This is a genomic window from Streptococcus sp. k-628 (assembly GCF_013277475.1).
In the GTDB taxonomy this organism is placed as follows: Bacteria; Bacillota; Bacilli; order Lactobacillales; family Streptococcaceae; genus Streptococcus.
In genome coordinates, this window is sequence record NZ_VMMZ01000044.1 from 1 (window position 1) to 49,296 (window position 49,296).

General features: G+C 36.0%; 48 protein-coding genes and 5 pseudogenes. 20 read left to right on the forward strand and 33 right to left on the reverse strand.

Annotation, left to right across the window (positions count from 1 at the left end; genetic code table 11):
- Positions 1-151: 151 nt before the first annotated feature.
- The 4 genes from mraY to rsmH are packed head-to-tail and all read right to left on the reverse strand — an operon-like array spanning position 152 to position 4,667.
- Positions 152-1,132: a phospho-N-acetylmuramoyl-pentapeptide-transferase gene (mraY, locus tag HT730_RS06385; protein ID WP_173307130.1), complete on the reverse strand. Its 981-nt coding sequence runs from the start codon at positions 1,130-1,132 to the stop codon at positions 152-154.
- Between the two features lies 1 nt (position 1,133).
- Positions 1,134-3,386 carry a penicillin-binding protein PBP2X gene (gene pbp2X / locus HT730_RS06390; protein WP_173307131.1) on the reverse strand — a complete coding sequence of 751 codons (2,253 nt, stop codon included), beginning with the start codon at positions 3,384-3,386 and terminating at the stop codon, positions 1,134-1,136.
- Between the two features lie 3 nt (positions 3,387-3,389).
- Positions 3,390-3,707: a cell division protein FtsL gene (ftsL, locus tag HT730_RS06395; protein WP_050971668.1), complete on the reverse strand. Its 318-nt coding sequence runs from the start codon at positions 3,705-3,707 to the stop codon at positions 3,390-3,392.
- A gap of 9 nt (positions 3,708-3,716) precedes the next feature.
- Positions 3,717-4,667, reverse strand: a complete 951-nt coding sequence (gene rsmH, locus HT730_RS06400) for a 16S rRNA (cytosine(1402)-N(4))-methyltransferase RsmH (RefSeq protein ID WP_173307132.1) — start codon at positions 4,665-4,667, stop codon at positions 3,717-3,719.
- A gap of 166 nt (positions 4,668-4,833) precedes the next feature.
- Between rsmH and HT730_RS06405 the strand changes: the two genes are divergently transcribed.
- Genes HT730_RS06405 through HT730_RS06425 form a run of 5 tightly spaced genes read left to right on the forward strand, consistent with a single transcriptional unit; the run spans position 4,834 to position 6,781 of the window.
- The gene (locus tag HT730_RS06405) at positions 4,834-5,028 is read left to right on the forward strand and encodes a helix-turn-helix transcriptional regulator (RefSeq protein WP_001082471.1); all 195 of its coding nucleotides are present in this window, start codon (positions 4,834-4,836) and stop codon (positions 5,026-5,028) included.
- A gap of 15 nt (positions 5,029-5,043) precedes the next feature.
- Entirely contained in the window at positions 5,044-5,586 is a 543-nt protein-coding gene (locus HT730_RS06410; RefSeq protein ID WP_173307133.1) for a DUF3278 domain-containing protein, read from the forward strand.
- A 10-nt stretch (positions 5,587-5,596) separates the two neighbouring features.
- A complete protein-coding gene (locus HT730_RS06415; protein WP_000711745.1) occupies positions 5,597-5,839 on the forward strand; it encodes a hypothetical protein in 243 nt (80 codons plus the stop codon).
- 10 nt (positions 5,840-5,849) lie between these two features.
- The gene (locus tag HT730_RS06420; protein WP_173307134.1) at positions 5,850-6,176 is read left to right on the forward strand and encodes a hypothetical protein; all 327 of its coding nucleotides are present in this window, start codon (positions 5,850-5,852) and stop codon (positions 6,174-6,176) included.
- 26 nt (positions 6,177-6,202) lie between these two features.
- A complete protein-coding gene (locus HT730_RS06425) occupies positions 6,203-6,781 on the forward strand; it encodes a DUF3278 domain-containing protein (protein ID WP_173307135.1) in 579 nt (192 codons plus the stop codon).
- A 270-nt stretch (positions 6,782-7,051) separates the two neighbouring features.
- Here HT730_RS06425 and HT730_RS06430 read toward each other — a convergent pair whose 3' ends face one another.
- From HT730_RS06430 to HT730_RS06465, 8 genes are read right to left on the reverse strand one after another with little or no spacing between them, the layout of a single operon-like run.
- Positions 7,052-8,053 (reverse strand): LacI family DNA-binding transcriptional regulator, encoded by a 1,002-nt coding sequence (locus HT730_RS06430; RefSeq protein ID WP_000412459.1) that lies wholly within the window; start codon positions 8,051-8,053, stop codon positions 7,052-7,054.
- A gap of 59 nt (positions 8,054-8,112) precedes the next feature.
- Complete coding sequence (locus HT730_RS06435; RefSeq protein ID WP_055348018.1) at positions 8,113-10,014, reverse strand: alginate lyase family protein; 1,902 nt, start codon at positions 10,012-10,014, stop codon at positions 8,113-8,115.
- Between the two features lie 21 nt (positions 10,015-10,035).
- The gene (yajC, locus tag HT730_RS06440) at positions 10,036-10,329 is read right to left on the reverse strand and encodes a preprotein translocase subunit YajC (RefSeq protein WP_000381733.1); all 294 of its coding nucleotides are present in this window, start codon (positions 10,327-10,329) and stop codon (positions 10,036-10,038) included.
- Positions 10,329-11,147, reverse strand: coding sequence for a PTS system mannose/fructose/sorbose family transporter subunit IID (locus tag HT730_RS06445; protein ID WP_173307136.1), 819 nt, complete (start codon positions 11,145-11,147; stop codon positions 10,329-10,331). The genes yajC and HT730_RS06445 overlap by 1 nt, the downstream gene beginning before the upstream one ends.
- Positions 11,134-11,913 (reverse strand): PTS mannose/fructose/sorbose/N-acetylgalactosamine transporter subunit IIC, encoded by a 780-nt coding sequence (locus HT730_RS06450; RefSeq protein WP_000026611.1) that lies wholly within the window; start codon positions 11,911-11,913, stop codon positions 11,134-11,136. Before HT730_RS06450 ends, HT730_RS06445 begins: the two co-directional genes overlap by 14 nt.
- A 14-nt stretch (positions 11,914-11,927) precedes the next feature.
- The gene (locus HT730_RS06455; RefSeq protein ID WP_000211084.1) at positions 11,928-12,419 is read right to left on the reverse strand and encodes a PTS system mannose/fructose/N-acetylgalactosamine-transporter subunit IIB; all 492 of its coding nucleotides are present in this window, start codon (positions 12,417-12,419) and stop codon (positions 11,928-11,930) included.
- 10 nt (positions 12,420-12,429) lie between these two features.
- The gene (locus tag HT730_RS06460) at positions 12,430-13,620 is read right to left on the reverse strand and encodes a glycoside hydrolase family 88 protein (RefSeq protein ID WP_173307137.1); all 1,191 of its coding nucleotides are present in this window, start codon (positions 13,618-13,620) and stop codon (positions 12,430-12,432) included.
- Between the two features lie 11 nt (positions 13,621-13,631).
- A complete protein-coding gene (locus HT730_RS06465; protein WP_000706826.1) occupies positions 13,632-14,066 on the reverse strand; it encodes a PTS sugar transporter subunit IIA in 435 nt (144 codons plus the stop codon).
- Positions 14,067-14,337: 271 nt separating this feature from the next.
- Here HT730_RS06465 and HT730_RS06470 point away from each other — a divergent pair, with 271 nt between their 5' ends.
- From HT730_RS06470 to HT730_RS06485, 4 genes are read left to right on the forward strand one after another with little or no spacing between them, the layout of a single operon-like run.
- Positions 14,338-15,153, forward strand: a complete 816-nt coding sequence (locus HT730_RS06470; protein ID WP_000185889.1) for a gluconate 5-dehydrogenase — start codon at positions 14,338-14,340, stop codon at positions 15,151-15,153.
- Positions 15,154-15,171: 18 nt separating this feature from the next.
- Complete coding sequence (locus HT730_RS06475; protein WP_000684789.1) at positions 15,172-15,813, forward strand: RpiB/LacA/LacB family sugar-phosphate isomerase; 642 nt, start codon at positions 15,172-15,174, stop codon at positions 15,811-15,813.
- Between the two features lie 30 nt (positions 15,814-15,843).
- A complete protein-coding gene (locus HT730_RS06480; protein ID WP_000161469.1) occupies positions 15,844-16,845 on the forward strand; it encodes a sugar kinase in 1,002 nt (333 codons plus the stop codon).
- Between the two features lie 9 nt (positions 16,846-16,854).
- The gene (locus HT730_RS06485) at positions 16,855-17,484 is read left to right on the forward strand and encodes a bifunctional 4-hydroxy-2-oxoglutarate aldolase/2-dehydro-3-deoxy-phosphogluconate aldolase (RefSeq protein ID WP_049513598.1); all 630 of its coding nucleotides are present in this window, start codon (positions 16,855-16,857) and stop codon (positions 17,482-17,484) included.
- 263 nt (positions 17,485-17,747) lie between these two features.
- On the opposite strand, the gene HT730_RS10670 is transcribed toward HT730_RS06485, so the two are convergent.
- The 3 genes and pseudogenes from HT730_RS10670 to HT730_RS10675 all read right to left on the reverse strand — a co-directional run bounded on the left by HT730_RS10670 (position 17,748) and on the right by HT730_RS10675 (position 20,812).
- Positions 17,748-18,212: a polysaccharide lyase beta-sandwich domain-containing protein gene (locus HT730_RS10670; protein ID WP_345890426.1), complete on the reverse strand. Its 465-nt coding sequence runs from the start codon at positions 18,210-18,212 to the stop codon at positions 17,748-17,750.
- A 21-nt stretch (positions 18,213-18,233) separates the two neighbouring features.
- Positions 18,234-20,462 (reverse strand): annotated as a pseudogene (locus HT730_RS06490) (polysaccharide lyase 8 family protein).
- Between the two features lie 188 nt (positions 20,463-20,650).
- The gene (locus HT730_RS10675) at positions 20,651-20,812 is read right to left on the reverse strand and encodes a hypothetical protein (protein ID WP_345890427.1); all 162 of its coding nucleotides are present in this window, start codon (positions 20,810-20,812) and stop codon (positions 20,651-20,653) included.
- A gap of 181 nt (positions 20,813-20,993) precedes the next feature.
- Between HT730_RS10675 and HT730_RS06495 the strand changes: the two genes are divergently transcribed.
- Complete coding sequence (locus HT730_RS06495; protein ID WP_173307138.1) at positions 20,994-21,470, forward strand: glutathione peroxidase; 477 nt, start codon at positions 20,994-20,996, stop codon at positions 21,468-21,470.
- Between the two features lie 221 nt (positions 21,471-21,691).
- On the opposite strand, the gene HT730_RS06500 is transcribed toward HT730_RS06495, so the two are convergent.
- From HT730_RS06500 to HT730_RS06520, 5 genes are all read right to left on the reverse strand, one after another.
- The gene (locus tag HT730_RS06500) at positions 21,692-23,905 is read right to left on the reverse strand and encodes a TIM-barrel domain-containing protein (RefSeq protein WP_173307139.1); all 2,214 of its coding nucleotides are present in this window, start codon (positions 23,903-23,905) and stop codon (positions 21,692-21,694) included.
- The gene (locus HT730_RS06505; RefSeq protein ID WP_173234231.1) at positions 23,902-24,546 is read right to left on the reverse strand and encodes a YesL family protein; all 645 of its coding nucleotides are present in this window, start codon (positions 24,544-24,546) and stop codon (positions 23,902-23,904) included. Before HT730_RS06505 ends, HT730_RS06500 begins: the two co-directional genes overlap by 4 nt.
- A 181-nt stretch (positions 24,547-24,727) precedes the next feature.
- On the reverse strand, positions 24,728-26,293 hold the full coding sequence (locus tag HT730_RS06510; protein WP_004256278.1) for an extracellular solute-binding protein: 1,566 nt from the start codon (positions 26,291-26,293) through the stop codon (positions 24,728-24,730).
- A gap of 9 nt (positions 26,294-26,302) precedes the next feature.
- Positions 26,303-27,199 (reverse strand): ABC transporter permease subunit, encoded by an 897-nt coding sequence (locus HT730_RS06515; RefSeq protein ID WP_173234229.1) that lies wholly within the window; start codon positions 27,197-27,199, stop codon positions 26,303-26,305.
- A 17-nt stretch (positions 27,200-27,216) separates the two neighbouring features.
- Entirely contained in the window at positions 27,217-28,134 is a 918-nt protein-coding gene (locus HT730_RS06520; RefSeq protein ID WP_000861540.1) for an ABC transporter permease subunit, read from the reverse strand.
- A 202-nt stretch (positions 28,135-28,336) separates the two neighbouring features.
- On the opposite strand from HT730_RS06520, the gene HT730_RS06525 reads away from it, so the two are divergent.
- Both HT730_RS06525 and HT730_RS06530 read left to right on the forward strand, forming a co-directional pair.
- Positions 28,337-30,007, forward strand: coding sequence for a histidine kinase (locus HT730_RS06525; RefSeq protein ID WP_173234227.1), 1,671 nt, complete (start codon positions 28,337-28,339; stop codon positions 30,005-30,007).
- Complete coding sequence (locus HT730_RS06530; RefSeq protein ID WP_173234225.1) at positions 29,988-31,526, forward strand: helix-turn-helix domain-containing protein; 1,539 nt, start codon at positions 29,988-29,990, stop codon at positions 31,524-31,526. The genes HT730_RS06525 and HT730_RS06530 overlap by 20 nt, the downstream gene beginning before the upstream one ends.
- 366 nt (positions 31,527-31,892) lie before the next feature.
- Here the strand turns inward: HT730_RS06530 and HT730_RS06535 are convergent, their stop codons facing one another.
- Together HT730_RS06535 and HT730_RS06540 are read right to left on the reverse strand one after the other, a co-directional pair.
- Positions 31,893-32,504 carry a Fic family protein gene (locus HT730_RS06535; protein ID WP_050242551.1) on the reverse strand — a complete coding sequence of 204 codons (612 nt, stop codon included), beginning with the start codon at positions 32,502-32,504 and terminating at the stop codon, positions 31,893-31,895.
- The gene (locus HT730_RS06540; protein WP_000050754.1) at positions 32,504-32,680 is read right to left on the reverse strand and encodes a hypothetical protein; all 177 of its coding nucleotides are present in this window, start codon (positions 32,678-32,680) and stop codon (positions 32,504-32,506) included. Before HT730_RS06540 ends, HT730_RS06535 begins: the two co-directional genes overlap by 1 nt.
- Positions 32,681-33,050: 370 nt before the next feature.
- Here HT730_RS06540 and HT730_RS06545 point away from each other — a divergent pair, with 370 nt between their 5' ends.
- Both HT730_RS06545 and HT730_RS06550 read left to right on the forward strand, forming a co-directional pair.
- Positions 33,051-33,812 (forward strand): IS110 family transposase, encoded by a 762-nt coding sequence (locus HT730_RS06545; protein ID WP_050242552.1) that lies wholly within the window; start codon positions 33,051-33,053, stop codon positions 33,810-33,812.
- Entirely contained in the window at positions 33,775-34,218 is a 444-nt protein-coding gene (locus HT730_RS06550; protein WP_078748264.1) for a transposase, read from the forward strand. Before HT730_RS06545 ends, HT730_RS06550 begins: the two co-directional genes overlap by 38 nt.
- Positions 34,219-34,320: 102 nt before the next feature.
- Here HT730_RS06550 and HT730_RS06555 read toward each other — a convergent pair whose 3' ends face one another.
- The 6 genes from HT730_RS06555 to HT730_RS06580 form a co-directional block, all read right to left on the reverse strand.
- Positions 34,321-35,082, reverse strand: a complete 762-nt coding sequence (locus HT730_RS06555) for a MurR/RpiR family transcriptional regulator (RefSeq protein ID WP_050242680.1) — start codon at positions 35,080-35,082, stop codon at positions 34,321-34,323.
- Positions 35,083-35,464: 382 nt separating this feature from the next.
- The gene (locus HT730_RS06560; RefSeq protein WP_173234223.1) at positions 35,465-37,150 is read right to left on the reverse strand and encodes an alpha-glucosidase; all 1,686 of its coding nucleotides are present in this window, start codon (positions 37,148-37,150) and stop codon (positions 35,465-35,467) included.
- Positions 37,150-37,566: a PTS N-acetylglucosamine transporter subunit IIBC gene (locus HT730_RS06565; RefSeq protein ID WP_050242554.1), complete on the reverse strand. Its 417-nt coding sequence runs from the start codon at positions 37,564-37,566 to the stop codon at positions 37,150-37,152. The genes HT730_RS06560 and HT730_RS06565 overlap by 1 nt, the downstream gene beginning before the upstream one ends.
- An 11-nt stretch (positions 37,567-37,577) precedes the next feature.
- Positions 37,578-38,390, reverse strand: a complete 813-nt coding sequence (locus tag HT730_RS06570; RefSeq protein ID WP_001000716.1) for a PTS system mannose/fructose/sorbose family transporter subunit IID — start codon at positions 38,388-38,390, stop codon at positions 37,578-37,580.
- The gene (locus tag HT730_RS06575; RefSeq protein ID WP_000452055.1) at positions 38,383-39,183 is read right to left on the reverse strand and encodes a PTS sugar transporter subunit IIC; all 801 of its coding nucleotides are present in this window, start codon (positions 39,181-39,183) and stop codon (positions 38,383-38,385) included. Before HT730_RS06575 ends, HT730_RS06570 begins: the two co-directional genes overlap by 8 nt.
- Before the next feature lie 11 nt (positions 39,184-39,194).
- Positions 39,195-39,671 carry a PTS sugar transporter subunit IIB gene (locus HT730_RS06580; RefSeq protein WP_000117808.1) on the reverse strand — a complete coding sequence of 159 codons (477 nt, stop codon included), beginning with the start codon at positions 39,669-39,671 and terminating at the stop codon, positions 39,195-39,197.
- Positions 39,672-40,365: 694 nt separating this feature from the next.
- On the opposite strand from HT730_RS06580, the gene HT730_RS06585 reads away from it, so the two are divergent.
- Together HT730_RS06585 and HT730_RS06590 are read left to right on the forward strand one after the other, a co-directional pair.
- On the forward strand, positions 40,366-41,574 hold the full coding sequence (locus HT730_RS06585; RefSeq protein ID WP_050242555.1) for an ATP-binding protein: 1,209 nt from the start codon (positions 40,366-40,368) through the stop codon (positions 41,572-41,574).
- Positions 41,575-41,967: 393 nt separating this feature from the next.
- Positions 41,968-42,318, forward strand: a pseudogene (locus HT730_RS06590) (tyrosine-type recombinase/integrase); the annotation flags it as partial.
- 383 nt (positions 42,319-42,701) lie between these two features.
- Here the strand turns inward: HT730_RS06590 and HT730_RS06595 are convergent.
- The gene (locus tag HT730_RS06595; RefSeq protein WP_050242557.1) at positions 42,702-43,358 is read right to left on the reverse strand and encodes a hypothetical protein; all 657 of its coding nucleotides are present in this window, start codon (positions 43,356-43,358) and stop codon (positions 42,702-42,704) included.
- A 320-nt stretch (positions 43,359-43,678) separates the two neighbouring features.
- On the opposite strand from HT730_RS06595, the pseudogene HT730_RS10520 reads away from it, so the two are divergent.
- Positions 43,679-44,056 (forward strand): annotated as a pseudogene (locus tag HT730_RS10520) (hypothetical protein).
- Positions 44,057-44,166: 110 nt separating this feature from the next.
- Here the strand turns inward: HT730_RS10520 and HT730_RS06600 are convergent.
- The gene (locus HT730_RS06600; RefSeq protein ID WP_050242558.1) at positions 44,167-45,102 is read right to left on the reverse strand and encodes a hypothetical protein; all 936 of its coding nucleotides are present in this window, start codon (positions 45,100-45,102) and stop codon (positions 44,167-44,169) included.
- A gap of 65 nt (positions 45,103-45,167) precedes the next feature.
- Positions 45,168-45,504, reverse strand: a pseudogene (locus tag HT730_RS06605) (helix-turn-helix transcriptional regulator).
- A gap of 354 nt (positions 45,505-45,858) precedes the next feature.
- Here HT730_RS06605 and HT730_RS06610 point away from each other — a divergent pair.
- Positions 45,859-46,068: pseudogene (locus tag HT730_RS06610) on the forward strand (transposase); the annotation flags it as partial.
- A 263-nt stretch (positions 46,069-46,331) separates the two neighbouring features.
- Here HT730_RS06610 and rpsI read toward each other — a convergent pair.
- Complete coding sequence (rpsI, locus tag HT730_RS06615) at positions 46,332-46,724, reverse strand: 30S ribosomal protein S9 (RefSeq protein ID WP_000075964.1); 393 nt, start codon at positions 46,722-46,724, stop codon at positions 46,332-46,334.
- A gap of 18 nt (positions 46,725-46,742) precedes the next feature.
- Positions 46,743-47,189, reverse strand: a complete 447-nt coding sequence (gene rplM, locus HT730_RS06620; RefSeq protein ID WP_001044624.1) for a 50S ribosomal protein L13 — start codon at positions 47,187-47,189, stop codon at positions 46,743-46,745.
- A 281-nt stretch (positions 47,190-47,470) separates the two neighbouring features.
- On the opposite strand from rplM, the gene HT730_RS06625 reads away from it, so the two are divergent.
- Positions 47,471-48,637: an IS30 family transposase gene (locus HT730_RS06625; RefSeq protein WP_173307140.1), complete on the forward strand. Its 1,167-nt coding sequence runs from the start codon at positions 47,471-47,473 to the stop codon at positions 48,635-48,637.
- Between the two features lie 328 nt (positions 48,638-48,965).
- Entirely contained in the window at positions 48,966-49,283 is a 318-nt protein-coding gene (locus HT730_RS06630; protein WP_000886035.1) for a DUF960 domain-containing protein, read from the forward strand.
- Positions 49,284-49,296 lie beyond the last annotated feature (13 nt).

Below are 49,296 nucleotides of genomic sequence, written 5' to 3' on the forward strand. Positions count from 1 at the left end.
ATTTTCATTGAGTATAAGTGTTCGAGTAAGGCTTTCATTTACCTTACGTTCATAATATACTACATTAGTCAGAAAAGGTCAAGTGATTTGACTTTAATTGACCAATATTTTTTAAAAAGCAAAAACACCCTGAAACATCAGGGTGCCATTCTTACATCAAATACAAAATTGCTAGGGTCAAGAGACTTGCTAGAAGTCCCACTCCCCAAAAGAAGAAGTCAACCTTCCACTCGCTCCATGGATTTCCTTTACCAGACAATCCTCCAAGCTCAAAATGGTGATGCACAGGCGTCATGCGGAAAATACGTTTGCCACCAGTCATTTTGAAATAACTGACTTGCATCATGACTGAAGTTGTTTCAAAAACATAAACAATTCCGATAATCAAGAGAGTCCATTCTTGGTGGAGGGCCATAGAGATAGCTGCCAGCATTCCACCGAGAGCTAAACTTCCCACATCCCCCATAAAGACCTTAGCAGGCTTATGGTTAAAGACAAAGAAACCAAGCAAACCACCAATCATGGCAAGAATCACTAGAAGAATATCCATCTGACCTTGCACATAGGCAATAACTCCATAGGCAGACAAACTAATCACGACTGAAATACTAGCCAGACCGTCAATGCCGTCAGTCAAGTTGACTGCGTTTGAAAAACCAACTAGCCAGAAAAGGGCGAAAAGAATATAGAAAATCCCTAGATGCACTTGGTAACCAAAGACTGAAAGCATATCGCCACCGCGCTCATAGAAAAGGTAGAAAACGACCCCACCTAGGAGCTGAAGAGCCAATTTTTGCTTAGGATTCAGCCCCTCATTGATTTTACGAAAGACCTTGAGAAAGTCATCTAAAAATCCGACAAGTCCATAAAGGACCAAGATGAACAAAATCATTCCCACATTATTGGTCAATTGTTTTGAAAAAAGAGCAAGAAGGAAACTCACCACAACTGCAGCAATGAGGAAAACAAGTCCCCCCATAGTTGGCGTGCCAGCTTTTGCCTGATGCTGTTTGACATCCTCATGCATCTGCTGGCCTGTAATTTGCGCCTTTCTATAAAATTGGATAAAGGCCGGAATTCCTACTAAAGTTATTAAAAATGTCACAACTCCAGCACTGATAGAAATAAACATATTAGTCTCCTAAAGTTAATTTAATTTTTTTAATGTTTTTGATAGCTGTATTAGTCCGAACATCTTGCTTCTGAACAACGGAACCTGAACCTTCAAATTCCAGTTCAATATCCAACCATTTAGCAAAGGTCTCGGCAGTCTCTTTTTTCCAGCCATACATGTCTGGAATTTCTTCTACCTTATCCGATAAAAGGAGAACTTGTTGGTTTGGTGCAAGATTGGTCCCTTCTTCTACAGAAGTCTCTTTAATCTTTGTTCCAGTACCTACAACGATTGGTTGCACAATATTTCGGCGTAAGGCTTCCGCCAACTCACCAGGTGAAATATCCTTGATGCTAGGCATTGCATAAGAAGATTCTGTCGTAACTTTATCTAAATTTTTGGCTGGAGATTGAAGATTGAGAGATTCTTTCATAGCTGAAGCCCGCTCCAAGATTGGGGTAGCAAATTCTCCAAACCAAGGTGTAGAAAGGTGTTCTGGCTGTTGAACTGTTACGTAAAGAATAAAATCAGGATTTTCAGCAGGATTCATAGTCACAACTGAGAAAATATAATTGGTAGAACCAACCAAGTAGCCTCCATTTTTCTCATCAGCGATTTGAGCCGTACCGGATTTAACTGCTACATTTTGTCCAGGAACTGTTATAATTGGCTTTCCTGTTTGGTGATTATACATAGTTCCATATAGAGGGTCCGTCCCAACTAATATCATGTTAGTACGAGTCAAGCTTGCTGTATCTTCAGATACAGGTTTTCCTACAATCTCTTTTTGAGACTTTCGTACAGACTGATTGTTAGTATCATAAATAGCACTTATAAATTTTGGCTCCAGCATAACTCCATCATTAGCAATAGCTGTAAAGGCACGAAGCATTTGTGTTTGTGTCACTGAAATTCCTTGCCCAAATGAGCTTTGAGCAATACTAACAATATTATCAGCTGGAAGTTGACCAGCGTATTCATCTGTCAAGCCAAAGCGAGTTGGAACCCCAAATTTAAAGCGTTTTAGATAATCCAACCAAGTAGCATCTCCCATTTTTTGTTCAAGTAGACTCATTCCAACATTACTGGAGTGAGCGAAACCTTGTAAGAAAGTCATCATCCCACCAGTAGTCAAACCACCATTAACATCCCAATCTCGAGTCGTCACATCCGCCATTTTAAATTCACTGCTATTGAAGTATTCTCCACTTGGGAAGGTATTATTATCAATAGAAGAAGCTAACGTCATAACCTTCATGGCTGATCCTGGTTCATAGTTACTTTGATAAAGAATATCACGCCAAACAAAGTCCTCAGTGATTCCTTCTTTAGTATCTGCATTAAAGGTAGGTCGTTGGGTGGTAGCGAGGATTTCACCGGTCTTTGCACTGACCAAGGTCGCGGTCATATACTTACCTTTTACCTTTTCTAGAAAGGCATCCATCTGAGTTTCCATAAAGGACTGGAGGGGGCTGGAAATGGTTGTGTAAACATCCTTGCCATCCACCGTTTGTTGGGAAACTTGTTCCGTTCCAGGGACAATATTGCCCAGACGATCCTTTTCATAGGTAATAATGCCGTCTGTCCCTGCAAGAATACTGTTCAAGGAACTCTCCATTCCAGAGGTTCCCAGCAAACTCTTGCTTCCATCTTCATTTTCATGGAGCTGAGCTAGACCGATAAAACTAGAAGCAAATTGTCCGTTTGGGTAACTACGATTAGGACTGGTTGTAAAATCAATCCCCTTGACCTCTGCAGTTTCCAACTCTTTTTTGATAGCCATCATATTGGCATAGGTAATTCCATTGCCCTTCGAACCAAAGGAAACTTGCTTGAGATTAGGTTGCGAGAGTTGCTCTCTTACATAGGATTCTTCCATGTCCAGATACTTATGAAAGACCTCTGCAACTTTGTTAAATTGTGTTTTTTCTACGTAAAGAATCTTACCCGTTGCTGACTTATAGTTCTCATCAATAACCGCATAGACATTATAGGAGGTTGCATCCTCAGCAATTGGGACTCCATTTCGGTCATAGATAGTTCCGCGTTTGGCAGGAACTGTGCGAGTTGTTTGGTGAACTTTCTTAGCTTCTTTTACCAAGTCAGTACCAAATATGTTACCTTTTGCGATAATATAAGCAAAATTGGCCAAAAAGACAGCGAAAAGTACGACAGCTAACAAGCTGATGTGCTTCCCCACTATTTTACGGTTTTCTACAGGAGATTTACGGTTTCTAATCGCAAATCGGGTTATTTTTTCTGTCCACTTCATATCTTACTCCGCTGATCGAATATTCTCATTATTCAATTTTAAGTCCTTAGAATTTGCGATTTCTTTCAAGCGTTCTGAACGAATCAATTCATTCACTTCCTGCTTAGCATCATCGAGCTCTGTCTTCTTCTCTTCTATTTGTGCATTGATTTTTGTCAAATCACTTTGCACTTGCAAGAGTCGTGTCTGCATAAAGATAATACTCACTGCTAAGACGAGAGCCGTAAACGCAATGGAAAGATAAAAAGCCTTCTCCACACGGGAGAATTTTTTTATACGATTCTGCAAGAATTGACTTGTTGTTTCTTTTTTATCTACCATTTTTTCCTCTTACTTGTGAATTTTTCTGGCCACGCGCAACTTGGCTGAGTGCGAGCGGTTATTGGCTTCTAATTCTTCTGCACTTGGCAAGATCGGCTTACGGGATACCAATTCCATCTTGGGCTTGAGGTCATCTGGGATGAAGGGCAAACCTTTTGGAACTTCCACTGTTGAAGCCACCTTGAACAATTGCTTGGTCAAGCGGTCTTCTAGCGAATGGAAGGTAATCACTGAAATTCTACCATCTAGAGCCAGCATCTCCATAGCCTGCTGGATAGATTCATCTGCCGCCCCCAGCTCATCGTTAACTTCAATTCGAATAGCCTGGAAAATCTGCTTGGCAGGGTGACCCTTCTTCTTGAGCTCCTTAGCAGGTTTGGCCGACTTGATAATCTCTGCTAACTCAGTCGTTGTCTCAATCGGCTTCACTTCACGCGCTTGCTCAATCTTACGCGCAATCTGTTTAGAGAATTTATCCTCACCATACTTAAAGAAAATACGAACCAAGTCATGATAGTCGTAGTGATTCACCACTTCATAGGCTGTCAGACTAGCATCCTGATTCATGCGCATGTCCAATGGCGCATCCTTTTTATAAGAAAAACCACGCTCACGCTGGTCCAGCTGAGGACTAGACACTCCCAAGTCATAACAAATTCCATCAATTTCCTGAACACCAGCTTCGCGCAAACGTGCCTGTAAATGACGGAAGTTATCCTTGATAAAAGTCACCATCCCCTTTTCAATGTAAGGTGCCAAGCGTTTTTGCGCATTGTCAATGGCATTCTGATCCTGGTCAAAGGCATAGAGATGGCCCTTTTCACTTAATTTACTTAATAAATACTCGCTATGGCCTGCTCCACCCAAAGTCGCATCAACGTAGATACCGTCAGGCTTTACGTCAAGCACATCAATCGTTTCGTGGAGTAAGACCGTTACATGATGAAATTCTTTTGTCATATCTTATCTATTTTACCACAAATCCGACCAGCTTGCACTAGTCAGACAAATAGGCCAAAAACAAGTAAGATTTCTTTAAGAAATATGTCAAATATGCTTGACATTCACTCTATAGAAGAATATAATGTAGTCAAATATATGCGACACAAATCAGAAAGGAGAACAGATGAATCGTGTGAAAGAATTTCGCAAGGAACTGGGCATTTCCCAGCTCGAACTCGCCAAGGATATCGGTGTCTCGAGACAGACCATCAATATGATTGAAAACGACAAGTACAATCCAACCCTGGAACTCTGTCTCAATCTCGCCCGCAGCCTCCAAACTGACCTCAACAGTCTCTTTTGGGAGGATAATTTTTAAAAAAGGAGATAACTCATGAAAAAAGAAACCTTCACTGAAAAACTGATCAAACGAACATACGGTATTTCTGGTCCCCTTGACGAACACAAACGACGCGAGGCCGATCGTATTGGGAACCAAGTCTTTATCGTCCTCTTTTATCTGATGATTTTCGGAAATCTTATTCCACTCCTTCTGGCCTATAAATACCCTCAAGAAGTGGCTCTAATCTATCCTCCTCTGATTTTAGTGATTGCCCTCATCGCTGCTGGCTATGTCACCTACCAAATGAAAAAAACAGGGATTACAGCTATTGATCCAGATATGCTGAGTGAGAAAGAAAGTAAGCAACTTCGCTACCCAGGTCTGAAAGCAGGTTTGTTCTTTGGTCTATGGATGTTTTTTATAACTCCTCTTCTCGGTATACTCATAGGTGAAGGTCAGGACTATTTTCAGTCTCTTCTCACTATAAGAAATGGTGTATCAAGCATTCTCGGTTCTATCTTCTTCGGAGCAAGCATACAGTTCCTCATCTCCCGTCGCATTGAAAAAGCCAAGAAAGATCAGGATAATGATTAGGAGAAAACTCATGAAAAAAGAAAAGAAACAGTTACGTTATCCTGGTCTAAAAGCAGGTTCGATTTATGGAACAGTGATATTTTTTATAATTCCACTCATTGATACCCTAACAAGTGAAAATCCAAATTTTATCACTTCTCTTCTAAATACAAAACATATTTTTAAAACTATACTGGGAGCTTTCTTTTTCGGAGTGATGATACATATTGTCGACTCACTTCGTATTGCAAGAGCTAAAAAAGACCAGGATTAAGAGGTGCCCTATGAAATCATTACTAACTTTACTTACCTATCATCTTTTGTTCAGTTCTCTGCTCATCTTCATCATCGTTTCAGGGAACTTGCCAATCAGCGAGATATTCCTCGGGCTAGTCTTTATTCCAGCCCTTAACAAAGGACTAACTTATCTAAAGATTGACTCCCCAAAAACGCGCATACTCAACTTAGCACTATACTTTATAATTCTATCTTTACCACAACTGATGCTCATCTCAAGCGATTGGAAATATTATTTACTGCTGACTATCGCTAGCCTTTCTTCTATCACTTATCTTTATTATCTCTATCAATTCGTAAAAGAAAATCAGTAAAACTGCTCATTTAGGAGGTTATTAGCATGAACAAAGAAGACTTAACCACTCGCCTACTCCGAAATCTCTTTCATATTCAGGGCCCTTTTGATGAATGTCGGCAAGAGATTATCTACAAAGCTTGTGCCCGTTCTATGGTTCAAATCGTTTATTCTTCCTTCTTACTCTTCTTGTTTTATCTATTATTTGGACGCTTCATAGAAGCCGTTCGCTATGCCATGCCCTACGTATACTCTGGACTCATCTTTTTCATTACCTTAAAAACTCAAAGAGCCGTCAAAGAACTCCACTTGGAAAAAGATGACAAGTCAGAAATCATCCTCAAAACCTACAGCAAAGCCCAAATCAAATTTCGAAGCTGGGTTGTGTTTATCGGTCTTCAGATTGGCCTCTTTACCTTACTCATCTTTCATAAAGTCTTCGTTCAGCAGATGTCCCTTCCAGATTTTGTGAAGCTCCTCATGCAATTTGATAAAAGTGGTCCTTTACTAATGTATGGTCTGATTATCGGTAGCATTTTTGGAACTCTGACCTACGGATTTCTATCCCTACAGGAGGAAAAAACTCCTAAAAATACCAAACAGAAGGAGAAAAGCAAGCAATGACTTCACTATACGATTTTTCAGTCTTGAACCAAGACAATCAAGAAACCCCATCCAATGGAAATTTCCAATATTCCTAGTCGTAACCATCATCTCAAGTTTGGTCTACTTCTATAACTTTTATCAAGTAGTTAAAGAAGTAAATCAAAAACAGTTGATTTAGGAGATTACTCCCGTAATTTCTCATTTTATAGACAAATAATCCCATCCAGTTCATGCTAGATGGGATTATTTTATTTCTTAACAGAGGTTGCCAGTTATTTCCCTTTCATCTTAGAAAGTCGACTCTTTCCAACTCACACTACAATCCAAGACTTGTTGCCTTTCTTCTTGATTGAGGCCTTCAATCTGGTCAATCAAAATCTTTGTAGCCTGTTGTCCTTCTTCAAAGGCGGGCTGAACCAACGTCGAAACACTTGGAGAAGAAAAGCAAGTCCACTCCGTATTGTCAAAACCAATCAACCCAACTTGTGGCAAGTTATAATTCAACTCTTTGATAACGGTAAAGACTGGAGGTAGGGCCCAACAGTTAGGAACAAATACCAGAGTTTTTTCATCGGGATTGATTTCTTTTTGTAAAAATTCCTTAATTTGTTCCAAATTCGTATGCTTATCTTCAATGGTTAGCCTAGCGTGGCGCATATTAGCATCTGTTAAAGCATCCACAAAACCACTTGCCCGCTCAATCCGAGTACTCAAACGACTCGTATCCGCTGTAATCAAGAGAAAATGCTCATAACCTTTTTCGATACAGGACTGGGTCATATCATAAACGGCATCATAGTTATTGGTTTTGACCCAGCTAGTCCGGTGTTCATAGAGCCGACTATCAAAAAAGACCATTTTCTTCTTTTTCTCATCGATGATACGAGAATATTTTCGGAAATTAGAGGTAGGCTGAATAATAAAGCCGTCTACTCCCAAGAGAAGCATGCTTTCAATATACCTGTCCTCACTCTCTTGGCTGTAGTTACTATTTCCTATCATTACCTGGTAGCCATTCTGGCTGGCGATATCCTCAATTCCCTTAACAATTTGGGTTGAGAAACTGTTGGTAATATCACCAATCAAAACACCAATTAATTTTGTTCGTTTGGAGTTTAAGCTACGCGCAACAATGCTCGGTTTGTAATTTGTTTCATGAATAACTTTTTTAATCTTTTCACGTGTCTCTTGGGACATTTTTTCATATTTCCCGTTTAGGTAAAATGACACGGTTGTTTTCGAGGTCTGAGCCATTTCTGCAATATCTTTTATGGTCAGTTTCTTCTCCAATCTAAAACACCTCCTACTAATACCCATTATAACATATTCACTATTCAAAACGTCTATTTCTAGCACTGCAAGCGAATCATTCTCTCATTTATTTTATCATATACTAGACATTTTCCACGCATTTTTGTTCCGTCAACGAGGCATAATTTTTCACCTACACAAATATCCTCGCTTAATAACAGAATCAGCTTGTCTGTTTCGTCATTTTTCACTTCAAAAGCCAGAGCATTTTCTACTTGATGACCATCTGTCTGGTAGACAGAATGACGGATGATTTCAAAACTCTCATGCGCAATGATTGTATAATCCAGCATCTGATTCTCAAAGAATTGGTGTTTGATGAGTTTGCTACTTTTTTCAAGCTCGTTGTATTTAGGAGAAATGATCGTAGCTTCCAAATCAAAATCAACTTCACTCCATAGTTTCAACTGATTGATTTTCCCATCTTGATAGGTCACATCCTTGTCAAGGATAAACTGAGTCAACGCCTCATGCTGACCTTGACACCTGATATCATCTACCAAGAGCCATACATCCTCTGCCAACATGAGGATTTTTCTCCTGTGAAGATAAGGCAAATCAGGTTCTGCTGACAAATACGCCCCCTCAATATAATGCACTCCCTCTCTTTCTTTGTGGTGACAAAACAGGGAGTGAGGATAGTATTCATATTCCCAGGATCCCACGATCCTTTCTGGAGCTTTCCCATCTACTATACAGGTCGAATGACTCCAAGCACTCTTTAAGAGATAACGTTCATCTACCTCCCGATAAGAATAACGCCCAGTATCTATGAAAATCGGTTGGCCTTGATACTGTAAGCAAAAACTATTCTCGTCACTATGGCTATGGGCACTTCCCAGCGGACCGTTTTTAAAAAATAGATAACGATGTTCATCCTTAATGCAAACATGCCCAGAATCTTCAAAGCTCCTGAACTTAGGCTGCCAAGCTCTCTTTTCAAATTCCTGCAGTCGCTTGACCTTTTCTCGCCCCAGGAACAGGAGGCTAAGTAAATCGACTTTAACATCCAGACCGTTAAGAAGGTCTTCCTTGTTCAAAACCATAGCAGACAGGCTCAAAATCTCTGTCGTTTCTGTAGAATCGCTATCACCAAAAGCCAAGGTCCGTCCATCTAGACCTGTCATCATTTGAATGTAAGTCGCCATCTTTTCCAGCAGCTCTTGAAAGCTATCTTGCAAGTCCGGAAGCAAGAGACACAAGTCCAGCAAGGCTTTATAAACCTCTACATGATAGAGAATCGACTGTTCAAACTGACTTCCATCCTCTAAAATCTGCGTCTCGATCTGCTGTTTCAACTCCTTTGAAGCAAAATGGTAAGCTTCTTCTAGGTCCATCTTATCTGAAAAGAAATGATAGGTTGCAAGTATCGGAATCGTTTGTAAAATTCCCCAGTTACTAAGGGTGTACTTGGCGCGATAATGGCTTTTCATAAAGTCAATCTGCTTTTCTAGACTGACCAAAATTTTCTCTAGTTCTTCCTCCTCTAGCAAGTCAAATTTCAAGAGGAGCAAGAGTAGTTTCAACCAAGTAAAGGAACGAATACCCGTATCCAAGGTTCTAGTCATCAATGATTGAGGACGAAATTCTCTCACCTGCTCAATCCAGTCAAATAGAAAGAACTTGCACTTTTGGATATAGCCCTTATCTCCTTCTACCAGGTACCCTATCATAAACTGCAAGAGATATTCTTGTCGATTGAGCATATAAGCCCATTCTGGATCATCTTCAAATACTTGATTCCACACCATCGGCTGGATTTGATGGATTTTTGAACAAGGTTCCATATCCCAAGGACTATCAAACATAAAACGATTGTCCATCAAGCGTTCAAGGGAACGCTTGACTTTCTCATAGTCTTGTGAACAGTGGGACAAGATATAATCACGATATTGATCCCCATCAATTCTTTCAAAAAATTGTCTTCTTTCTTCTTTCATTATCTATTACCAGAAAAAGAACTACTTAAAAAGCAGTTCTTTTGTCTTTCCCATTACACTTTCCTTTTCTACATAGATGACCACACCTTTTGCAATCTGCAAGGAGACCAAGTCATCTTTGATAGAAATGATTTTTCCATGAATTCCAGACAATAACAACACTTCATCACCAGATGTTAAAGAAGCTAAATACTCTTTTCGTTGCTCCATCTGTTTGCGAAGCAACTTTTGCTGACGAATAGAATGAAAGCTTGACAGTAAAAGGGGGCTCACTGCCAAGACAATCACTATTCCATAAAACAATGTTGTATCCATTAAGCTAGAATCTTAAGCCAGCTTCCGATAATTCCGATGATAACTGTTAAAATAACGAGTTTATATGTTGTCCATTTCTTTTCTTTGATCAAGTAGTAAACTAAAAGTGTAAATAGGGCTGGTAGAAGAGCTGGAGCAACCTTATCAAGCATTCCCTGAATACTTACGATACTTTGTTTAGCGTCTGCTTTAACTTCCCCTGCAGCAAAGGTGATCGGCACCATAATCTTAACAGATGTCGCTGCCAAACCAGCAATTACGGTTACACCAATAATATTGGCAATACGAGAAATCGTTGCCATCTGCTCGCTTAGTTTATCAATCACAGTCGTTCCTAGTTTGTATCCATACAGACCAGTTGACAATTTAATCGCTGTTAAAATCGTATTCATCGCAAGGAAGAACAAGATTGGACCGACAACCAGGCCTTCTTGAGCAAAAGAAGCGGCGATGGTTGAGAACAATGGAGCTAAACAGAATTGAGAAAGAGAATCCCCAATACCTGCCAATGGCCCCATCAAGGCCATCTTGATGCTACGTGTCTCTTTTGCCGGACGGCCATTTTCCAACATTACAAGGTGCAAACTGGTAATAAAAGGCAGGAAATGTGGGTTGGTATTATAGAATTCACAGTTTTCTTCCAAGGCTTGGTAGAAACCTTCCTGATCCTCTCCATAGTGTTTTTTCAAAGCAGGATACATCACATTGGCATATCCCAACCCTTGATAGTTACTATAGTTAAATCCATTTTGACAAAAGAATGCCCGCAAAGACGTTTTAAAATAATCACGTTTTGTTAATTTGTTAGATCCAGTCATCGTGTGCTTCCTCCTCTACCACATGATTCGCTGTTTTTGGCTTGTTATAAAATTCAATCAAAGCAAAGATAGTACCTACAATTGCAATACCAATTGTTGGGATGTTTAGATAAGCTGCACAAACATATCCCAACAAAACAAACGGAATCAACTCTTTCTTAGCCATCACTGACAAGATCATTGCAAAACCGATAGCTGGGAGCATTTTACCAGCAACTGTCAAACCTGTAAGCAATACTGGTGGAATGTAGTCTACGAGTTTCAACAAGGTATCCATTGAAAGGGCACCCAAGCAACCCAAGGTAAATCCAATAAAGGCAAACAACCAAATTGTTGCATTTAGAGTGAACTTGAATTTCTTCAAATTATGGTTTTTCAAGTGCTTCATCGCCGTTTCAGGCGCACCAGCACGTACAGTGTAGGCAAAAGTTTGTAAGAATTGAATCGCCACAGCAATCGGAGTAGAGAGGGCAAGAGCCGCTTCTGGACTGACTTTACCAGCACTAGTGATAGCCATCAAGGTACCAAAGATACCAGGTCCGATTGGGTTTGGTGGAACAGTACCTCCAGCACCAACACCGAATCCCATATAAGCCAATTCACCAATAGCTCCCATTGCAAGAGCAGTAGGCAAATCACCTAGAATAATTCCGACACCAAATGACAAAACAATACATCTATTGGTGTAAATCCCTAACAGCATTCCACTAAAACAGAAAGCTGTCCATAATCCAATTAAAATCGCTTGAAATACATTAATCGACATAACGATCTCCTCTTTTAAATATAGTCCATAATGTTGACTTCCACAGCTCCATCATTTCCTGTTGGAGTTGTTTTCGTATTAAATGTTACTTGATAAGTTTGGTTCAATTCCTTGAGGGCTGCCTTGTCCTCTTCACCCAGGAAGATGGAGCGTGTCACTTGCTCTTTACCAGGGGCATTGTGAATGTTCCCAATATTGATTTCTTTAATAGGGACACCACCTTCTACCAAGGTTAAAGCGTCCTTCACATCCTTTACAACGATAAAGATCGTTTGAGCAGGATTGGCCTTGTGAATGATATCAATCACCTTTTGCAAAGGGAAGAAACGCATGGCAACTGAGTCTGGCACAACTGTTTTCATCAGAGTTTGTTGCATCTTGTCCGTGCTTACTTCGTCATTGGCAACAATGACCGTATTACAACCTAGGTATTTTACCCAAAGTTGTCCTTGCCCATGAATCAACCGTTCATCAATACGGGTCATAATAATATTTGGCGTTGTCATATTTCTCCTCCTACCAATATAGGTTCCAGTCTTTGTAGAAACGGCTAAGGGCTTCTAGGTAATAGTAGTCACCCCAGATATTGCCTTCGTCCACTCCTTTACCTGAATGCCATGAGTACACACCGTGGAGGAGACTTGTCCCACCAGGGGTAAATTGATCATTTGCATAATGTTCGATCAAAGAACGAAGCATGGCATGCATAGCATGTTTATAAATATCTTTGTCAGCATCCACCTCTGGGAGATGTTTTAGCATTTCATGAATCCCACAGACAGCGATAGCTGTTGCTGAAGAATCTCGTGATTGATCACTACCATCATTAAAAATCAAATCCCAATAAGAAACATGATCTTTTGGCAGACGATTCAAGAAATAATTGGTTACACCCTTAAACAAGTCAAAGCAGGACTCGTCTTTCAGGTGACGATAAGTCAAAGGAATACCATAGACTCCCCATGATTGACCACGTGCCCAGCATGAATCATCACTATACCCTTGTCTCGTTACACCCTTAAGGGGTTGACCTGTCTCAGGATCAAAGTAGAAGGTGTGGAAGGACGAAGCGTCATCACGGATTACATTATTAGCTGAAACATAGAAATGGCTTTCTGCAATATCGTAGTATTTCTGATCGCCTGTTTCTTGATAAGCAAAGAATAAGAGTTGGATGTTGAGCAAGCAGTCGATAATCAAACGGTAATGCTCTTTCTTGCCCAAGTCTCCCCAAGCTTGAATAAAACCACCTTTTTCTTGATAGCGTTCAATCAACTTATCTGCAGCTTTCAAGGCTGCCTCTCTGGCCTCTCCATCTCCATTTATCTTATATTCAGCCATACAAGACGGTGTGTACAAGAAGCCGAGATCATGGTGATCCAATTCTACTCTCTTATTGACACGATCCAGGAAAGAAAGAACATTTTTATGAGCGATGTTTTTAAATGCATCCTGTTGACTGTATTCATAAGCCAACCACAGTTCTCCTGTCCAGAAACCATTGGTCCATTCCGTATTATCCATGATTGGATAGACATTATCAAAGGTAGCTGGCGTCGGGAAATTTTCCTTGAAATAGTCAAGGTTGAGTTCTAACTGCCGAATAACCTTATCGATTGCCTGGCCGACTTCTTCTTTCGTCAGAAGTGGTACTTCTAAGAAGCGCTCAGGCGATTTTATTTCTTCAATCGTAACCTTTTTTATCATTCTTTTACCCTTTAAATACCCGATTCGAAATCTTCTTCCTCTTCCTCTGCATCCGTTGAAAACAATTCTTTACCATTTACGACTCCGCCCTGAGCCGCCACTACTGATTTATTAACAACCTCATCAAAGCTATGAGCCATTCTAGCAAAGACTGCTTCCATTAACATGGCTAAGTTCAAACCCGAGAGAACATTCATTGTTTTGGCTGGATTTTCTCCCATTATGGTAGAAGAAACCTTGAATGGCGATCCTCCCAAGAGATCACTTAGGATTAAAACTTCTTCTTCATTTGAAATTGCAAGTAAGATTTTTTGCTTGAGTTCATCTGCTGACATTCCTTCCACAAAGTCAATCGCCTCCACATTTTCTTGATTGCCTGCAATCAATTGTAAAGAACTATAAATCCCTGTGGCAAAATGTCCATGCCCTACAAGTACAATTTTCATCTTTTCTCCTTTCTTTTTTGAGTTTACCGGTTTACTCTATATTTTACATTGTAGACCTTTATTTTTATCTTGTCAATAGTTTTTTCAAAAAAATATTAGCGCTTTCATTGCTTGTTTAACCATTACAATAGACAGAAACTTCAAAATCTTCCGTTTTTTTAGGAAAACAAAGATTTTCAGAAATAAAAATATTTAATTATTGACAAAACCGGTTTACTAGAATATAATTTGGTTATAGAGAAGTCTTAACAAATTTGAAAGGAAGTATCAAATGACAAATACATCATTCTCAATTGAACAGTTTTCTTTAAAAGGAAAAATTGCTCTCATCACCGGCGCTTCTTATGGAATTGGATTTGCTATTGCCAAATCCTACGCTGAGGTCGGCGCTACTATTGTCTTTAATGATATCAATCAAGACCTGGTCAATAAAGGGATTGAAGCTTATCGTGAAGTTGGCATCGAAGCCCATGGGTATGTCTGTGACGTGACAGACGAGGACGGTATCCAAGCCATGGTCAAGCAAATCGAACAAGAGGTTGGTGTCATTGACATCCTCGTTAATAACGCTGGTATTATCCGCCGCGTTCCAATGTGCGAAATGAGCGCCGCTGATTTCCGTAAGGTCATCGATATTGACTTAAACGCACCATTTATCGTTTCAAAAGCAGTCATTCCTTCTATGATAAAGAAAGGGCATGGAAAGATTATCAATATTTGCTCGATGATGAGCGAACTGGGACGTGAAACGGTTAGCGCTTATGCTGCCGCTAAAGGCGGCTTGAAAATGTTGACCCGCAACATTGCGTCTGAATACGGTGGAGCCAATATCCAATGTAACGGAATCGGACCGGGTTACATTGCCACTCCTCAAACAGCACCTCTTCGTGAGTTGCAAGAAGATGGTTCTCGCCACCCATTTGACCAGTTCATCATTGCAAAAACACCTGCTGCACGTTGGGGAAATCCTGAAGATTTAATGGGCCCTGCTGTCTTTCTCGCTAGTGATGCCAGCGACTTTGTCAATGGCCACATCCTATATGTAGATGGCGGTATCTTAGCCTACATCGGAAAACAACCTGAGTAAAAATAGAAAGAGGATCTTATGAAAATCGCATTAATCAATGAAAATAGTCAAGCTAGTAAGAATCACATTATTTATGATAGTCTAAAAGAAGCGACAAATAAAAAAGGCTACCAATTATTTAACTATGGTATGCGTGGAGAAGAAGGTGAAAACCCATTAACATACGTACAAAACGGCCTAATGGCTGCCATCCTTTTAAATACAAAGGCAGTTGACTTTGTTGTTACCGGCTGTGGTACGGGTGTAGGAGCTATGCTTGCTTTAAACAGCTTCCCTGGTGTTGTCTGTGGTCTAGCAGTGGACCCAACTGACGCTTACCTTTATTCTCAAATCAATGGTGGTAACGCCTTGTCTATCCCTTATGCCAAAGGATTTGGCTGGGGGGCAGAACTGACCCTCAAATTGATGTTTGAACGCTTATTTGCTGAAGAAATGGGCGGTGGCTACCCAAGAGAACGTGTAATCCCTGAACAACGCAACGCTCGTATCTTAAACGAGGTGAAACAAATCACCTACAATGATTTGATGACCATCCTTAAAACAATCGACCAAGACTTCCTCAAAGACACCATCTCTGGCAAATACTTCCAAGAATACTTCTTTGAAAACTGCCAAGATGATGAAGTCGCTGCTTATTTGAAAGAAGTATTAGCCAAGTAAAGCTATTCTAAACCAGAAAGGAACTAATGGATGACGAAAATATTACTGTTTGGCGAACCATTAATTCGAATCTCACCATTAGATGCCACCAGTATCGGCGATCATGTTGCCAGTTCGACTTATTTTGGCGGATCAGAAATTAACATCGCTTGTAATTTGCAAGCCCTGGGTATCTCAACGAAAGTCTTTACCGCACTCCCTGCCAACGAGATTGGAGATCGTTTTCTCACATTCTTGAAACAGCACCAAATCGATACCAGTTCAATCTGTCGGCTTGGCGATCGAATCGGCCTCTACTTTTTGGAGAACGGCTTTGGTTGTCGTCAAAGTGAAGTTTTCTACGATCGTAAGCATACGAGTATCAGCCAGATTCGGCCAAACATGCTAGATATGGATTCTCTCTTTCAGGGGATTGGCCATTTTCATTTTAGTGGAATCACTGTAGCTATCGGTCAAGAGGTTCGTACGCTCCTTCTCCTACTCTTGGAAGAAGCCAAGCGCCGAGGGATTATCGTTTCAATGGATCTCAATCTGAGAACAAAGATGATTTCAGTCCTAGAAGCCAAGTATGAATTTTCTAAGTTTGCACGTTTCGCTGACTATTGCTTTGGTATTGATCCTCTCATGATTGATGACCAAAATCTAGAGATGTTCCCAAGAGACAGAGCCAGCCTAAAAGAGGTGGAAAATCGCATGCGACAATTAAAAGAAGCCTATGGTTTCAAGGCCATTTTCCATACTCTCCGCTCTAGTGATGAACAAGACAAAAATGTCTATCAGGCCTATGCTCTGGGAGAACGATTTGAAGAGTCTGTCCAACTAAAAACTGCAGTCTATCAACGAGTTGGTAGCGGGGATGCCTTTATATCTGGTGCCCTTTATCAACTACTCCATCATTCCTCCTTAAAAACTACCATTGACTTTGCAGTTGCGAGCGCAACTCTCAAATGTACTCTTCCAGGAGACCATCTCTCCACTTCCGAAACTAGTATTGAAAAATTACTGGCAAATGCACAAGATATCATTCGTTAGGAGAATTACATGACCAAATCAGATACGATTATTGAACTAAAAAAACAAAAAATTGTCGCTGTTATTCGAGGAAATACAAAGGAAGAAGGACTGCAAGCCTCGATTGCTTGTATCAAGGGAGGTATCAAAGCTATTGAAATCGCCTATACCAATCAGTATGCAGGGCAAATCATCAAGGAACTTGTAGACTTGTATCAGGACGATCAAAGTGTTTGTATCGGTGCAGGTACTGTGATTGATGCCGTAACTGCTAGAGATGCTATTCTAGCCGGAGCAAATTACGTTGTTTCTCCATCTTTCCATGCTGAAACTGCAAAAATGTGCAATCTCTACAGCACACCGTACATTCCAGGCTGTATTACTCTCACAGAGATAACGACTGCACTTGAAGCCGGTAGTGAAATCATTAAACTCTTCCCAGGTAGTGCTCTCAGTCCAGCATATATCTCTGCAGTCAAGGCACCGATCCCACAAGTTTCCGTAATGGTAACCGGAGGAGTCGGCCTAAACAACATTCCTCAATGGTTCGCTGCTGGTGCAGACGCCGTTGGAATTGGTGGCGAACTCAATAAACTCGCTTCCCAAGGCGACTTTGACCGCATTAGCGAGATTGCCCAACAGTATGTTACACTCAGATAAAATGAAGTGAAAATAGTCTGGGACAAAAGTCTAACCTTAAATATAAAAAGCGAACAAAACGAGTTATCTGACACTCAGAATTCTGTATTGTTCGCTTTTTTGTCTAATCTATCGATTTTTAAAATTTATAATAAAGAATTTCTAAAATCAAAATCTTTTTGTTCCAAACTCTTTTTAAAAGAAAAATCCGAAGATGTTTGACTTTCTTCGGATTTTTTCTATTTTCCACAGTTTCATGTGATTCATCTTAGATGATGAACAAATCAGTTATTCTTTCCTCTACGGAATAGATAAGTCGCCCCAAGTAGCAAGAGCCCTAGACTTGCCAAGATTGACTGACCTTCTCCTGTCTGAGGGCGATTCTTTTGATCCGAATGGTTCTTTTCTTCTTCAGATTTTTCCTTTTCTTTTGAATCCTGAGTTTGTGGTTGAGCTGCTTGTTCTAACTTTTTAAAGACTTCCTGATCTGGAGCTGATTCCTGGGTTTCAGGATTGTAGTAGGCAACCTTATAGTCATACCCTTCTTTTCGAATGGTATAGACCCCACGTTTCAAGACTTGGAATTGGTTGGAAATAGTAGAACCAGAATCATCATATTTCACAATGCCCCAAACTCCTTGTTTGGCATCATAAACAGACTGAAGGGTCTCATTGTTATCGATGAGACTACTTTCTAACTCTTTTACCATTTGATTGAAGGTGGCACGATCCACATTAGGGATGAGCATATAGCCATAAGAATCCCCATTTTACTTATGAGCCTGACTAATCGTAAGAAATTCATTTTCAACTTCCTTGTCTGACTGTCCTTCATTGATATCCTTCCAAGATCCCTTTTGGACAGCCTTACTCATACTGATTGAACTCTTCTTAAAGAAAAAGTAACCAATATTCTTTTTCGAATCGGACGATTCTAAGAAGACACTTTGGGTTTCAGGATAATCCTTTTCTTGTTCCGTGAGGGAGGCTTCTTTATCATTGACATAGACTTTATATGGATCACTTGATTCCAGTTAGTGAAATCCATGGTTACTGTCACATTGGCCTCATCTAGTTTGCTCGTTCCAACGAAAGCAGACGGTAGAACTTTACCTGTATCACTATCCGATCTCTTAGCATCTGTTTCTGTCGTACCAGGCATCTTATATGGATTAACTGTTGGCCAATAGCCATCGCTATAGTGACTCAAATCGCCATTGTAAAGATAGAACATCCCATCACTCGTATACCAACTACGTTTGTTTTCCTTGTTCATGTGTTCGTAATTCAAGGTACGACTAGAAAAGAGTGACAAGCCAAATCCAAACCCTTTCTCTGCATTGTACATGGCTGTTTTACCCATCTTATTAAAGGCAGATAGGTAACTGATTCTTGGAACACTTGCGACTCCAGCATCGTTTAACAAAGATTGCATCAAACTGATATCCTTATAAGTCTTCAAATTCTTAAAGACATCATAATAACTATCCGATTGAACAATGGTCTTCACAAGACTCTGCAAACGTTGTTTGGTTTCTCCTTCAGACATATCCGCTATCCGGTGAATCCCTCTTAGCACTTCTACTACGGCCACGTGCCTCTCGCAATTTGCACGACTGATCGAGCGTCCACGACTCATATCCATCAACTCTCCATTCACCAGCAAAGGGGCAAACGATTTATCAATCCAGTGGTACATCGTTTGCATTTTATCTTTATTGATTGGGCTCTTGGTCTTTTGAATGACTGGCAACAGTTGAGACAGGCCATCAATCAAGACATCCCCATAAGCACCCGTATAGGCAACATTGGTGTGGTCGATATAGAATCCATCTTGATAAAAACCTTCACCTTGGTCTACCAACTTGAACACTTGCTCAATCGAACGAATGGTAGAAGAAATTTCTTGGTCATCCTTACGCAGTAAACCAGCTATTACTTTTACCCTTCCCATATCCACCTAGGGCCTTAAATGGGTTATCAATCGTCTTTCGGAAATGTTCGGGATCTGGCGCAAATTTTTCAATCACATCTGTATATTTTTTAATTTCCTCATCAGAGAAGTATTCTTTCATCAGAGACAAGGTATTGTTGATGGCACGAGGTGTACTGATTTCATAATCCCGCCAACTCCCAACAATGCTTTTTTCACTATTGTAGACATGTTTATGCATCCATTCCATGGAATCCCTAACTGTTCGAATAACGGTTTCATCCTGATAATAACGAAAAGAAGGATTGGTCACTTGCTTGGCCATCTCCTCCAATTTCCGATAAGTAGCAGTTAGATTCGCAGACGTTTTATAATTTGAAAATTTTTCCCACAAATAGGTGCGACCCGCCTGACTTGAAATACTGGATAGGCTATCAGCCACTTTTCCTTCCAGTTCCTGGTTTAATTTGGCCATCTGTTCATTTTTAGAATCATAGTATTGATTCCCAGCGATGATACCATTCCAGTCATCCAAACGGGCTGTGTATGCATCCTTAACAGAGGCTAGAATCTTCAAAGGAATGTTTTTCACCTCCTTTCCATCTTTACTGACAATGACATTGGTTGTCCCTTCCTTAAGAGGTTCTAAAATTCCATTTTTGACTGAAGCAAAATCAGGATTTTCTACCTTATAAGTATAGTCTGCAAGAGCAAAGACATGTTTTTTCCCAATTGGTAAATCAATCTTTTCCTCGATCTGTTTATCTGTTTGAGAATCCTCAGAAGGCTGGTCTGCTACCTCTACCAGCTCAATATCCTTAAAAGAAATAGTCCCAGTTCCCGTTTCATAGAATAACTCCAGCTTGATTTTATCAACATCTAAAGTCGGGCTATAGTCTGCTTCAATGGTCTTCCAGTCCTTTGTTCCTGATGTCGTTTCAAAATTCCACAATTGCTTGTCCTTACCACTTTCCTCAATGATACGAACCTTAGCAATCCCGACTTTATTATCTGTTTTAATCTTGAAACGCAGTTTGTACTTTTTCTTAGCTTCAATAGGGACCATACGGTGAACCACTGCCCTTAATTTCTCATGGCTTGAGATAGTGATAGCCCCATCCTTAGCCTCAATAACTCGAGTTGAGGCATCTGCAGAACTATTCTTCTGGTCTACTCAAGCTGACCACCCCTTAGCTTTGCTTCCTGTCCACGGACTGCTTCCGTCCTCCGTCTGACCAAAATCACCATTTTCAACTAAATTTTTTGTATCCCTTTGCTGATACTGAACTTCTGGCTTTTCTGAATGGTATTCGTAGGCGTTTCTTCCGCTCCAACTGTCAGATAATGGTATAATAAAAATCCTGATAAAACAAGTGAAGACAAACTCACAATGAGTTTCTTTGTTTTTGTTTGCATGTATACACTCCAATAAATCAATAGGAACTAAGTAAATCGGTTTAATTAAACCACACCATTTTTTAAGCTATTTGTAAACGATTTCTATTATATCAAGGACCTATTTTTCAACAACATCTTCCATCCGACTCGACGAAAAAAGTAAAAACTGTTACAATGTAGAAAAAGAAAAGAGGCCCTCATGACTTCACTTTATGATTTTTCCGTTTTAGACCAAAACAACCAATCAACTCCACTAGATGCTTATCGTGGTAAGGTTCTCTTGGTTGCCAACACTGCTACTGGATGTGGTTTAACGCCCCAGTACCAAGGACTTCAAGAACTCTATGATCGCTATCAAGAACAAGGTTTTGAGATTTTAGACTTCCCTTGCAATCAGTTTATGGGACAAGCCCCCGGTAGCGCAGAGGAAATCAACGCCTTCTGTAGCCTACATTACCAGACCACCTTCCCACGTTTTGCCAAGATCAAGGTCAACGGTAAGGAAGCAGATCCTCTCTATGTTTGGTTGAAAGAACAAAAATCTGGCCCACTGGGAAAACGAATCGAATGGAATTTCGGTAAGTTTCTCATTGGTCGTGATGGGCAGGTCTTTGAACGCTTCTCTTCAAAAACAGACCCGAAACAAATTGAAGAGGCAATACAAAAACTACTATAATTCACAATCTCACTATGATCAGGTTTCCTTTAGCCTAATGAATAGTGAGATTTTTTGATGGGCTTTGACTTAAATGGAAAAACACCTCACGGATCGAACCATGAAGTGTTGTAAAGTCTATGTTGTAGGTGCTTATTTCATATTTTCAATGTGACCAATGATAACAAATACCATACCGAATCTTCATATACACTAAACAAATAACTTTCTAATTATCTCAATTAGTTTTCGCTAGTAAATATCATTTCCAACAAACGCCCTCTCAATTCCTTATCCTGATGATGCAAGATATTCATTAACTCATGAGAATTTTTGGCATTGATGAATTGATTTAATAATCTATCTTTTAATTCATATGGAAGAGAAGCCGTTTTTAGTAGTCTAAAAACTTCGTCATTTAGGGATGTCCTTTTATTATCTTTCCATTCAAATCTAGCTGTATCATTCTTATTTGGCAATTCAATTATAGACACATTCGTTCCTTTAAAATGAATTCTATGTCTTCTATTACTTGGAACGATACTAGAATCTCCTTGTAATGCTAACTCTACCATCCCCATTTCCCAATCGATTGATAATCTTGTTTTATATCTTTGACCATTTTGATCTTCAATCATTTCAAAAGAATGTTGTTTGCCTGGGAATACATACCAATCTACAATTTCAGGTAAATCAACACCCATATCTATCTCAGAACCAACCAAGGGAATGATTGCACCACTTTTTGCAAACACAGGCATAGTCGAGATGTCTCTATAAACACTTAACTTCACACCACCTGTGTACTTTTTCTCTAAAAAGAAGTCATACCATTCACCTTCAGGGAACCATACATCTACTTTTGCAGATTGGAATGCCAAATCCATCTTTTCTACAATGGGAGCCACCATCAGTTCTGTTCCAAAAAAGTATTGATTTGGAACATTATAGCTCTCATCATTCTCTGGGTAAAAATAATACATTGGGCTGATTAAAGGGGCACCTTCCTCATGTGTCTGTACATTCATGGTATATAGATATGGAATCATCTGATGTCTCAAACGTAGGTATTTCTTCATAATCTTAGATGTTGTTTCTGAAAAAAACCAAGGTTCTTTACTATTGAAGGGACTTCTAGAACTATGTAATCGAGTTATCGGACTAAAAACACCAAACTGTAGCCATCTAGTTTGTAGCTCTTCATCATAATCCCCCAGCATGTGCCCACCGATATCATGGCTCCACCAACTATAACCGATGTTAGATGCTGTCGCTGTAAAATAAGGTTGAAATCTTAAGGAATTCCAACTAATAATGGTATCTCCTGAAAAACCAACAGGGTATCGGTGACTACCCGGCCCTGCATATCTTGATAAAATCAAGCCACCTTCTGCATTTTTACAACTATCCTGATAGTGATAATGGTTTAAAAGCCACAGTGGATCCAACATGCCTTGTGTCCCTTGTTGCCAATCAATCCACCAAAAATCTACCCCCTGCTTTTCCAGCTTATAATGAACATCTTTAAAGTAAGCTTCCCTAAAAGAGGGATTAAAAAAATCAAAAATGGCTGGTTCTTCTAATTCTACATTCAACCCCAATCGTTTGGCGACCCGAGGATAAGCTTCTTCATAAGCCCGTATACCATCAGCAGGATGGACATTTAAAGAGAGTTTTAACTTTCTATCATGAAGTTGTTGCAATAACTGTTCTGGATTAGGTATTAAGTTTTTATTCCAACTATATCCTGTCCAGCCACTTCCAAAACGGGCTGGAATGTCAGTTATATGCCAATCCATATCTAACACACCAATAGATAATGGAATTTTTTCTGTTTCAAATCTGTCTATTAAATCCAAGTATTCATCCGACGTATAAGGCCAATATCTACTCCACCAATTGCCTAAAGCATATCTTGGTAACAAGGGTGTTGAACCAGTCAAATGATAAAAGTCTCTGATTGCTCCTCTATAATCATGCCCATAGGCAAAGAAATAGAGGTCAATTTGATTTTCTCTCTCAATATAACCAGACTGTTCATCCCAAATAAATCCTTGAGAATCATCCAATAAGGCTATACCATTTCGGCTAATAATTCCATCTTCTAATGGGATGGCTCCATCTGCCTTATCCAGAGTCCGAGCTGTTCCTTTTAACGTTTCAATAGATTCACCAAAATACCAACGACTACCATATACGGCAAAATTTCCTTTTAATTCTATAAATAAATTTTCGGCGTTAAATTCTCCTTTATTAAAGTGCAGATGAAAATAGTCCGTCATAATATCTAGTACGTTTGATGTCTCGATATAATCTAACGAAACTTGACCAAAATCTCTATTATAGATAAGTTGTGTCGTTCTATCCTCAAAACTTCCAGTTTGAGAGTATTCTAACCTTACTAACTTGTCTGTTAATACAGAGATTCGATAAAACTCTCCCTTAAAAATTTTCACTTTGTTTTCCTCCTTTTAGTAAATTTCTTTACCTTATCAAACATTTTATTTGTTATCGTTACATTCATCAATCCGCAAAAAGCAAATCCCCCAAATGTAAATACGTAAATAGCTGTTAAAACTCGTTCTGGACTACTAAAACTCATATACAGTACAGAAATATTAAATAAAACCAACATGATAGCTTGTATTGGATTTAAAATACAAATTAATACGCTATTTACAATACTATTTTTTAGATTATCTTTAAATAGACCAATATAGGGGAAAATAACACTCATCAAAAGTATTATAACAAATAAAAAGGGCAACACTAACAATAAACTATACTCTGAAAATAAACTTGAATAGCCCCAAAGACAATAGTTCACATATAAAAGTAATTCTATTAGGAGGATAAACAACCAAATAAAAGTTGATTGTTTAAAATTTTGTCTAAAGATCCGAAAATAATGATAAGCAATATCGGTATCTTTACCTTTTAAAATACGATACCACATTGTCGTAAGAGAAGTTAATGATGCCCCAATTGTAACTATTGGAATACAACTAACAATAAATAGAGTATTTAAAATAATTAAATCTGTCAAAAAAGTTAAAATTCTAACCACTTTTCCATCTAATGAAAATAATTTTTGCATAATATATTCTCCATAAAATCAATCGTCTTAACTCTATATTTTAGAATGTCAGTTGCACAAAAACATTTCCAAATTTCTTTAAAAATTAGAATAAAGGAAGCGAGATAATTTGATGTTATCAGTCTCGCTTCCTGTAATTAGCTAGTCCCTTGTTTATACAACCAAGAGTTCATATAAAGTATTACTCTTTGACTTCTTTTTGGTAACGATTATATGCTTCCTGTTGAATCTTCATAAATTCGTCCAATCCCATATTCTTAAGAGTTTCTTTGTATGAGTCCCATTCTTTTTCTATGCCGCCTTCAACTACCCATTTAGATGCTTGTTGTTTGACATAGGATTCAATACTAACATAGATTGATGATAATTTGTTAAGCTCTTCTTGTGAATAAATCACATTAGGGTAAGCTGGCAACGCAAATTGTTTCAAATCTTGGTCCATCTTCAATTTCAATCCATCACCTTGTGTTTGATCGATTTCTACGCGACTATTGATATCATCGCTTACGTATTTAGGACCAAAATCTCGAAGTGAATTAATCCATGCCCATTCATCAGCTGATTTACCATCTTTAGGAGGTAACACTTTAAACTTATCACCATTCTTTTCAGTAGCTATTCCAAATGATCCATAGAAATTCTGAATACTTGCTTCATCTGTATATAATTTATCCAACCATTTCAATAATTTAGCAGGGTTTTTGCTCTTATTTGTAATCAAAATCTCATTGCGACCATAGTTGTAATGATCTGGATCAGAAAAGACATATTGTTTTCCATCCATACCTTTTAAAGCAGGTAGAGCAATATACTCACTTGAATGTAAGCCAAACGTTGCATCTGCTGTCCAACCACTAGAAACACCTACTCTAGATACTCCCTTATCCATACGTTTCGCAACACTCATAGAGGTATCTTCTGTAAAGATTTCCGGATCAATCAAACCTTTTTTATAAGATTCGTGCATTGCTGCAATCCCTTGTTTATAACTTTCCTCTGTACGAAGGTAGACTGGTTTTCCATCTTTTACAGACATTTCATATGTATTATCTGCCCCTAAACGATTATTGAACGGAAGAATATATGAGAATGTTGGATCAAAGTTTCCTGCTCCGAATGGAATTTCATCAGAAGCGTCTCCATTTCCGTTCGCATCTTTATCCTTAAATTCTTGTAGTACTTTTACTAAATCATCATACGTTTCTGGAACCTTTAATCCTAAATTATCCAGCCACTTTTTATTAATAAATAGCTGATTAGCTACAGTAGGGCGCATCGGTAATTTTTTAGGTAGGCTGTAGATATGACCATCTGGTGAAGTAATCATCGCTTTAATCTTAGGCTCTTTTTCCATAGCCTTAGTTAAATTTGGCATGTTTTCTTTGATTAAATCTTCCAATGGAATAAATAAAGATTGGTTCTGAGCAATTTCTGAATCTGTAAAAGCATTTGAACCTAAAAACGCATCTGGTAAATCTCCACTAGCAACCAAAACAGATTTCTTATCTGCCCAATCTGCAGCTACAAGTGTGTCCCATTTAACATCGATACCGGATTCTTTGGCAGAATCTGTTAGAAAACCTTTATGATAATCTTCTCCCCAGTCAGACCAACGAACAGTTGTGATTTTATAAGAATCTTCTCCAGATTTATCGTCCTTATTCGCATTATTGGAATTTGCACAGGCTGTTAAGCCAGCAAGTGTAACTGTTCCTAAGAACAAATATGTAAATGATTTATTTTTCATGTTTTTCTCCTATTCTTTCAAGGCGCCAATCATTACACCTTGATTAAAATATTTTTGAACAAAGGGATATAGCAACATAATCGGAGCGGTTGAAATAACAATTGCTGCATATTTCATCATATCAGCTTTAATACGAAGATCTGATGCCACTTCTCCTGTTGCTTGCGATTGTAACATTTGATTACTAATTAGTAAACGTCGTAAAATTAATTGCAATGGTTGTAAATTTTCATTCGTTAAATAAATTAAAGCATTAAACCACGAATTCCAAATACCAACTGCAGTCCAAAGTCCAATAACTGCTATAATAGCTTTTGATAACGGAACAACTATTTTAATAAAATAACGAATTGTACCACAGCCATCAATTTGCGCAGCCTCCCACATCCCGTCTGGAATACTATTATTAAAGAAAGTTCTAGCAACAATAATATTGTATGATGAAACTGCAAAAGGTATTACCATTACCCAAAATGTATCAATCAAGCCTACATTCTTTACTGTTAAGTAGGTAGGAATCAAGCCACCTGATACAAACATAGGGATTATGTAGAGAATACTCATCCACCTTCTACCAACTAATTCTTTTCTAGATAAAGCATAACCAGCTGGAATATTGACTACTAAAGCAACTAAGGTACCAACAACAGTATATAAAATGGTATTTAAATAGCTACGCAAAAATAAAGGTTGTTGAATAAGACGTAAATATCCATCTAATTTCCATTCTCTTGGAATAAACCATACCTTCCCGTTTGCAACATCTGAAGGATTACTAAAAGATGCAATCACTACAAACCATAACGGATAAACAATTAACAGGATAAGGAAAATTGCTAAACCATAGGTAACTATATCAAATAATAATTCAGAGTTTGTTTTTCTTGATTTATGAAACCATTTCACTTTAAGCACTCCTTCCTTTAAAAAAGACCCGTTCTAGTATATCTTTTTGAGAACCAGTTAACAGATAACAAAATTATTAGATTGACTACGGTGTTAAATAACCCTATAGCTGTCGAATAACTATACTGAAAGTTCACCATACCAACTTTATAAACATAGGTCGAAATTATCTCACTTCCTGCTAAATTAAGTGGATTCTGTAGTAGTAACACTTTCTCAAACCCTACACTTAATAAACTACCTGCTCTTAATATTAGTAAAATCATAGCAGTCGGCAAAAGCAATGGTAATTCTATATGCCGAATTTTTTGTAACCTAGAGGCACCATCCATAGTTGCAGCCTCATAATATGTAGGATCAATTGCAGAAAGCGCCGCCAGATAAATAATACTATCCCAACCAATATGTTGCCATACATCACTCCAAACATAAACACCTGCAAAATGACTAGGTTTTGATAAAAAATCTGGAATAGTGATTCCAACAGACTTAAATACATTCGCTAACAAACCACTAGTAGGAGATAAAAATAAGATAATCATCCCACACATAACCATTGTAGAGATAAAATGGGGTAAGTAAGTTGTCACTTGAAATATTTTTCTAAATTTCCCAACTCTTAACTGATTACTAATGATAGCTAGTATAATAGGTAAGGGGAATCCTACTACAATACTATAAAGTGAAATTTTTAATGTATTGAACATAGTTGTCCCGAATTGGAATGATGAGAAAAATTGAGTAAAATACTTAAATCCTACCCACTGACTAGCAAAGATACCATTGGCTGGTGAATAGTCTTTAAATGCAATAATTAGTCCCAACATGGGAATATAGGAAAATAAAATTAATAGCAATATTGAAGGAAAAAGTAATATATATAACGGAATACTATGCTTTAATTTTATTTTATGAAGTTGAGATGCTACTTTCATTTTTTTCCTCCTATCTGATTTTCTACGATTATTTTACACCATATAGAATTCCCTTAATAGAACTTTTTGGACTAGGTTTATCAATTTTTCAGTTTTTTAATTTTAAAAACTATTACTTTTCCGACATCTTGATAAAACATATCTGTTTTGTTACATGATATCGTATTTTCAAAGTGCTATAATTTTAAGAGGAGAATAGTATATGAAATTAAATCACGACTTATCAAAAAAACATTCCATTCATTTTTTCTTTAAACTCCTACTTGTACTACTATTGATAAATATTTTAATCAATATTGCTATGAGTAACATAACTAGAAATTTTATTAAAAACCAAAATATAGTACACCTACGTAGTTCAATTGAAATTTATGCTGATTCTGTTAATGAGAAATTGCATTCTGTAGAACGCTTTATGTACTCAACAATAACGCATAATGAATCTTTAGAGAAATTAAATCATGTACAAACGTTTCTTGACTATCAAGAAAATCTCAAAAAAGTTCAAACTAGCTTTGCAGAGTTTGAATATCAAAATGAAACTCATATGACATTCTTATTAGAAACCGATAGTACTGATTATTTTATAAATGTCTCCAATCTTTATATTCCATATGAAGATTATCTACTGTTAAAATCAAATCTAAAATCATTGCGTAGTGATATAAGTGACCGTAAATGGAAAAATGTAACTACTAAAAATAGCGAATACTTAGTTAAATCTGTTCATTACGAAGGAAAAATCATTTATGCCGTCATATCTTCAGAAGATATCCTAAAACCTCTAAGAAAACTTAATATTGGAAATAATGGTAAACTTTCTCTAAAAGAGCCTAACAATATACCCTCCGAGAACTACCTGATTCATGCTCAAAATGAAAAAACGCATTTACCTTTCGATATTTATGTTTTAGTCGATTATGCCGAAGTCTTTAGAAATATCACACTCTTAGAAGTATTTTTATCAGCCGTTCCTATCATTATCACCATTTTATCAATCATCATTATCCTGTATATTCGTCAGTGGATGATTAAACCTATAACAAGACTCACTGAACGACTCTCTCAACTCGGGGACTCCATCCCCCCTTCTGAATTTTTTATATCTGAAGGTATACTAGAAATTGATAAGGCAAATGATAAACTTAATAAAGTAATTTTTGACATGCAAGAATTAAAAATACGGGAATACCATTCACAACTAGAACTTAAGAAGATTGAACTTAATTATCTTAAGAACCAAATTCGTCCGCATTTCTACTTAAATATGTTATCAATGATTCATAGTATGCTTCAAACAAAAAACTATAAAGAAATTGAAGAGTTAACTATCCTAACTTCAAATTATCTCCGTCATTTATTTATGGCTAATCAAGATTTTTCAGAACTTAAAGATGAAGTTCAGCATATTAAAGATTATTTAGAAATACAACGAATTCGATATGGAAATAGCATCTACTTTTCACTAAACTACAATGATGACCTACAAAATACTCTTGTTCCATCGTTACTGTTACAAACGTTTATTGAAAACACAATCAAACACGGTTTTTCATTTCAGGATTTATTTACAATTTTACTATCAATAAAAAAAGTAAAAACTGAGAACTCAGATTATATTCAGATTTGTATCGAGGATAATGGTCCAGGTTTCTCTGAAGAAATTTTATCAAAACTAAATCAGAAACAGTCTCTAATAACAGAAGATGGACATCATATTGGGATTACAAACACCATCGAACGTTTAAATCTTCTCTATCCTAATGACTATAGTGTTGCATTTGAAAATAATGAAGAAGGTGGAGCTAAAATTCTTTTACTCATTCCATACAAGATTATAGACGGAGGTTATAATGAACATCTTATTAGTTGATGACGATCGTTTTATCATTGAAGCTTTACGAGAGAAAATAAATTGGGCTAAACTACACATTGACACTGTTTATGTTGCCTATAGCCTCACTCAAGCTCAAAATATTATTAGAGAGAATCCTATTGATCTCATGATAAGCGATATAGAAATGCCTCAAGGTAGTGGCCTCGAACTCTTATCGTGGATTAGAAATGAAAAATATGATATAAAAACAATTTTTTTAACCAATTACGCCGACTTCAACTATGCTCAAAAAGCAATTGAATTACAAAGCTTCGAATACTATCTAAAACCCATTAACTTTGAAAAATTAGAATTTATTATTCAAAAAGCCATTAGTAAAATTGAGAATCATAACTTAAACGGAAAAAATGATGCACTTTTACAAATAGAAGATAATTTCTGGTATGATTATCTTAGAAAACCTCAAATTTCTCGCATTGATGAGCTAGAAAACATAGCAAGCAAACAAGGTTTTATTCTTAAAAAACACCAATATTTTTTCCTTGCAGTTTTAACAATCAATCTTAATGAAGAAGATTATTCTGCAGAAACTCCATCATGGACTTCTCAACTAAAAAGAGAACTTCAAAGAATTTCACAACCTTCTTATAAGCTGATAAGTCTATTCAAGATGGAAAGCCAGGTTGATCAATATGTTTGTCTCTTTAGAGTAGACTCATCCAAACGTAGTGACAAATTGGCATATGAGATTCATTCTCAAATTTCTAATAACTTTAGTAAATACTCAAACATTATATATAAGAGTTGCCATAAACTATACGATATTTTATTTCATACCAAAGAACTCTACACTTATAATGAACAGTATGTTTCTTATTGGAATACTATTACATGTGTTCCACATAGTTTCCCAACTTCTTTCAAAACAGAAACTCTTTCAATTACTTTTTTAGATAGCTTAAGCGAATATGAATTAAGAGAAAAAATTGATTCACTTGCTTATAATTCTCAAATTCCTACTTTCACACTACAACAAATTTTACTAGATTGGACTCAACAAATAGGAATATATCTAGATCAAAATGGAATCTCGGCACATAAATTATTCCAAAACAGCACTCATGATTTCTTATTCCAACGACGCTTTCATTCAATTGAATCTTTTCAGAATTACTTTGATTATTACTGGTCACATGCTAAGAAATTTGCAACAAACATTGAAAACCAAAAAAATAGTATTCAACGCATCGTCGAATACATAGATCATCACTACTATGAGGATATAAATCGTTCTATATTAGCAGATATGGTTTATCTCAGCGCAGATCATTTAGCTAGAATTTTTAAAAAAGAAACTGGAGAAACTCTTGTTAAATATATAACGGATAAGCGCATTAATGCTGCTAAATCTCTCCTATCTCAAACAAATATCTCAATATCACAAGTATCTTGTCAAGTAGGGTATGATAATTATTCTTACTTTACTAAAATTTTTAAACAAAGGACTGGACTTTCTCCTGGAGATTACCGTAAAACTTATCAAAACAAAACGTAAGCAATGTAAATTATTGAAATGCTAAAGACTGTGGTAAGCTTTGACACTCTACAATTTTTCCAAAGATAGCTCCATAAACTTATTTGAAATTGCTGATAAGGTAACTTCTTAAAAAGTCAGTTTGAGAAAAACATCCAGTAAATATTTCTAGGATAAAACGTATACTATCAAGCTTTTACGCCTGATAGTATGCGCTTTTTATTTGAATACTTGCTACAACACCTCATAAGGTTTACTATCATGCCATAGCAAAATGAACTGCACCCTAAAAGTTAAATAGAAAAAATCTAACTTTTAAGGTGCAGATTACATAAAATATTCTAGTACAATAGAGCATTCTTATCCAGGGTAGTCGAATGTATAAACTCATAACTTGAAAAGAATTTTTTCAAATAACTTCGTTAATTTAGTTTTGTCTCCATAAACTGTACCATCCATATACAGGTGATAAATCTCATCATCATCACCGATTGATATTTCACATTCATAACCTTTCATTAAAGCTAAAGAGCGAATAACCTCCCTCTGCGTTCTACCGTTTCCCTCACGGAATGGATGAAAATAATTGAGATTATCTAAAATTTCGACCAATAACTGAATGACTTCTTTTCTACTATTAGCATTGTCATGAAATCTATCTATCAAATTATTAAGGTAAGTGAGTGCTGTATCGAAAGACTGAATCGGCATAAAAGCATTACCACTTTTTGAAATATTGACTTTTCTAAATTCACCTGCCCAATGATACATATCTTCAAACAAAAATTGATGAATTTTCAATATATCTTTTACACTATAAACTGGGATAGGATTGATAAATAATTTCAAACTCTTACTAGCAACCATACGATATTCAAGATCGCGTGCTTTTTGCTCATCTCGTTCTTCCTGCTTATTTCTTAGAACTGAAGAATCTGGATAGGTATATAAATTATTCGGATCAATATAGTCATAAGAATCATAACATTTACGCTTCATTAAGCCATCCCCAAAGCAAGAGCTTCATCTCGTAATTTTTCAACATCACTAACCGTAGGTCGCCATCCTTCAATCATATTTGTACTTAAAGCATACCAAACACTCTTAAAAACGGACCGATTTTCAAAAGCGACTCCCATGATTGTCATCTTTTCTTTATCTATATCTAAGGACATACGCTACCTCCTTTAGTTACATTATACCATATTTCTATGTAATTTCTTTTTCATTTTTAACTAATGTACTGTAATCATTTTAGTCATTTTAAAAACGTTTTAAAATTTTTTAGGTTAATCATAATTTTATTTTAAGCTATAAAAACTCTAAGCAGGCAGAGCCTGCTAACTCATGACAGAAAAAGAAGTTTAGCTTATAATGAAGATGAACAATACAAATCCGTGGTGTCTAATAGGGCTTTTCCTAGCCTGTTAAAAAAACTGGATGAACAAGAGTCATGAGATAACTCGAATATGCCTTGAGCATGAAAATAAAATTACTAGTAGCCTCTTGTTCTATTGTTCAAATAGTTAACAGGAGGTTTTTATAATGGAAGTCATGATTGAAACGTGTTGTGGTATTGATGTCCACCAAAAATCCATTGTTTGTTGTATTCTAGATTGTCCACTAGATACTAATAAGCCAAAGAAAATTCAGAAGAAATTTGGGACAACTACTGTAGCTCTTCACAATGCCTTAGATTGGTTGGTGGAAAACCATGTCATACATGTCTTTTTTGAAAGTACTGGGCAATATTGGCTCCCTCTCTTTAATATCTTTTCAGATTCTAATCTCGTCTTGGTACTTGCCAATCCTCAACATATCAAGAATGTGCCTGGTCGAAAAACAGACATGAAAGATGCCGAATGGATTGCTCAACTCGGCCGTTGCGGACTAATTGAACCTTCCTATATCCCTGCTCCTGAAGTAGTACAGCTTCGTTTACTGACACGTCGCATGCGTTCTTACAAGCAGCGTCAAACTCAAGTCAAAAATGAAATTCACAATCTCTTACAACGGGCTAATATCAAGCTAACAAGTTATCTTTCTGATATTTTTTCTAAGACAGGGCGATCACTTTTAAAATTATTTATTAACGGAGAAAGCATTAATGTAGAATCTGTTATCCCTTGTATCCAAAAGCGAGTGAAAGCAAGTCCAGAAGAACTTGTTGAAGCGATGGAAGGAAAGTTGTCACTAGAAGATCGCTTCCTCTTAGACCAGAGCTTAGAGGAATATCAGATGTATCAGGAACTCATTGAAAAATTGACCGATGAGATTCAACACTACATCGAAAAGGAGTTTCCCTGAGGAAAATAGGATACTTCAAACCATTCCTGGTGTGAATGAAAACTGTGCTGCCACTATTCTAGCTGAGATTAGACCAACTGTTACAGCCTTTCCATCCGATGCACACTTAGCATCCTGGGCTGGACTATGCCCAGGATCTTATGAGAGTGCTGGCATTAAAAAATCCTCACACATTACGCAAGGAAATCGCTATATCAAACAGGCTCTGACCATGTCGGGATTAATTGTAGCACATTCTAAGGATCCAGCTTTTTCTTCTTTTTACAATCGAATTTCCCAAAGAGGAAGCAAGATGAAGGCGATTATTGCTTGTGCTCATAAGATTCTCAGAATCATTTACAAACTACTCTACACCAAACAGACTTATCAAAAAGAAAAGGCGATAGGACTGAGGAAACAGTTCTAACGCCCAAACTAAAAAAATTTCAATTATAGTATAGCACAGGAAGTGATTTTTTGCGCTTTTTTACTGTCTTTTTTCAAATAAAAACATCAGGAATGATCAGCTTTAATCACCTAACTTATTTACAAATTCTCTATACTTTCTTGCCAGAATCATTAATACTATATATAAGCAAGACATAGAGCGACTATCAAGGTCTGGATTTTCGTCTATTCTACTAATTTCATAAAACAATTGATACGTTGAATTATTCTTTAGAAAATTATCGCTAAACTCCGTTACACCAATAATAGTAACTCCCTTTGCATTTAATTTATTTATAGTTGTTTGTATCCCTTTAGTATTTCCACTCAATGATGTAATTATCACTAAATCATCTTTATTCAAATTATCAGCTAGCATGGAAAAATTCGTTTCCCCTGAAACAAGATAATTTGGACGATGACTTAAGAATAATTCATTTGACAACTCTTTCGTAAAATTGTTTTGAGTGAAACCAGTGGCATACAATGTTACTTGGGAAGCTTCATAAATTTTTTTTAAAATGGGCAAAAAATCTAATTCTGTAGCAAATCGAAATGTTTTCTGTATATCCATTTGTAATTGAGATAACAAGTCTATTTTATCCACTGATTTTGTTTTAGAGATTGAATCTTGAATCGAATATCTCATATCTGTAAAACCTCTAAAACCAATCTTCTTCGCTAATCTCAAAACAGTGCTTTTTGAAGTTAATAAAAGTTCTCCTACTTCTACTATCGTTTTTGATACAATTAATTCTTTATGTTGAACAATGAACTGCAACATCTCTTTTTCACTCATTGTTAAACTATCATAGTTAACTTCAACATGCTGTTCAAAATTCATTTTTTCATCCTTTTTATTTACATCATTATTTTCAAAATCGGTGTTGTTATTAAAAGTGCATATCCATTTGAAAATCCTATAAAACAATTTAATTCTATCATAAACAAACATAGAATTAAAGATAAAACATCTTCTTCATAGATTATATACATCCGAACTCATATTTGATTGAATTAGGCTTCAATAAATAAGTTAGTAGAAGAAACAAAATCAAAAAACGCACAATATCAAGTTTAGAAAAATTTGATATCATACGTTTCCTCATGAATAGATTTTATAAATTCCCTATTTCAATTGAATTTTGCTCTAGTATTTAAACTTAATAGTATTAGCTCTCACTATACTCGACAAATAGGTTCTATTCAAAGTTTTGCAAAAATCTTTATTGTTCTATTAAGAAAACTTGAGCCTCAAAAGGTTTCAATTCAAAAAATTTTGGAAGTTGTTTAAGTTCTGATTCATAATTTCCAATTAAATATTTTACTTGACTACCAATCAGATTCGATGGTACTTGTGAGGTAGTAGGTTGTTTAGAGAATGAACACACAATTAACAAAATTTGTTTATTATATTCCCGTACATAACTAAAGACATCACTATCTTCTTCGTTTATCAATTCATACTTCCCATGAATTATAATTGGGTAATCACGCCTCAAGCTGATTAATTTTTGATAATAATAAAAAACTGAGTTTGAATCTTCAAGACAGGCTTCTGCATTTATAGAAGAATTGTCTGGAGAATACTGTATCCAAGGGTTTCCACTTGAAAAACCATATCCTTCTTCTTTATTTCCATTCCATGGGAACGGTGTTCTCGCATTATCTCTAGATTTTAAATAAATTGAATTATTTATATAAGATGAAGATTCACCATTTTCCTTCATAAGTTCATAAAAATATTTAGTCTCGATATCTTTGTAATTCTCTACAGAATCAAAATGAACATTCTTCATCCCCAACTCTTCACCTTGAAAAACATACGGAGTTCCCTTCATCATATGCAATAAGGTAGCTAACATCTTTGCTGACTGTACCCTAAATTCACCATCATCACCAAATCGAGTGACAGCTCTTGGTTGATCGTGATTACTCCAGTATAATGAATTCCACCCTTTTTCTAACTTCAATTGCCACTCTGTTAAAACTGATTTTAAATCACTTACTTTAAAGCGTATATCTGAGAACTTACCATATCTACCATAATCCAAGTGCATGTGATCAAAATGAAACACCATATTCAATTCTTCATTTTCGGGCAGAGTATACTGCAAAGCTTGATCACTGTTTGTATTTGGAGCTTCACCAACTGTCATTACATTATATCGGCTTAGAACTTCCTGATTTAGTTCATGTAAAAACTCATGAACTCGTGGGCCATTTGAAGCTCCTACATAATAAGATTTAGTGTATGGAACTCCATCCGGTGCGTCAGGATAGTCCTGCCTTTTACTTATCAATGTAATGACATCCATCCTGAAACCATCAATTCCTAAATCAAACCATTTGGTCATCATTTTTTGAATTTCTTGACGTACCGTTGGATTTTCCCAATTTAAATCTGGTTGTTCCTTGGCAAAACAATGTAAATAATATTGATTTCGTTCTGGAACATACTCCCATGCAGATCCACCAAAAGTGGAACCCCAATTATTAGGTTCGCTACCATCAGGCTTAGGATCTTTCCAAATATAGTAATCAGAATATGGATTATTTTTATTTTTTCTAGATTCAATAAACCATGAATGCTTATCACTGGTATGATTCACAACCAAGTCAAGAATAATCTTTATTTCTAATTTATGAGCTTCTGCTAATAATTCTTGAAAATCTTCCATTGTCCCATAAATTGATAGGATTCTTTCATAATCACTGATATCGTATCCATTATCCACCAATGGTGATTCATAGATAGGATTAAGCCAAATAACATCAATTCCTAACTTATGGAGATACGGTAATTTTTCTTTTATTCCATTCAAGTCTCCTACACCATCTCCATTTGAATCCTTAAAACTTTGAGGATAAATTTGATAAACAATACTATTTTTCCACCAAGCATCTGCCATCACTCATCATCCTCATCAGTCACTTGATTATATATATCATTCACAAAAAGTAATTGATTCTTTGCTTCATCAATAGACTTTCTAATTAAATCTTCAGATAAATCTTCGCTTTCAATAGATAACAAAAGCGTCATAATAATTGGTAAATTCATCCCTGTTACAAGAAACAAATTTCTTTTGCTCATATACCTAATAAAAGTTTGGTTCACCGATCCACCAAGCAAATCTGTAAAAATCAGAACTTTTTCGTCAACGGGATAACTTTCTAAAAGTTTTGAAATTTCGTCTTCAATTGGCTCATTATTAATATAGGCTGCAATTACATCAATTTTTCCAATAGATGGGATTAAGTACTCTATAGTATCCTTCATCCCAGTTGCAAGATGATGATGACTTGCAATAATAACTTTTGTCATATTTTCTCCTTTTAATTAACTGATAAAATGCCAAAGTAAGACAGAATTAAAGATAGAATAATAATTCCAAAAATAATTTGAATTACGGATAACTTCTTATTCGCTAACAATTTGTAAACTAAATAAGTCATCACTGCAGGTAATAGCGCTGGCATGATTTTATCAAGAATATCGTCTTGAATTACTAGTTTAACATCTCCTGTAGTAAATACTGTCGAAATCTTCATTTTAACTACAGATGGGATTAAAGCTCCAACAACCGTTAAACCCATGATTGAAGCAGATTCAGTAAAAATATTTAATTTTTCACCTAATCCGGTTATCAACTTCAAACCAGAATCATATCCGATATCAAATAATTTAAATCGGAAAAATAGGAAGAAAACATTCAAAACTAACCAAATTATTGCACCAATTGGATTCCCTTCTAATCCCATATATGCTGCAATTGAGCCCATGATTGTTGGATATAATACCCAAATTAAGGTATCACCTACACCAGCAAGTGGTCCCATCATACCAGTTTTAAAATTTTGTACCGTATCTAAAGATTCAACACCATCTTTTTCTTCCATTGCTATACTTGCACCTAATAAGATATTAGCCATCCAAGTAGTAGTATTAAAATACTTAAAATGATTATTCAATGATGCAACATATTCATCATCATTTGGATAGATTTTTCTTAAAACTTTATTTAATCCATAAACAACTGCTGGTCCCTGTTGATTCTCATAATTAAAAGTGTTACATGCCATAAACATATATCTGAACGCGGCATTACGAATATCTTTTTTTGTTATTTTTTGTTGTACATCATTCATCAAAGTCATCTCCAAATTCTTCAGCTCCGGCAACTGTTGAAGAGACAACAGTTGATACATTTTTATTCATAGTAAAATAGTAATATGCAATGGCAAAACCAGCAAGAGAAATTCCTAAAATTGGTAAATTCAAATATGCTGCAAAGATAAAGCCAACAATAAGCATGCTTAAATATTTTTTAGTAGGCATAACTTGTAATAGAATCGCGATTCCGACAACAGGTAGGATACTACCTGCAATAGATAAACCATTAGTGAACCATTCTGGTACACTATTCAAAATTACATTTACAATTTTATCTCCAAAAATGACACAAAGAGCTGTCGGAATTGCGGTTGATAAACCAAAAATAACCGGTCCAATCCAAAAAATTCGATTCATCTTAGCAAACTTTTTCTCATTAGCTGCCTTCTGAGCTGCGTGGGTTACATATGTATTAAGTATTTTTGCTAAAACATCCAACTGAATACCAAGCATTCCAACAGGAACTCCCACTGCTAAAGCTACAGCTTTTGCAGACTCTACATTACTTGTTGTTTTAATCGCAATAAAACCACCTACTAATGCTGCAAGACCCCAGTTTGGTACTGATGAACCACCAATATTTGCAACACCTAACGCCATCAATTGGAATGTTCCACCAATAATCATTGCTGTTTTCATATCTCCCATAATAATTCCAACAAATAATGAAACCATTATAGGAAACCAAGTACTTAGTACCAATCCTTGTTGATCTAGTACTACCCAAAACGACAATAAAATAATAAGTAAACCTTGAATCACTTCCATAGTATCATCTCCTATTTAATATACTTTTCTAAATTTTCCTCTGGATCAGAAGGAACAAAATGGAATGTTACATCAACACCAAGTGTTTTTAATCTTTTCAAATCAGCAACTTCTTTTTCATTGACAGAGACCATCTTCTTAACTGTTTTTTTCCCTTCACCATCAAACATTATTCCAACGTTGACCTTTGGTATCTTTACTCCACCTTCAACTAATGCCACCAATGTTTCAGGTTCTCGAACAATTAGTAAAACATTATGATTATCATACTTGCCATCTGCAAAATTTGTAATCGCAGTATCTGTATCAATAATTGACATTCCAGTTCCTGCAGGTTTACTCATCCTCATAGCAGCCTTTTGGACTTCGTCCTTACTTACTTCATTATCTACTACCATCAACCTTTTGGCCTTTGTAGCCCCCGCCCATTGTGTTACCACAATACCATGAATCATGCGTTGATCAATTCTCGCTAATACTACTGACATATAGCTTCTCCTTTTTTTAAGTTATGATAGAATTATAAAACACGAAAACGCTTAACACAAGATATTATAAGCATTTCGGGAGATGTATTGAAAAGTTGGGATAAGTAGCAAATTAGTGAGAAGTTTCCCGACATAAGGAATTTATGTATCTGTTATCTTTTTCTTTCATTTGATTATTAGTATTCAAGATAAAACTGTCTAACAAACTATTTTATAAAATAATTTTAGTCAATCAAAAAAATTTAGGACATTTTTAAATCATAACACCCATCTAACGGGTGGTTTGCACCGAGGCTAGAAGCCCAAATTGCCAAAGGATGGAATAAAAGCCTTAGAGTTTTATTAAGGATAATTATAATCTTGATTTGGCTGATAGAACTAACTTTCAGGGGCATTTCCCCGAAATGAGAACATAATCATTTCTAATTTACATCCAATGGCTGTTGGTGGTTCACTTATCATAATCATAAAAAGTAGGCGAAAAATGCGAACTACTGTATCACAAAGTTGATGTAATAGTTTAACAACAAACGCACAGCTACTTCATGTCAGTTCAAATGATTTTATTATCGTCATTTTCTATTCTGAAGATATTATTTCTAGATATTTAAAAATAACAAAACAAATTCCATTTTATTTCCAAATATTTGAAAATAACGTCTATTTGTATTATACTATCTTTGAGGTATCTATTATGAACTATATTAAAAGACCACATTATTTAGACTTTTTAAGAAGACATCGTGACCGACAAATCATTAAGGTTGTGAGTGGAGTTAGACGAGCTGGTAAATCTGTGCTTTTTCAACTCTATAAAGAGGAGTTACTAGCAACTGGCGTAGACGAGGATCAGATTATATCCATCAATTTTGAGGATCTGAGTTATTATGACCTGCGACATTTTCAAACATTATTTACTTATATAAAAGAGCAGTTAGTTGAAGAGAAAACATACTATATCTTTTTAGATGAAATTCAACATGTTGAAAAATTTGAACTGGTAGCAGATAGTCTATTCATCTTGCCAAATGTTGACCTCTATTTGACTGGATCAAACGCTTACTTTATGAGTAGCCAATTAGCTACAAACTTGACTGGTCGGTATGTTGAGATAGAGGTCCTTCCTTTGTCATTTGAAGAATACCTATCAGGTCAATCTCTCTCAGAGAATCTGAATACAACAGAAATTTTTAACAATTATCTCTTTAGTGCTTTCCCTTACTTATTGCAAACATCATCTTACGCTGAAAAAATTGATTATCTAAGAGGAATATATAACTCAATACTGTTAAATGATATTGTCACTAGATTGGGAAATCCAAATCCTACTATTATTGAGCGCATTGTCCGAACCCTTCTCAGTAGTACAGGTAGCTTAATATCAACAAATAAGATTCGTAATACCCTAGTCAGCCAAAACGTTTCAATATCCCATAATACTTTAGAAAATTATTTGACGACTTTGACAGACAGTTTACTTTTTTATTCCGTCCCACGTTTTGATGTCAAAGGTCGAGCATTATTGCAACGCTTAGAAAAATATTATCCCGTTGATTTAGGTTTACGACACCTCTTATTGCCAGACCACAAAGAAGACATTGGGCATATCTTGGAAAATATGGTATATTTGGAATTGAGACGTAGATATTCACAAGTATATGTTGGTAATTTAGATAAATATGAGGTTGATTTTGTTGTTGTAACTGATCTTGGTCACTACGCTTATTATCAAGTCAGTGAAACAACACTTGCTCCTGAGACACTAGAAAGAGAACTTAGACCACTAGAAGCCATTAAAGATCAATTTCCTAAATATCTATTAACAATGGATACGATTCAGCCAACAGCCAATTACAATGGTATTGAGAAGAAAAACATTATAGATTGGTTACTAGAAAAGTAGATAAATATAAATCATGCAGCTAACTAGATTTGCAACAGTCTGTTATCAATGATTCTACCCAAACCCTAATAATATATAGTAAATTTAGAACACATTATCTAATACAGACACTTGAAAGATAAAATGGAATCTTTAACTTCTGGAAGTACTATTATTACTCAAAATGATGAATCTCCATAGAATTAATGAAACTATAAATCAAACGGAACTATAATGAAAAAGAGACCAAGCAATCAGGCTTTAAAATCCTAAAAACGCATACTATCAGGTATTGAAAAACTTGATAGGATGCGTTTTATTATGGAAATATTTCCTTCATTTTCTCCTGAAATAGGTTTTTGCTAGCCTATTTTCTCTATTTCTAATGACTTACTTCAGCTTCTTACCTCTTAGGAAAAACATCAAAAGGCTGAACTATCAAAGTTTGGAATTATCCAATCCGATGAACAATATGTCTTTACTTATATCGATATGAAGGGTAACGTTAATAGCCCTCTACACTCTGACTATCTTAATAATAAAATGAAATCTGTCAAACGTCGTCATCCTGAACTTAAGCATACTACACCTCATAAATTACGACATACAGGAGCAACATTAGCAAAACAGGCTGGAACGTCTATTGAAGCTATTTCTGAAGCTCTAACCCATAGTGACACGATTTCAACTAAGACTTATGTCAACACTTCAAATGTCATTCCAATGGCTGTTGGAGAGATTGCCTATCGTAATCTTAAAAAGTAATGGTGTGAAAAATGGTGTGAATTTTGCTAAAAATCATCAAAAAAACACCCCATGGTGTGAACCATGAAGTGTTGTAAATGCTGTATTGTAGCTGGTTCTTAACGTTTAGAGAACTGGCTAGCTTTACGAGCTTTCTTAAGACCTGGTTTGACAAGGGTCTGTTTCAGATAATTTTAAAATAGCCTAATATCAATAACTAATTGTTTTCTAATATCCCTTAATTTCAAAAAAGTTTGATTAAATTTGATTGAAATAGGGAAATTTATTTAATAAATTGCTCAGTGTTTATAAGTCAACAATGCAAAAACTATAAAAAACGAGTTCAACTCCTTCTTTGTCAAATAACATAAAACATCTGAATCAGAAATACTCAAGTATAGAGCTTAGCTTCTCATTGCGTTCATTATTGAGTTTTCTTTTAAACTCAATAGTTCTTTAAAGTAATCTATATCACTGTTTCTATTTGTTGTTTCAAAAATATATCTCCGATAAGTGTCTTCATGGTTAAAATTTATTTTAGGAGTTCGAAATATATGATAATACACATCAATATTCTTTTCTTCAAGTAGTCGTTTTGCATCCATATGAATTTCTAATGACACTTCAATATCTCGATGCATAAACTCATTATCGTTAAGCATAATGTATATGATAGAAGCTACTAAAAATGTCATCCCACCAATAGGTTTTTCACCCCAAAATGCATTATTACTACTAATCCGGCCGAATTGTAAAGTAGTTTTTCCTAATTCGAATGAATTAACCATCAAATTTGCTTCAGAAATAATTTTACCATTAAAATATAATTGAAATCGAGATCCAAGTTTTAGAAAAGACAGAAAGCCTTCATTCTTATTAAAATCTTTATAGCTGTATTTTGGATAAATTTTTCCGTTCCAACCATCGCCATCTATTGTAAAATATAAGTCTTCCGTTGTAAGAAATATATTGTTTCTCTCATCAGACTTGAAATTGTTTCTCTTATCAGACTTGAAAATTTTACTAATCCAACTATTTATCTTATTTTTTATCTTATACATTCTAAATTCCTAGTATTCTATTTTCTTAATATTCTACAGTCTATCACTGCATGTATATTATAACAAAAATATGTTCAAGAAAACAACTATTTTGAAATCCTTGTCTGTTATAACAGATTTGATATTCTGATATACTACATAAGAAAAGGAAATATACCTTTAAAAAATCTTTTCTAATGTTTATAAAGTTTTCTATTTAATCGTACATTCTTATTTCCGAAAGATAATGATTTTCCCGAAAGAAATAGATCAACCTAAAAAATTACTGTATTACTTATGTAATGTTTCTTTAATATAATATAGAAATAAAAAGTATGTAAATGAAAAGATTTATCACATTACTTTTAGTGTCTCTATCTACAATTTTATTAATTGCATGTTCTAACCAATCAAGCAATTCTTTAGATGGCGAATACCGTTGAATAAACGAGAGTAGAAATGAAGTTGCCTTTACCATTTCAGGTAACAAAGAAAATAGCAACAAAGGAGAGGCCGACACCTTTACAATTGATAAAGATAGTGCAACAATCGAACTGACTGGCTCTAATATCATAAACCGAAAAGAGAATTATACCTTCAAGGATGACGTATTCACTGTAGATATTTCAGGAACAAAGCAGGAGTATTACAAAAAGAATAGTGAAGAAATACAGCGACAAGTAAAACCCTCAAACTATTTGATATTCTTTATACAATAAAAACGCTTTCGGGGTCAGTACACACCCGCATAGCGGAGTTAGGCGGACTAATAGTCACATAATAAAAATTTACTTAAAGTCAGATTTTAAATACTGTAGAATAGTTCTTTCTAAAACTTACTCCCAAATTTTTTTGTAGGTAAATAAAATTCAGCATAAGGTTTCTCTAACACATACAATGATATAAACTGACATGATAAAAAATGAACATAACGAATATTATTTTCTGAAATTTCACAAATTTTCCCGTGTGCTATACTATTTCTAATATCGACTAATTCATGAATTATTCTACTATTAATTTCAAAAAATTTTGTTTTAATCTTCGGATTCAGAAATTCATAATTTTCAGCTATTTTTATTTTTAGTTGATTCCATGCTAGTAATATCCTTGTATAATTTCGACCTTTAAGAAACCTATCTAAAGAGTTTATAAGATCTCCAGATAAATTATCTATAGAATCTATATCTAATTCTGTTGATAGTGAATCAGTTAATAAATTATTTAAAAATGATTGTGTTTGAACTTTACGTTGTTGGTGTTTAGTTTTATAGAATAATCTTTCTCTTTCTATCACTAGTTTAGCAATTATCTCAATTGGTTTGAAACACATCAAAAATTCATCTTCAATATATTCTCTGTATTCATGTTGCAAACCAATACTATACATTCTCATTAAATCTAATATAAGTTGACGTTTTTTTCTATTTTTCTTTCTATTTAAACTATTTTCAATTATTTGCAATTTTGTTAGCCATTGAGACATCTTATCTTGTTGTTTTACCTCTGGTAAAACTTCATTGTATTTTGATATACTTCTTATAACAAGAGGTATATTAGTAAAAAATGACAAAATAGTTAAGCACTCTTCAATGTTTTGCTTTTGATCTGAAATGACTTGCAAATACTTATTTTCCTTAGTATATATGAACTTTAAAGTACATCTCCAAAATTTGAAGCATGCTCCGTTAGGTAAATCAAAGGCCGTTCCCCATGTATCCCATATATCATCGAACTCATTAAAATCTATTATTGCCGTATACATTAATATAGCTCCTTTATAAAATAAATATGTTATTTCAGTTTAAATATTCTATTAGACGATTACATTTACAGTTTTTTATTTTCTTCCAAAATCTTTTTTCGTTCTTCCATAAACTCAATCAACTTTTTCTTAAATACTTCCTTTTCTTTTCAGTTAATCCTTTTAAGTTCATACGGAAAAGTAATCCAATGTTGTCTAATTCATTTGATTTTTCTTCTGAGTTTCCAACTAAATAGTCAACTGTAACATCCAATACTTGTGCAATCTTAACAAAATTTTCCTGTGTTGTTTTTTTAATCCACGTTCCCATGAAACATATGCCTGTTGGGAAATTTCAGCTATTTGAGCTTGTGTTAGTTTTACTTGTTTCCTTAGTGTTTTCAAGCGTTCTGAGAATTCCATATGTTACCTCAAAAAATTATTTTAAATTCTTGTAGAAAAATGTTGACATCCACAACCATAGGTTATTAAATACAATTAACAACTTTTAGTTGTATAGCGATTAAAAATAATAACCTTATATTCAAGGCTAAATCACAATCTTTAAAAAATTAAATAAACAGTGTGTCTAACAACCAGAGGATTGATTGTCAAAACTACACTAAACTTCATACCTTTATTGTAAATGTTTTTGAAAAAAAGTCAAGTCCTTATATGGTTGAAGTGAAGATATAAAACATTTGGTAACTTTGTTTAAAATCTGTACTATATACCATATATTTATTATAATATGCTTTTTTAAAACTAAGCAACTATATTATGGATAATGCAGGATTCCATAGAATGGGTAAGCTAGAGCGCTTATGTGAATAATTTGGGCATAAACTTTTACCACTTCCTCCCTACTCACCTGAGTACAATCCTATTGAGAGAACATGGGCTCATATCAAAAAGCACCTCAAAAAGGTATTACCACGTTGCAATACTTTTTTTAAGGATCTTTTGTCTTGTTCTTATTTCAATTGACTATAATTTCCCTAAAACAATAAGGTAAACTTTGAGGTAAACTTTTTAAAAAAACACCCCATGGTGTGAACCATGAAGTGTTCCGAAACGTTGATAGTATAGTATTGATTAACGTTTTGAGCCAACTGGCCTTGGTCCGGTCGCAGCCACATTTGCAAGCGACTAAAGTCGCAACAACTGTGTCAATTGCACCAATTTAGTAAGAAAGTACAAAAAAGAACACCCCGAAAGGTGCTCTTTGTAAGTATAATAATTCTTTCGAATTAACGTTTACTAAATTGTGATGCTTTACGAGCTTTCTTAAGACCTGGTTTCTTACGTTCAACTTTACGTGAGTCACGTGTAAGAAGTCCTGCGCGTTTCAATGAATCGCGGAAGTCTGGGTCTACTTGAAGAAGGGCACGAGCGATACCGTGACGGATAGCTCCTGATTGACCAGCGTATCCACCACCTACAACGTTAACGAAAACGTCGTATGAACCTGCAGTTGAAGTAACTGCGAATGGTTGATTGATGACAAGACGAAGGTCAGCGTGTGGGATGTACTCTTCAACATCTTTTTTGTTAACAGTGATTTTACCAGTTCCTGGAACAAGGCGAACGCGTGCAACAGCGTTTTTACGACGTCCAGTACCTGCATATTGTGCTTGTGACATACTTTATTGTTCCTTTCCTTAGATAAGTCCTGAAATGTCAAGAACTTCTGGTTGTTGTGCAGCGTGAGTGTGCTCAGCTCCAACAAATACTTTCAACTTCATACCTTGAGCGCGTCCAAGAGTATTGTGTGGAAGCATACCTTTAACTGATTTCTCGATCAAACGTACTGCATTTTTAGAACGAAGTTCACCTGCAGAGATTTGTTTCAATCCACCTGGGTGGTTTGAGTGAGTGTAGTAGATTTTATCAGTTGCTTTTTTACCAGTCAATTTAACTTTTTCAGCATTGATAACAATCACAAAGTCACCTGTATCAGTGTGTGGTGTAAATGTTGGTTTGTTTTTTCCGCGAAGTACGCTAGCAACTACTGCAGAAAGACGTCCAAGTGGTACATCAGTTGCGTCAACTACGTACCATTTACGTTCAACTTGGCCTGGTTTAGCCATAAATGTTGTTTTGTTCATGATTTCTCCTATATATAGTTCGATTTTTGTTTACGGTGATGGGTGTTCCTTCCCATCGAAAAGTATTTGGAAGGTTCCGGGGCCTTTCAAATGGGGTAAACAATACCGCCTACTATCATACCAAATTTCACCCCTAAAAGTCAATAGATATGAAAAATATTTTTCTAAAGCTAACTTCTCAAAGTAACTTCCACTTGCCTGACCAAAGTGGAAATTAGTCTAAAACGGATTTTTATGGTGGAATTAAGTGTGAGACGTTTGAATTAGAAATGAGGTCTACCATGACAAAACATAAACACCTTACCCTTTCAGACCGTAACGATATCCAACTGGGCTTAGAGCGCGGTGAAACCTTCAAAGCTATTGGACAATCCATTCTAAAAGACCCAACCACTGTTTCTAAAGAAGTCAAACGAAACAGACAAGTTAGAGAATCCACATGTGATAACCTTTCTTGTCCTTTACTCGACAAAGCTCCCTTTGTCTGTAACGGCTGCCCTAAAAGAAGACAAAACTGTGGCTATAAGAAGATTTTCTACCTAGCTAAACAAGCTCAAAAACAATACGAACAAACTCTTGTAGAAGCTCGTGAAGGAACTCCTCTCAATTCCAAGACCTTCTGGGACATGGACAAAGTCATTTCTGATGGTGTTAAAAAGGGACAACACATCTATCATATCCTCAAAACCCATAACCTTGATGTCAGCTCCTCAACCGTCTATCGACACATCCGAAAAGGATACCTATCTATCGCTCCTATTGACCTAGCTAGAGCCGTTAAATTCAAAGAAAGACGGAAAAGTAAACTACCTTCCATCCCTAAAGAAGCTAAAAAAGGCCGTTCCTATGAGGATTTCCAAAACTATTTAGTCCTTAATCAACTAGACTCTTGGTTGGAAATGGACACAGTTCTGGGGAGGATGGGAGGTAAAGTCCTACTCACCTTCAATTTATCTTTCTGTAACTTTATCTTTGCTAGACTTCTGGGTAATAAAACTGCCCTTGAGGTTACCAAACACCTCTATGCCATCAAGAACACTCTTCATGAAGCGGATAAAGATTTCTTCCAACTCTTTCCTGTCATTCTTACCGATAATGGTGGAGAGTTTGCAAGGGTTGATGACATCGAAATGGATGTGCGAGGAGAGAGTAAGCTATTCTTTTGTGACCCTAATCGCTCTGACCAGAAAGGGAGAATTGAGAAAAATCACACGCTGATTCGCGACATTCTACCTAAAGGAACTTCTTTTGACAATTTAACTCAAGAGGACATCAATCTCGTTTGTTCGCATGTCAACAGCGTCAAACGTGCTGCTTTGAATGGAAAGTCAGCTTATGAACTCTTTGCCTTTACTTATGGAGAAGAAATTCCTAAGCTTCTCGGCATTTCTAAAATACCTGCAGAAGACGTCTGTCAGTCTTCTAAATTACTCCAACATAAGTTCTAAAAACTAACCTAAAACCCTATTCAAACGTCTCACACTAACTTCCACCATAGCGGAACTTAATCTGAAACGCTTTCAGATAAGAGGATTTTGTGCGCTCTTTTTTTCGATTCATTTTGGCTACAAAAGCAATAAAATCAAGCATTAGTAAAACCAGTGGAACTTACCCTGACATGGATTTCCACTGGTTTTTACAATTTTTATCAGATTAACTTCCACTTCTACTAGCGGTGGAACTTAGTTTGGGAATTTACCCTTTTCAAAAAATCACCTTTTCTTGATTTTTAATCCTATTTGCTGTATGATAAGGAAAAAGAAAGGAGGCAAAGATATGGCTTTTACCAATACCCACATGCGGTCGGCTAGTTTTGGCATTGTTACCAGCTTGCCTGATGATGTCATTGACTCTTTTTGGTATATTATTGACCACTTCTTAAAAAATGTCTTTGAATTGGAAGAAGAACTCGAGTTTCAATTGCTTAATAACCAAGGAAAAATTACCTTCCATTTTTCAAGTCAACACCTCCCTACAGCTATTGATTTTGACTTTAACCATCCTTTTGACCCTCTTTATCCGCCAAGAGTACTGGTTTTAGATATGGACGGTAGAGAAACTATCCTCCTCCCAGAAGAAAATGACCTATTTTAATACTCAATGAAAA

Excerpts from the sequence above, each read along its gene's own strand:
- HT730_RS06480 (WP_000161469.1), top strand. The coding sequence starts at position 15,844 with ATGACGAAAATATTACTGTTTGGCGAACCATTAATTCGAATCTCACCA.
- HT730_RS06460 (WP_173307137.1), bottom strand. The coding sequence starts at position 13,620 with ATGATAAAAAAGGTTACGATTGAAGAAATAAAATCGCCTGAGCGCTTC.
- HT730_RS06425 (WP_173307135.1), top strand. The coding sequence starts at position 6,203 with ATGAACAAAGAAGACTTAACCACTCGCCTACTCCGAAATCTCTTTCAT.
- HT730_RS06600 (WP_050242558.1), bottom strand. The coding sequence starts at position 45,102 with ATGTATACGGCAATAATAGATTTTAATGAGTTCGATGATATATGGGAT.
- HT730_RS06530 (WP_173234225.1), top strand. The coding sequence starts at position 29,988 with ATGAACATCTTATTAGTTGATGACGATCGTTTTATCATTGAAGCTTTA.
- HT730_RS06540 (WP_000050754.1), bottom strand. The coding sequence starts at position 32,680 with ATGTCCTTAGATATAGATAAAGAAAAGATGACAATCATGGGAGTCGCT.
- HT730_RS06595 (WP_050242557.1), bottom strand. The coding sequence starts at position 43,358 with ATGTATAAGATAAAAAATAAGATAAATAGTTGGATTAGTAAAATTTTC.
- HT730_RS06545 (WP_050242552.1), top strand. The coding sequence starts at position 33,051 with ATGGAAGTCATGATTGAAACGTGTTGTGGTATTGATGTCCACCAAAAA.
- HT730_RS06410 (WP_173307133.1), top strand. The coding sequence starts at position 5,044 with ATGAAAAAAGAAACCTTCACTGAAAAACTGATCAAACGAACATACGGT.
- HT730_RS06535 (WP_050242551.1), bottom strand. The coding sequence starts at position 32,504 with ATGAAGCGTAAATGTTATGATTCTTATGACTATATTGATCCGAATAAT.
- rpsI (WP_000075964.1), bottom strand. The coding sequence starts at position 46,724 with ATGTCACAAGCACAATATGCAGGTACTGGACGTCGTAAAAACGCTGTT.
- HT730_RS06455 (WP_000211084.1), bottom strand. The coding sequence starts at position 12,419 with ATGACAACGCCAAATATTATTATGACCCGTATTGATGAACGGTTGATT.
- mraY (WP_173307130.1), bottom strand. The coding sequence starts at position 1,132 with ATGTTTATTTCTATCAGTGCTGGAGTTGTGACATTTTTAATAACTTTA.
- HT730_RS06525 (WP_173234227.1), top strand. The coding sequence starts at position 28,337 with ATGAAATTAAATCACGACTTATCAAAAAAACATTCCATTCATTTTTTC.
- ftsL (WP_050971668.1), bottom strand. The coding sequence starts at position 3,707 with ATGGTAGATAAAAAAGAAACAACAAGTCAATTCTTGCAGAATCGTATA.
- HT730_RS06450 (WP_000026611.1), bottom strand. The coding sequence starts at position 11,913 with ATGTCGATTAATGTATTTCAAGCGATTTTAATTGGATTATGGACAGCT.
- HT730_RS06445 (WP_173307136.1), bottom strand. The coding sequence starts at position 11,147 with ATGACTGGATCTAACAAATTAACAAAACGTGATTATTTTAAAACGTCT.
- HT730_RS06560 (WP_173234223.1), bottom strand. The coding sequence starts at position 37,150 with ATGGCAGATGCTTGGTGGAAAAATAGTATTGTTTATCAAATTTATCCT.
- HT730_RS06630 (WP_000886035.1), top strand. The coding sequence starts at position 48,966 with ATGGCTTTTACCAATACCCACATGCGGTCGGCTAGTTTTGGCATTGTT.
- rplM (WP_001044624.1), bottom strand. The coding sequence starts at position 47,189 with ATGAACAAAACAACATTTATGGCTAAACCAGGCCAAGTTGAACGTAAA.
- HT730_RS06435 (WP_055348018.1), bottom strand. The coding sequence starts at position 10,014 with ATGAAAGAAGAAAGAAGACAATTTTTTGAAAGAATTGATGGGGATCAA.
- rsmH (WP_173307132.1), bottom strand. The coding sequence starts at position 4,667 with ATGACAAAAGAATTTCATCATGTAACGGTCTTACTCCACGAAACGATT.
- HT730_RS06405 (WP_001082471.1), top strand. The coding sequence starts at position 4,834 with ATGAATCGTGTGAAAGAATTTCGCAAGGAACTGGGCATTTCCCAGCTC.
- HT730_RS06555 (WP_050242680.1), bottom strand. The coding sequence starts at position 35,082 with ATGAATTTTGAACAGCATGTTGAAGTTAACTATGATAGTTTAACAATG.
- HT730_RS10670 (WP_345890426.1), bottom strand. The coding sequence starts at position 18,212 with ATGCTCATCCCTAATGTGGATCGTGCCACCTTCAATCAAATGGTAAAA.
- HT730_RS06585 (WP_050242555.1), top strand. The coding sequence starts at position 40,366 with ATGAACTATATTAAAAGACCACATTATTTAGACTTTTTAAGAAGACAT.
- HT730_RS06485 (WP_049513598.1), top strand. The coding sequence starts at position 16,855 with ATGACCAAATCAGATACGATTATTGAACTAAAAAAACAAAAAATTGTC.
- HT730_RS10675 (WP_345890427.1), bottom strand. The coding sequence starts at position 20,812 with ATGCAAACAAAAACAAAGAAACTCATTGTGAGTTTGTCTTCACTTGTT.
- HT730_RS06520 (WP_000861540.1), bottom strand. The coding sequence starts at position 28,134 with ATGAAAGTAGCATCTCAACTTCATAAAATAAAATTAAAGCATAGTATT.
- HT730_RS06495 (WP_173307138.1), top strand. The coding sequence starts at position 20,994 with ATGACTTCACTTTATGATTTTTCCGTTTTAGACCAAAACAACCAATCA.
- HT730_RS06550 (WP_078748264.1), top strand. The coding sequence starts at position 33,775 with ATGAGATTCAACACTACATCGAAAAGGAGTTTCCCTGAGGAAAATAGG.
- HT730_RS06505 (WP_173234231.1), bottom strand. The coding sequence starts at position 24,546 with ATGCAAAAATTATTTTCATTAGATGGAAAAGTGGTTAGAATTTTAACT.
- HT730_RS06475 (WP_000684789.1), top strand. The coding sequence starts at position 15,172 with ATGAAAATCGCATTAATCAATGAAAATAGTCAAGCTAGTAAGAATCAC.
- HT730_RS06470 (WP_000185889.1), top strand. The coding sequence starts at position 14,338 with ATGACAAATACATCATTCTCAATTGAACAGTTTTCTTTAAAAGGAAAA.
- HT730_RS06415 (WP_000711745.1), top strand. The coding sequence starts at position 5,597 with ATGAAAAAAGAAAAGAAACAGTTACGTTATCCTGGTCTAAAAGCAGGT.
- HT730_RS06580 (WP_000117808.1), bottom strand. The coding sequence starts at position 39,671 with ATGTCAGTAGTATTAGCGAGAATTGATCAACGCATGATTCATGGTATT.
- yajC (WP_000381733.1), bottom strand. The coding sequence starts at position 10,329 with ATGGATACAACATTGTTTTATGGAATAGTGATTGTCTTGGCAGTGAGC.
- HT730_RS06420 (WP_173307134.1), top strand. The coding sequence starts at position 5,850 with ATGAAATCATTACTAACTTTACTTACCTATCATCTTTTGTTCAGTTCT.
- pbp2X (WP_173307131.1), bottom strand. The coding sequence starts at position 3,386 with ATGAAGTGGACAGAAAAAATAACCCGATTTGCGATTAGAAACCGTAAA.
- HT730_RS06625 (WP_173307140.1), top strand. The coding sequence starts at position 47,471 with ATGACAAAACATAAACACCTTACCCTTTCAGACCGTAACGATATCCAA.
- HT730_RS06565 (WP_050242554.1), bottom strand. The coding sequence starts at position 37,566 with ATGACAAAAGTTATTATTGCAAGTCATCATCATCTTGCAACTGGGATG.
- HT730_RS06575 (WP_000452055.1), bottom strand. The coding sequence starts at position 39,183 with ATGGAAGTGATTCAAGGTTTACTTATTATTTTATTGTCGTTTTGGGTA.
- HT730_RS06465 (WP_000706826.1), bottom strand. The coding sequence starts at position 14,066 with ATGAAAATTGTACTTGTAGGGCATGGACATTTTGCCACAGGGATTTAT.
- HT730_RS06510 (WP_004256278.1), bottom strand. The coding sequence starts at position 26,293 with ATGAAAAATAAATCATTTACATATTTGTTCTTAGGAACAGTTACACTT.
- HT730_RS06570 (WP_001000716.1), bottom strand. The coding sequence starts at position 38,390 with ATGAATGATGTACAACAAAAAATAACAAAAAAAGATATTCGTAATGCC.